The following is a 57,515-nucleotide window of genomic DNA, read 5'->3' as shown; positions in this document are numbered from 1 at the left end:
GGCGTGCTGCACGTGCTCCCCGGCGACGCGGAGGCGGGGCGTGCGGTCGCGGCCGATCCGCACGTCGCGATGGTCTCGTTCACCGGCTCCTCCGAGGCCGGGCGGGAAGTGGCCCGGGTGGCGGGGGAAGGACTCAAGCGCGTGTCGCTGGAGCTGGGCGGCAAGAACTCGATCGTCGTGCTGGAGGACGCGGACGTGGAGGCGGCCGCCGCGGCCGGGGCCATGAGCTCGTTCGGCTATCAGGGGCAGGCCTGTGTCGCCGCCGGGCGCCATCTGGTCCACGCGGACGTCGTCGAGGCGTACACCGAGGCACTGATCCGGCAGGCGAAGGGGTTGCCGATCGGTGATCCCCGCGACGACGGCGTGGTGATCGGCCCCGTCATCAGCGAGCGGCAGGCGGTACGGATCACGCGGATCGTGGACGAGAGCGTGGCCGCCGGGGCCCGCGTGCTGGCCGGAGGCACACGGGACGGGCTCTTCTTCCCGCCCACCGTGCTGGACCGCATCGAGCGGACCATGCCGGCCTTCACCGAGGAGATCTTCGGACCCGTCGCCCCCGTCGTCCCCTTCCACAGCGAGGACGAGGCCGTCGAGGTCGCCAACGACACCGCCTACGGTCTGACCGCCGCCGTCCACTCCCGGTCCGTGCCCCGGGCGACCGCCGTCGCGCGGCGGCTGCGCACGGGCATGGTCCACATCAACGACGTGTCCGCCAAGGACGCCGCCAACGCGCCGTTCGGTGGCATGGGAATCTCCGGCAACGCCTCCCGCGTCGGCGGCACCGCCAGCCTGGAGCAGTTCACGCAGTGGCGCTGGATGACGGCCCCAGGGGCGCTGTGACACCGCGGCCGTGCGGCACAGGCGGCCGTGTCACCTCGTGCGCCGGGCGAGGAGCAGCGCCACGTCGTCGTCCGGCTCCCGGTTCAGGGCGCCGAGCAGTATGTCGCACACTTCCTCCAGAGGAAGACGGTTGCCGTCCAGCAGCCGGAGCACGGTGCGCATCCCCGCGCCGACGGGCGTTTCGTGGCTCTCCACCAGACCGTCCGTGAACAACGCGAGCAGTGCCCCGTCCGCGAGTTCCCGCTCCTCGACGCTGAACGGGACGCCACCCACCCCGAGGGGCACTCCCCCGGCGATGTCGAGGAACGCCGCCTTCCCGTCCGGGGCCACCAGGACCGGCGGCAGGTGGCCCGCCCGGGACACCTCGCACCGGCCCCGCTGCGGGTCACAGACGACGTAGACGCAGGTGGCCAGCGTCTCGGAGTCGCCGAGCGAGGCCGCGAGATCGTCGAGGTGGCACAGCAGCTCGGCCGGGGGCAGGTCGAGCCGGGCGAGGGCGCGGGTGGCCGTGCGGAACTGGCCCATGATCGCCGCGGCGTGCACGCCCTTGCCCATCACGTCGCCGACCACGAGCCCCACCTTGCCGTCCTTGAGCGGAATCACGTCGAACCAGTCGCCGCCCACCTCACTGACCGCGGGCAGATACCGGGAGGCGACCTCGATGCCGCCGTAGCGCAGTGGTTCCTGGGGCAGCAGACTGCGCTGCAACGTGAGCGCGGTGTCGCGTTCACGCCCGTACATCCGCGCGTTGTCGATACAGATGGCGGCGCGCGCGGACAGCTCGGTGGCAAGGGTCAGGTCCTGGTCGTCGAACGGCCGCGAGTTCACCGTGCGGCACAGACTGAGCGTGCCCAGCACCTCGCCACGGGCGACCAGGGGGGCGGCCAGATAGGAATGAACCCCGGCGCGCCGCAGCGTCTCGGCGGCGGAGTCGTCCCTGGCGATGCGCCGCAGCGCCGTGTCGTCCACGTGTGCCAGCAGGATCGGCCGAGCCTCCCGTACGCACTGGGTGATCACCCGTGACGAGCTGTACAGCGTCGGCTCCCCGACCGGATCCACGGCCTTGATCGCATCGGTGGGACGGCCTGTCTTGAGGGCGAGCGCCCGGAAGCCGAGGGGACCGCCCGTCCGGACCGCGGCCGAGTGGACCACCGAGTCGAGTACGTCCACGGCGGCGAGGTCGGCGAGCTCCGGAACGGCCACGTCCGCGAGTTCACGTGCCGTCTGGCGCAGGTCCAGCGTGGTGCCGATGCGGACGCCGGCGTCGGCTATCACCGCCAGGCGCTCCCGCGCCTTCGCGACCTCGGCCGCCGCCCGCTGCCGCTCGGAGACATCGAGCACGGAGATCGCCAGCCCCAGCACACGCCCGTTCGCGTCCTCGATCCGGTGGTACGACTCCGAGTAGGCGTGATCTTCGTCGTCAGCGGCCGTCCGGCCGACCGTCTGCTGATCCAGCAGCGGCTCACCGCTGCGAAGGACCCGCCGCATCCGCGACTCGATGGCCTCGACGTCGAGGGCCGGCAGCACCTCGCCGACGCGGCGGCCCAGCACGGCCTCCTCCGGGACACCGTTGAGGCGTTCCAGGGACCGGTTGACGCGCACCCACCGCAGGTCGGTGTCGAACACCGCGATACCGACCGGCGACTGGCTGACCAGGATGTGGGACAGGGCGAGGTCCCGCTCCATGTTCCGTACGGTCTCGGCGTCGGCGCCCAGGCCGAGGGCATGGATGTCGCCGCGTGCGTCGCGCAGCTGCATCGTGCGGAACTCCACCCGGCGCATCGAGCCGTCCTTGTGCCGCACCGGGAAGACACCCGCCCAGCGCGCGCCGGTGCGGACCCGGTCGAACAGTTCGCGTGCCTTCGGCCGGTTCTCCGGGGCCACCAGCAGGGCGCCCGCGTCGCGGCCCAGTGCTTCCTCGGCGGAGAAGCCGAGCAGCGACTCCGCTTCGGGGCTCCACAGTGCGATCCGGCCGTCACTCCCCAGGACCAGGGCGGCGACCCGCAGCACATCGAGCAGCCCGCCGGGCGCGGCAGTGATGCCGTCCTGCCGACCGTTCCCGGTCCGGGTCTCTCGCTCGGGCATGCCGGACGCTCCCGCCTGGCCCGCTGTCGCCGGGCTCTCTGTCAGTCATACCTCCGCCCGGAGGACACCGCACGCCATCGCCTCCGCGCGGGCGGGCCGGTTCCCCGTGGGGCCGACGCCCTACTCGGCGTCGGCGACGATGGACCCGACCCGTTCGGCCAGGCCGGGGTCGCGGCGGACCAGGAGCGCGGCGTAGGCGATGGCGGCGAGCAGGGCGGCCAGGGCCGCGTAGGGGAACCAGCTGTACGGCGCGGGCTGTCCGGGCTTGGCGAGGTAGTAGAGCGGGACGAGGATGGCCAGGGCACCGAGTGCGGGGAGCACCAGGTGTCGCACGGTCCGGAACTCCTGCGGACGGTATCTGCGGTAGTACAGCGGCAGGGCGATGTTGGAGGCGAGGTAGACCAGCAGGATCAGGATGGCGCCCAGGCTGGAGGACTCGGTGAAGAAGACGACGGGGTCCATCGGGCCGCCGTCCGCTCCGAGCAGGTGCCCCAGGCCCCACCCGGCGATGATCAGCAGCGCGGTGGCGGTGAAGGTGACGATGGCGTTGTCGGGCGTACGGCGCGTGGGGTGGACGTAGCCGAAGAAGGAGGGCAGGAGTCCCTCGCGTCCGGCGTTGAAGATGAGCCGCGCCTGGGAGTTGATGCCCGCGATGAGCACACCGAGGGTGGAGGTCAGTCCACCGAGGTAGGCGAGGAACGCCAGTGCTCCGAGGGTGTCGTGGGCGATGTCGACGAAGGGGATGGGGGAAGCACCGAGCCGCCGCACGTCGTAGCCGAAACCGGTCACGGTGGCGTAGGCGAAGAGGATGTAACTCACCGTCATGATCGCGACGGAGGAGAACACCGCCCGGCCGACGTTGCGCCGTGGATTCTCGGTCTCCTCGGCGAGCGCCGCCGAGTTCTCCCAGCCCACGAACAGGTACACGGCCAGGGGGAAACCCGCGGCCAGTCCGCTGAGGCCGTGGGTGATGTGGCCGGGCAGGAACGGGGCGGCGGAGAGGCTGCCGCGGTGCTCGACGAGCGCGGCGACCGACACCACGACCAGGACCAGCATCTCGACACCGAAGAAGTAGCCGGCCCACTTGGTGGAGACCACGATCCCGCGCAGCATCAGCCCCACCGCCGCTCCGGTCAACAGCAGGGTCCAGACGATCCACGGGAAGTCGAGGCCGGTGTAGTGGTGCAGGGTGATCTGCACGAATCCGCCCGAGATGGCGATGACGGAGGCCATCGCGACGATGTAGCCGAGGCCGGCCAGCAACGCCGTGGTCACCGCGCTGACCGGTCCGAAGGTCCTGCCGACGAAGGTGATGAAGCTGCCCGCCGAGGGGTGCGCGCGGGAGAACTCGGCCAGCGTGTTGCCCAGCAGGGCGACGGCGACACCCGCCGCGGCGATGGTCAGCGGGGAGGCGACGCCGGCGGTGGTGGCCAGGAAGGCGAAGCCGAAGAAGAAACTCATGGCCGGGCCGACGTTGGCCATGGTGGCGGCGGCGATGTCCGCCATGCCGAGGACACCGCCGCGCAGACGCTGGGGCGCGCCGCCGGTGGCGCCCGGTGTCGGCAGCGGGCCGACGGCTCCGGGGTCGGGCATGGCGACAGCTCCTTGTGCGGTGCGGTGGTGCCAGAGGGTGGCGGTGGGTGAGAGGTCAGCTCGGAGCGGCGTACTGGTGTGCCTTCACCGCGTCCACGGCCGGGGCCATCGCCCCGCGGGCGAGTTCGTCCAGCAGGTCGGCGTGGCACCGGTTGCGTGCCCGTACGACGTCGGGCCCCGGGGCCGGAAGCAGCAGGCACTGGCGGCCGAGCAGGTCGGCGGCGAACTCGCGGATGCCGGGCCCGCCGAGTGCCTCGGCGAGGTCCAGGTGGAAGCGGGTCTCCAGTTCCAGCAGCCGTGACGGATCGTCGGACCGGTCCATGTCGTCGACCAGTGCCCGTACGCCGTCGAGCCTGCCGTCCGGGATCCCGCCCGCGGCGTGCGCCACGAGACCGCACTCCAGCAGCAGGTGGAAGGCGTCCAGCGAAGCCGCCTCGTCGGAGTCGTGCATCAGTGCCACGACCGTGTCCCAGTCGGACGCGACGAACGTCCCGCCGGCCCGGCCGCGCCGGCGGTCGAGCAGCCCGTCCTGACACATGCCCTCCAGGGCCCGGCGCACCGTGATCTCACTGATCCCCAGCTCCTCGGCGAGGACACCGACGTCCGGCAGCCGGTCCCCGGGGGCCATGGACTTCAGTCGCACCCGCAGGGCGATGCGGGAGCGGACGAGTTCGGATCCGGTGGGGCCCCGGCCGGGCAGGACGCGGGTGTCCAGGACCCCGGCACCCGGCGTGGGCCGCGCGGGACCCGGCTGGCTGTAGGGACCGAACTTGCCCGCTGCGTTCACCACGACGCCACCCTAACGGCGGCCGCGCTGCTGGCTGGTGCATGAGCTCCCCTGGGGGCCGGAACACGGGGGACGGCGCGGAGTCGGCGGCCGGAGACGCGTCTCAGCGCTGATCGGAAAATAGAGCAATGTGAACAGTTAAACAAGACTGTTTTTTTGGATCGTACTGAACTAATTTTCGTGCCGCCCTGGTCCGCCCTCCCTCCATGGATGTCGAGATGACCAATACCGTCACCCCCAGTCCGCCCACCGAGCCCGGTCTGAAGGCCGGCCTGAAGAACCGCCACCTGTCGATGATCGCGATCGGCGGCGTCATCGGCGCCGGGCTCTTCGTCGGCTCCGGTTCCGGCATCGCCGCCGCCGGCCCCGGCATCCTGATCTCCTATGCCCTCGTCGGCGCCCTCGTCGTCCTGGTGATGCGGATGCTGGGCGAGATGGCCGCGGCCAACCCCACCTCCGGCTCCTTCTCCGCCTACGCCGACCGCGCCCTGGGCCGCTGGGCGGGCTTCACGATCGGCTGGCTGTACTGGTTCTTCTGGGTCGTGGTGCTGGCGGTCGAGGCGACGGCCGGGGCGAAGATCCTGGCCGGCTGGGTCCCGGCCGTGCCGCAGTGGGGCTGGGCCCTGATCGTGATGGTCGTCCTGACCGCGACGAACCTGGCCTCGGTGGGCTCCTACGGCGAGTTCGAGTTCTGGTTCGCCGGTATCAAGGTCGTCGCCATCGCCGCGTTCATCGTGATCGGCGGCCTCGCGCTGTTCGGCCTGCTGCCCGGCTCCGACCACCCGGCGAGCGGCTTCTCCAACCTCACCGCGCACGGCGGATTCCTGCCCAACGGGCCCGGCGCGATCCTCACCGGCGTCCTGATGGTGGTCTTCTCCTTCATGGGCAGCGAGATCGTCACGCTGGCGGCGGGCGAGACCGCCGACCCGCGGGCCGCGGTCACCAAGGCGACCAACAGCGTGATCTGGCGGATCGCGGTCTTCTACCTGGGCTCGATCCTGATCGTCGTGTCGCTGCTGCGGTGGGACGACCCGGCGATCCTCAAGGACGGCTCGTACGTCGCCGCGCTCAGCTCCATCGGTATCCCGCACGCGGCGCAGATCATGAACGCGATCGTGCTCACCTCCGTGCTTTCCTGCCTCAACTCCGGCCTGTACACCGCCTCCCGCATGGCGTTCTCGCTGGGGGGCCGCAACGACGCGCCGGCCGCGTTCGCGAGGACGACCGGCCGTGGGGTACCCCAGGCGGCCATCCTGGCCTCGGTGGTGTTCGGCTTCGTCGCTGTCGCCTTCAACTACCTGTGGCCGGACACCGTCTTCCAGTTCCTCCTCAACTCCTCCGGTGCCATCGCCCTGTTCGTGTGGCTGGTGATCTGCTTCTCCCAGCTGCGCATGCGCAGGATCATCCAGCGGGAGGCGCCCGAGAAGCTGACCGTCAAGATGTGGCTCTACCCGTACCTCACATGGGCCACCATCGCCCTGATCACCTTCGTGCTGGGCTACATGCTCACCGACACCGCCGAGGGCGGTGGCCGCGACCAGGTGGTCCTGTCCACCCTGGTCGCCGGGGCCGTGGTGCTCTTCGCCCTGGTCCGTGAACGGCTGGCGCGAAAGCGCGACGCCGTCACCTCGCCGTAGGCCCGCCTGCCCCTCGCGGGGCGTCCTCGTCCGGCGGCGCAGGCCGGTTCCCCACCGGGGACCGGCCTACGCCCCATGGTGCGACGGCCCTGGGGTTCCTCAGGACCGGCGTACCGCCGTCGGCATGCCGAGCAGGGCACGCGTGGCGGCGTGTTCCGGTGCCGCGAACACCTCCGCCGTGGGCCCCGACTCCACCACACGGCCGGCGTCCAGCACCGTCACCGTGTCCGTGCGGTCCGCGACGAGCCGCAGATCGTGGCTGATGAGAACCACGGTCATGCCCCTGCGCTCCCGCAGCCCGGCCAGCAGGTCCATGATGGCCGCTCCGGTGTCCGGGTCCAGCGCGGAGGTGATCTCGTCGCAGATCAGCACCTCCGGATCGGCAGCCAGGGCCCGGGCGACGGCGGCGCGTTGGCGCTGTCCGCCGGACAGCTCGTGCGGATAGCGGTCGGCGAACGCGGGGGGCAGACCGACCTGTTCGAGAAGATCAGCGACCCGCTCGGACACGTGCCGCGCGGCGCACCGACGGTGCAGGCGCAGGGGCCGCCCGACGGCGGCGCCGATGGTGCGGCTGGGGTTGAGGGCGCCGAGCGGGTTCTGGGTCACCAGCTGTACCTGGCGCCGCTGCTCGCGCGTCCGGCCCCGCGGTCCGGTGCGCACCTGCGTCCCGGAGAGGTGGACGGCGCCGGACGCGGCACGCTGCAGGCCCACGACCGCACGGGCGAGGGTCGTCTTGCCGGAACCGGAGACACCGACGATTCCCTCGACGGAGCCGGGGGCCACACGGAGGCCGACACCGGTCAGCACGGGAGCGTCCCCGAACTCGACGTGCAGGTCACGCACTTCGAGGACGGGCGGGCCGTCGGCCTCGCCGCAGGGGGCGGGCACACCTCCCGTCACCCGTGTGCGGGGCCTCGGCACGGGAGCGTCCAGGACGACGACGTCGTCGGCGAACCGTTCCACGACCTCGGGGTCGTGGCAGGAGAAGGCGACGGCGAGTCGGTGCTCGCGGGCCAGATGCCCGAGCAGCTCGGCCACCTCGTCCCGGAGTCCGGGGTGCAGGCCGGCGGTCGGCTCGTCCAGGAGGAGGATCTTCGGGCGGCGGGCGAGGGCACGTGCGAGTGCGACGCGACGCTGCTGTCCGCCGGAGAGGGCGCCCGGCCGGCGGGCGGCGAGGCGTCCGTCGTCCGGGAGGCGCACCTCGGCGAGCAGGGCGCCCACGATGTCCGAGCTCTTGTCGACCGCGAGTTCCCGTACCAACGACCGGACCCGCATGCGGGGGTTCAGCCCGGATCCGGGGTCCTGGCCGACGTAGGCGAGGTGCCGGCCGCGCATGGTGCGCAGGTCCCGCTCGGGCAGGGCGAGGACGTCCTGGCCGAGGACGTCGATCTGACCGGCCGTGCGGTGCGTGCCGGGGGGCAGCAAGCCGGTGACGGCGCGCAGGAGGGTGGTCTTGCCCGCACCCGAGGGGCCGGTGAGTGCGGTGAGGCGGCCGGGGCGCAGCGTGAGGGCGGCGTCGCGCAGCAGGAGCCGGCCGTCCTGGGCGGTGACGGTGAGGCCCCTCACGATGACGACGGGGGTACCGTCCGGCGGGCCCTGCGGCTTCGCGTACCGGTCGTGGGAGTGGCTCACAGGACGGTCACCGCCTTCCGGCCGGTCTGCGGGGCGAGGGCGGAGGCGGCGAGGTTGACACTGAGGGCGAGCAGGCCGACGGCGGCGCTCGGGGCGACCACGGCCCAGGGGTTGAGGAGGATTCCGGCGGAGTTCTCCCGGATCATCAACGCCCAGTCGGCTGCGGGTGGTTGGGGGCCGACCTGGAGGAAACCGGCCGTGGCCACGAGGTAGACGGCGGCGACGAACCGCAGCCCGAACAGGGCGAGCAGGGTCGACCGCAAGTTGGGCAGGATCTCCCGGACCACCAGGTACCGGAGGCGTTCCCCGCCGGCCGCCGCGGCCTCGACGTAGCCGGTGGCGGCGATGGGGGCTGCCGCGCCGCCCGCGAGTCGCACGGCGTAGGGGACTCCCAGGACCACGGCGGCCGCGACGACGGCCAGTCGGCCGCCGCCGGGCCAGGACAGGGTGACCAGCAGAATGCCCAGGACGGCGGGGAGCAGCATCAGCACGTCCGCGGTCCGCTCCACCAGGCGCCCCACCCACGGCCGTACGGCGCCGACCGCACCCAGCACGGCGGCCGTGCCGGTGACGAGCACGGCGACGAGCAGCGAGGACAGCACCAGCTCGCGCCCGCCGGCCAGCAGTCGGCTGAGGACGTCCCGGCCGAGTTGGTCGCCGCCGAGTGGTGCGTCCCCGACGGGTGCGGCGTAAGGGGCGGTCACGGGCGTGTCGATGGCGTGCGGTGCGATCCAGGGGCCCACCAGAGCGAGGGTGACGAGCAGCAGGGCGGGCAGCACTTTGACGAGGGTGCCGAGCGGCGCCCGGAGCGCTGCGGACACCGCCCGCTCCGGCCCCTCGCCCCGCGCCGGCCTCATCGCTCTCCTCCCGTGACGAGGTCCCGCACCAGGTCCGCCAGCAGCAGTACGACCGTGATGACCGCGCCGGTCAGTGCGGTGACCCCGGCGATGACGGGGCTGTCCCGGTCGGTGACGGCGGAGGCCAGCACCGAGCCGACGCCGGGATAGTTGAAGATGGTCTCCACGACGACGGCGCCTCCCAGCAGCATGCCGGTGGAGGTGGCCAGACCCGCCGCGATGGTGGGCAGGGCGCCGGGCAGGACGTGGTGGGTGAGGACGCGGTGCGGCGGGAGTCCGTCGAGGACAGCGGTCTCCACGTGCGGTGCGCGGGCCTCATCGGCGAGTGCGGCACGGACGATGCGAGTGTTCCAGCCCACTTGAGGGACCGTCAGGGCGAGTGCGGGCAGGACGAGCATGTCCCAGGAGGCCGGGGAACCGTCGGCGCCGGTGAGCGTGACGGCGGGCAGCCAGCCGGTCCAGAGCGAGAGCACGAGGACCAGGGCGACGGCGACGACGAACTCGGGCAGGGCGAGGACCGCCGTGGCGGTGCCGGACACGGCACGGTCCAGGCGTCCGCCCGGCCGCAGCGCCGCCCAGCAGCCCAGGGTCAGGGAGAGTGCGGCGGTGAGCGCGAGCGCGATGCCGCCGAGCAGGAGCGTGTTGGGGAAGGCGCTGGAGAGCAGGTCGGTGACCTTCTCGCCGCGCGCCGAGGTGCCGAGGTCGCCGGTGGGCAAGCCGGTCATCCAGTCCCAGAAGCGTTCCGGCACCGGCCTGTCCAGGCCGAGCAGTGCTCGCCGCCGCGCCAGGTCGGCGGCGCTCTCGCCGCGTTCGGAGGTGACGTCGGCAGCGTCGCCCGGCAGGAGTTCGACCGTGACGAAGACCAGCGCGAGCAGGACCGCCAGGAGCGCCGTCCGCTTCAGCACCTGGGCGAGGACCAGTGCGGGCATACGCGTCGGCCGCCTGCCCGGGGTCACCGGGGAGGCGGTCGGCGTGGTGGTGTCGGTGGTCAACTCGTCAGCCACGCGCCTTCGAGCTGGACCCTGCCGTAGCCGGGCAGCGTGGGCAGACCGCGGACCTTGGGCCCGGCGAGGTCGATGCCGTCGGCCATGCCCCACAGCAGGTAGCCGGAGCCTTCGTACTCGATCTGCTGGAGTTTTTTGAGGAGTTGGGCCCGCCGCGCTTCGTCGGCGGTGCCGATCGCCTTCTGGTACGCCGTGTCGAACTCGGTGGACTTCCAGCCGGCCTCGTTCGTGGCGCTGGAGGAGACCATGGTCTTGCTGGCGAAGAAGACCACGGAGTCGTTGGTGCCCCAGTAGGTGGTGTAGAGGTCGCCCTTGAGCCAGGTCTTGTCCCAGAACGTCGCCGACTCCTGCTTGACCACCTTCACCTTCACGCCCGCCTCACGGACCTGAGTGGCGAACAGCGTGGCCGACTCGGCGAGGCCGGATATGTCTTCGGTGGTGCGCAGTTCGTAGGTCTTCGAGGTGTCGAAGCCGGCCTCGCTCAGGAGCTTCTTGGCCCTCGCGAGGTCGCGGGTGCGCTGCGGGACGCTCCTGTCGTAGGCGGGGTCGCCGGTACCGAGGATGTCGTTGGCGACCGTGCCGTAGCCGGAAAGGACCTGCTTGACCATGGCCTCGCGGTCGACGGCCAGCCGCAGCGCCTCGCGGACCCTGGGGTCGGCGAACGGGCCGCCGGCGGTGCGCATGACGATGGGCATCGCCATGTCGTTGGGGCGGCGGACCGTCTGGACGTCCTTGCGGGAAGCGGCCGTTCGGGCGGCGATCGCGCCGACGTTGGAGGCCAGGTCGATCTGACCGGCGAGCAGCGCGTTGGCCATGGCCTGTGGGTTCTCGAAGATCTTGACCTCGATGGCGTCGAGGTGCACGTCGCCGCCGTACCACTTCTCGTTGCGGACCAGGCGGGCGTTGCCGGAGCGGTACCAGTCGAGCTTGAAGGGGCCGGTTCCCGGCGCCTTCGCGATGTCCTTGTCGGTGGTGCCGTCGGGGATGACGAAGGTGGTCAGCCGGGTGAGCAGGGGCAGTTCGGCGTTGGCGTAGTCGGAGACCAGGACGACGGTCGCGTCGCCCTCGGCGGTGATGTTCTTCGCCTGGATACCGGGCAGCCGGGAGGCACCGGAGGGAGTGGCCCGCAGACGCTTGAGCGAGAAGACGACGTCCTTGGCGGTCACGGGGGAGCCGTCGTGGAACGTCGCCCCTTGTGCGATCTTGAACTTCCAGGTCCTGAGGTCCGCGGACGGCTGCCAACTCGCCGCCAGCCGGGGCTCGGTGTTCGGCTTCGCGCCGGGCACGGTGAGCGTGTCGTAGACGAGGCTGAGGACGAGGTAGTCGCTCTCGTTGGACTGGGTGCCGTGCGGGTCGCGCGTGACGGCACCGGCCCGGCCCAGGGCACCGACCCTCAACGTACCGCCCCTGCGGGGCTTTTCGGAGCCGCCGCCGGCGGACCCGGCCGGCTCGTCGTCACTGCCGCCACCACACGCGGCAAGCAGGGCGGTGGCACCCAAGGCGCCACCAGCCCACATCAGTTGACGTCTGGTCAGGTCCACTTGTTCCTCGATCTCACGGGGCGGGTCGATTGCTTAGGTTTGCCTACCCTGCCTTACAGCCCGAACACAAGACTGCCCACCGTGTGATTCTGATCAAACTTAGGTAAGCCTTGCCTGCTTTCTGTGTGCAGGCTATGTTTCCCGGCGGCTTCCCTGCTTCACGAACGCCCGCACGCCACGCGTCCCCCACCCGCACTCGAACGGACGGTTCACCATGCCCACGGGAGCCATCCCGGTACGCCCGCTTTCCTCCGTCGCCGTGGCGGAACTCATCACCGCGGCACAGACCCTTCTCAGCACCGTCGGCTCCTCCGCCGACCCCGCACTGCTCGCTCAAGTGCCGCACGTAGCCGCCTCGTTGAGTGGGGATATCCGGCACGCGTGCCGCCCCGTCGACACCGACGACGGTCTCTTCGTCCTACGCGGACTCCCCGTGGACGACGAGGAGCTCGGCCCGACCCCCCACCACTGGTCCGGCGCCGGGAACGCGGGCGCGCTGTACGACGTCGTCCTGCTGCTGGTCTCCGCGGTGATGGGCACCCCCCTCTCCTGGGAGGGTCAGCAGGACGGCCGGTTCGTGCACAACATCGTGCCGTCGGCCGGGCACGAGGAGGAGCAGACCGGCGCCAGCAGCAGTGTGCTGCTCAGCCCACACACCGAGGACGCCTTCCACCCGGGCCGCGCCCATCTGCTGGTCCTCGGCTGCCTGCGCAACCATGACTCCGTCGCGACCACGGCAGCCAGTATCCGCCGGGTCGAACTCAACGCGGGAGACGTGGAGTTGCTCAGCCTGCCGACCCTGCCGATCCTGCCCGACGACGCCTACGCCGAGGCGCGGTCCTACCAGGGAGAGCCGCCGTCGGTGCCGACCCTGTGGGCGTCGGAGGAGGGCCTGACGCTGCGGTTCGACCCCGCCTACACCCCCCTGGAGAAGGCGTCCGAGGAGCATCGGGAGGCATACGGCCGGCTGGAGGCCGAGCTGTCCCGGGTCTCCGTCGCGGTGGCCCTGACGCCAGGAGACGTCCTGGTCGTCGACAACGACCTCGTCGTGCACGGCCGCGTCCCCTTCCAGGCCCGCTATGACGGAACAGACCGCTGGCTGAAACGTTCGTCCGTGCGTGTTCCGGGCCGACGCACCCGCCCGCCCGCCGAACGTCTCGAACACGGCTACGGCCAGAGCGCCGTGGCGGCATACCGATGACCGACGGCACGCCCATCGACACCGACATCGACATCGACATCGACATCGAGGAGACATGGTGACGTCCGACGACAAGACGCTGCGCATCCTGAGCACCAGTGATGTGGCCGGCATCGACATCACCCTGCCGGACGTCGTCTCCGTGGTGGAACAGGCCTACCGGACCCTGGCCGACGGCCGTTCCGACAACCCGCGCAAGCTCACCGTCACACCTCAGGACGGTCACTCGGTCGCCTACGCCATGCTCGGGCGCGACGGAGTGCGCGGCGTGGTCGCGGTGAAGACGTCGTACAAGTACGGGCTGCACGAGGACCGCGACAAGCAGCACTACTACACGACCCTGACCCTCTACGACGACGAAACGGGCCTGCCCGTCGCGATGCTGGACTGCGGCCGGGTGGGCGCCCTGCGCACCCCCGCGGTCTCCGCGCTGCTGGCCCGCGAACTCGCCGCTCCCGGCAGCCGCAGCGCCCTCGTCATCGGCACCGGCACCCAGGGGCGGCTCGCCCTCCCCTTCCTGCTCACGACCATGCCGGAGCTCGAGCGGCTGACGCTGTTCGGCACGCACCCGGACGGGATCCGCGCCGTGCGCGAGCAACTGCACGTCCACTTCCCCGAACGCGAGTTGGAGGTCGTCACCGACCTGCGGGCGGCGGCCCAGGACGCGGACGTCGTCCTCGCCACGGCGGGCCCGAACACCCCGGCCTCAGTCGAGGCGGACTGGCTCAAGCCGGCCGCGCTGTCGGTCCTCGTCGGGTACGGCATCGCCCCGTCCACGCTGCACCGCGCCGACCGGGTCGTCGCCACCAGCGCCGCCCAGATGCGCGTGACCGGCACCGACATGGTCGACGCGAGCGGAGAACTGCGCGCCGTCGACGCCGAGTTCCCCGAGGTGCTGTCCGGACGTGCGGCCGGGCGCACCGACCCAGGTCAGCGGATCTTCGCGTACAACAGCGGGCTCGTCGTCACCGACATCGCGCTCGGCCACCGCTTCGCGCAACTCGCCCTCGCCCAGGGGCTGGGCACGGCGGTGCCGCTGTGGAGGTGACCGCCCCGCTTCCGGCCCACGCCGGCCCACAGCTGCGCTCACTCCTGGCCGATCCGCTCCTGCACGAGCTCGGCCATGGCCTCGGCGGCCCCTACCACGTGCTGCTTCCGGAACTCTTCGACTCCAACGCCGCGGCCTTTCGACGGGCGTTCACCGACGCGGGCGTCGACGGCCGGGTCTACTACGCCAAGAAGGCCAACAAGGCGGCCGTCTACGTCGAGCGGGCGGCCGTCGCGGGTCTGGGCGTGGACGTGGCGAGCCACGGCGAGCTGCGCGAGGCGCTCGCCTCCGGCGTACGGGGCGAGGACCTCGTGGTGACCGGCCCAGCCAAGGCGGACGAACTCCTGCGGGTGGCCGTGCTCCAGGGCGCGCTCGTCGCTGTCGACGCCCTCGACGAACTGGACCGGCTCCTCGCTCTCGCGACCGAAGTCGAACGAAGGGCACGGGTGCTGCTCCGTCGGCTCCCGCCCGAGCAGCCCGGCAGCCGCTTCGGGCTCGACGCCGACGAGATGGCCGCCGCTCTGCACCGTTGCGCGTCGGACGCATCGGTCGACGTGGAGGGGTTCAGCTTTCATCTGTCCGGCTACGACATCCGTCAACGGGCCGACCTCGCTGGCGAATTGGTACGACTGTGCCTGCGCGCCCGGGAGTCGGGACTCCGCGCGGACCGGATCAGTGTCGGCGGCGGCTTCGCCGTGGACTACGTGGGTGAGGACGACTGGCGGCAGTTCAACAAGAGCCTTCGGCCCGAGCACTTCCACGCCGACAAGACCTTCTCCGGCTTCTACCCCTATCACTCCCCCGTCGCAGGAGCCGACGGGCTGCGCGCGCTGCTGGCCTCGACGCCCGTGGGCGAGGACACCACGTTGGCCGGCCTGGTGCGGGCCGCCGGGATCACGCTCCTCGTCGAACCCGGACGCGCCCTGCTGGACCGGGCCGGGTTCACCGTCTTCCGGGTGCGGGGCGTCAAGGAGCGCGACGGCTACGCGATCCTCACCGTGGACGGCAGCAGCCTGAGCCTGTCAGAGCAGTGGTTCGAGAGCGAGTTCCTGCCCGACCCGGTGCTCGTGCCGGCCGAACGACAGGACATCGCCGACGCGGGCCCCTACCCGGCGAGCGTGGGCGCCGCCACCTGCCTCGAGTCGGACATGCTGACCTGGCGCAAGATCCCCTTCCCGGTCCGGCCGGCCGTCGGTGACCTGCTGGTCTATGCCAACACGGCCGGCTACCAGATGGACTCCAACGAGTCGCCGTTCCACGATCTTCCACTGCCACCGAAGGTCGTCGTCGACCGCCCCGCCGACCGATTCCGCTGGCGGCTGGACCGCCGCCACTTCTAGGAGCCTTCATGGACGACCCCCTCCACCGGCCGCCCATCGTGCGCCGGGTCTCCGAACTCGTGGGCGCGACCCCGCTGTTCGAGTTGTGCCGCAGGGAGAACGGCAGCCGGCTGCTGCTGAAGCTGGAGCAGTACAACCCGACCGGGACCGCCAAGATCCGCATGGCCCGGCAGATGGTCGTCGACGCCGAGGACCGCGGGCTGCTGCGCCCCGGCGGCCGGATCATCGAGTCGACCTCCGGCAACACCGGCCTGGGCCTCGCCGTCGTCGCCGCGGAGCGCGGCTACACCTTCACCGCGGTCGTCGACCATCACGCCGCCGTGGACAAGCTGCGCGCCATGAAGGCGCTCGGCGCGGAACTGGTCTACGTCGCGGACGACGGCGACGAGGAGCTGGCCACCGCCGCCCGCGAGGAGTTCGCGGAGAAGCTGGCCGCGGAGTCCGACAACGCGTACTTCACCGAGCAGCACAACAACCCGGCCAACGGGGCCGGTTACCACCCGGTGGCCCGCGAACTCGACGCCGCCCTGGGCGGTCGTATCGACGTCCTCATCGGCGCGGTCGGCACGGGCGGCGGGCTGTTCGGGACCGGAAAGGTCCTGCGCGAGACCGTACCCGGCGTGCGGATCGTCGGGGTGGAACCCAAGGGCTCCATCGCCTTCGGGCCGCCCGCCCACGACTACTACCAATCGGGCACCGGCACCCCCGAGGGCGCCACGATCGGGGCGATGGTCGACTACGACCTGCTCGACGAGGGCGCGAAGGTGGGCGACGTCGAGGCGTTCGCCACCGCCCGCGTCGTCGCCCGGCACACGGGCCTGCTGATCGGCGGCTCGGCGGGCGGGGTGGTGTACGAGGCCTTGACCCGGATGTCCGCGCCGGCTCCCGGAGCCGTTATGGTCGCGCTGGTCAACGACGGCGGGGAGAAGTACATGGACACCGTCTTCGACGACGACTGGATGGCTGCCCGCGACCTGCTCTCCCCTCAAGTGGAGTGTGAAGTGGCGGAGTTGCTGGCCAAGCTGCGCCGCCCCACGCCGGACACCCCCCAGGAATGGACCTGATGCCGCCCGCCCTCGCCCGCCTGCTCACCGACGGCCGTGCCCTCGCCACGCTCGCCGTCCCGCTCGCGCTCACCCAGCTGGCGCAGGTCGCGCTCACCACCACCGACACCATCATGATGGGCCTCATCGGCACCGAGGCCCTGGCGGCCGGTGGCCTCGCGATGGTGATCTTCAACCAGTTGCGCACCATGGGCGTAGGACTGGTCACCGCGGTCGGGAACCAGGTCGCGGCAGCCGACGCCCGCGCGGAGAACGGGGAGGACACGGAAGCGGCGCACGACGACATCCGCGACCTGGTCCGGGCGAGCCTGCTGCTGTCCACGCTGGCGGGTGTCGCGGGCGCTGTGCTGATGGTGCTCATCGGGTACGCCGTCGTATGGCTCGGCCAGGACCCGGACGTGGTCGACGCGGCCAAACCGGTGCTGTACGCGATGGCACCCGGCCTGGTGCCCTGTCTCTGGTTCCAGGCGATCCGCCAGTTCACCGTCGGCATGCGCCGCCCCCAGGCCCTGCTGCGCATCACCATCGCCTCGATCGCCGTCAACGCGGGCCTCAACTGGGTTTTCATCCATGGCACCTGGGGCCTGCCGAAGCTGGGGCTCCCGGGTATCGGCCTCGCCACGACCTCGGTGTACGCGCTGTCGTTCCTGGCCCTGTACGTCTCCGCCCGCCGCGACCCCCGCCTCGGTCCGCTTCTCTCCTTGCGGATCTGGCAGACCCGTCTCGCGACCTTGCGCCGCCTGTTCGGGCTCGGCGCACCGATCGCCGCGACCTACGGCTCCGAGGCGGGCTTCTTCTCCGTCGTCGCCCTGCTCGTCGGCAGCTTCGGCACGGCCGCACTGGCCGCGCACACGGCCGTCAACCAACTCGTCTACATCGTCTTCCAGATCGCCGTCGGCCTCTCCCACGCCGCGTCCCTGGGGGTCAGCCGCGAACTCGCCCTCGGCAACACGGCGGCCGCCCAGCGGCTGAAGACGACGGCGCTGGCCTTCGCCGCGGCGGTGATGGCGGTCGTCGCTCTGGCGTATGTGAGCGTGCCCCGTCTCGTGCTCGCCCCGTTCTTCGACAGTGACGACCGGTCCGCGGCCGACACCGCCTCCAAGCTCCTGATCGTCGCCGCCGTGCTCCAGTTCTTCGACTGTGCCCAGAACATCGGCGTCGGCCTGCTGCGCGGACTCGACGACACCAAGGGCGGCTTCCGCGTCACCCTCGTCGGCTACTGGCTCGTCGGCCTCCCCGCCGCCGCACTCCTGGGGTTCGCCGCCGGCTGGGACACCGTCGGCATCTGGCTGGGCCTTGTCACCGGGCTCGCCACCACCGCCGTACTCCTGCTCCGCCGCTTCAACCGCGGCGTCGGCCGCCTGCCCGCCGTGTCACGGGTGTCACCCGTTTCCCCATGAGGCCCCGGCACACCGGACGAGCTGCTGACCGGTGGCGTGCAGGCGCGGCCTGGGTTCGAACTGCTGACGCGCGTGACAGCGTGTGAGTGCGGCCGCCTCGGCGAGTGTGTCGACGAGGGCCGTGGTGGCCCGGACGCGCACCCGCGACATCAGTTCACCGTCGTCGACGGACAACTCGCCGAGTGGCGCTGCGCGTTGGCCTCCGTCGGCGTGCACGACCGCGTCCGGGGCGGTGACGTCGTCGAGGATCCGGTGCGGCGTGGCGGGCTCGGCCGGGTCAGCCTGGAGCCAGGTCAGGCCGGGCGCCGGCTCCGGTCCGCGGCGGCTGACCCACCACCGCACGGTCATCCGCCCCGTCCGGCTCGGCCTGCGGGGCCGGTGACGAGAAGGGGCGGGGCGATCCCGCCTCCGCCCCGGGGGCGTTCTGTGATCGACCCCAGGGGGTCACCCCGTGACCGGGGACTCCGCCGTGCAGCCGCCGGCGGCCACCAGGCCCTTTGCGGTCTGTTCGTCGATCACCTTGCCCTTGTGGGTGATCTTGCAGGTGATGTGGGCGCCTTCGGGGTCCGCGGCGACCGGCATGACCGCCGCGGGCATGATGCCGCGCAGCGTGACCGTCTTCGTCCAGGGCAGCTTGGGCTTCGACACCGACTCGATCTTCGGCTTCATCGCCGTGCCCCCGCCGCCGTGGAACTCGATCGAGTCGACGCTCGTCCCCGTGACCTCGTAAGTGACCTCATACGTCTCGTCCACCGCCTTGTCGACCTGGTCGACCGCTTCGGAACAGGCACTGACGCCGAACGCGAGACCGACGACGACGACGGAACAGACAGCGGCGCGGATGGTGCGCTTCATGGGATCCCCCCGGATCGTGCAGGTCGGATCCGCAGCAAATCGCAAAGGTAAGGTAAAGTCAAGCTGTTATGGGACCTGACAATCAGCAGGTCAGACGGGTCACCAGAGGCGCCCCGAAGCGTCGGCCACTCGCTGGGTTCCGTCGCGCAGCTTGAGAATGTACGTCGCCGTGAGCGCAACGGCACGGTCTTCGTCATGTGACAGCTGCGCGAGGGCGCGGGACGTCGTGACACCCGGGACGTCCGCGAGCGCCTGAGTCAGCCGTCGACGTGCGGGCGGTCCGACGGTGCCGCGGTCGAGGCAGTCGACGAGCCCGGTGGCGATGCGCTCCCCCAACGCGGGATCTCCCGCCAGCGTGCTCAGCGCGTCGGCCGCGTCGGTGTCGTTCCTCCCTTCGACGATCATGTCGATGAGCGTCGGGACCGCGTCGGCGACTCCACGTGTCCCGAGCGCCAGAGCCGCGTACCCGCGCACCACGGTGTCGGGGTTCGTGAGGGCGTCCCGCAGCAGTGCGGTCGCCGCATCGTGCGGAATCTCGGCGATGGACTGGACGGCACGTTTGCGCACCTCGGCCACGGATGAGCCGAGTCCCTTCGCCAACAGCGCCGAAACGTCCTCGCCCGATTGCGCGAGGGCCCAGCGAAGGGCTCCGGCGACGTTCGGATCCGACTCGTTCAGCACGGCCTCGACCAGTGCTTCCACCGGCACGGGAACCTCCTCCGCCGCGGACAGCGCCGCGCGCTGCCGTGCCCCCGCGCTCTTCGACCCCAACGCCTGCAGGAGCGCGACGATCTGGAGGACGTCCTCCCAGCCGGCGGGTTCCGCGACACCGATCCGGCGCAGTCGCGTGAGCAGCTCCGTCTCAGCCGCGATCCGCTCTCGCGTCTGGCGGATGAGGTCGTCGACGAGCTCCGCGGGCGCGAAGCCCGGGTCGTCGAGCGCGCGCCCGACGTCACGCAGCGACAGCCCCAGTGACCGCAGGCTCTCGACGTGGAAGATCCGCCGGATGTTCTCGCTGGAGTACTCCCGATAGCCGGAGTCGCTACGACCCGTCGGCCGCACCAGACCGAGCGATTCGTAGTGCCTGAGCATGCGGGCGCTGACCCCGGACCGTCGCGCGACATCACCGATCAACACTGCCTACCGCCCCTCCTGGCCGGCCCCGCCGAGGGCTACGGTGCGCTTCGCCTCCTCGATCGCGAACTCGAATCCGGCGTCCGGGTCGCGCCACAGCCGTTCCGTGGCGATCGCGTGCGTGCGCACGCGAGGGTCGGGATCCGCCCTGGCTGCGCCCACGGGCGGCAACATCGCCTCCCCGAGCTCGATCAGCGCCCGGCTGAGGCTCAGTTGCGTCTCGCGTTGGCCGCGCCCGAGCTGTGTCGCCAACACTACGGCCAACTCGCGCTTCTCGTTTTCGGGTACGAGCACGACCGCTGCCCGCCAGGCACTCCGGGCCACCTCGTCGTCGGCGTCGGACAGCAGCGCCGGCGTGATGGCCGGCCACGCCTGCCGATCCCCGATCTTGGACAGCGTGTGCAACGCCTGGCTCCGTGCCTGCGCACCCTCCGAGCGGACTTCGTCGAGCAGCACCGGGACCGTCATCGATGCCGAGTGACGGGTGAGCGCCCAGGTCAGCATCTCACGCACATAGAACTCGGGTTCGATCGCACACCGCTCGACGAGCTTGCCGATGAACCCCGGGTCAGGGGTCGTGCCGACCGCCAACGCCGCCTGCAGCCGTACCGAAGAGCTGTTGTTCTCCAGCTCCTGAAGGGCTCGCAGCGTGTTCTTGTCCTTTTCCGGCATGATCATGAGGACCACCTCCTCGGCACAGCGAAGACCCTGTCACCGTGTCAAGGTCAAGCGGAGCCGGGCCGAGAGGTGCGCAGGGTCACCCGGCGGCCCGCCGCCAGGCGGTCTCACGCAGCAGCCGCAGACCGTTGAGGCCGACGACGACGGTGGAGCCTTCGTGGCCCGCGACACCGAGAGGCAGCGGCAGGTCACCGGCCAGGTCCCAGACCACCAACCCCACGATGAAGACCCCGGCGATCACCACGTTCTGCACGACCAGTTCGCCGGCGCGCCGGGACAGGGAGATCACGGCGGGGACAGTGGTCAGGTCGTCGTGAACCACGACCGCGTCCGCGGTCTCCAGAGCCAGGTCGGATCCCGCTCGGCCCATGGCGACGCCGGTGTGGGCGGCGGCGAGGGCCGGGGCGTCGTTGACTCCGTCGCCGACGACCATCACCTTGCGGCCCGCCGCCTCCAACTCCCTTACCGCCCCGACCTTGTGCTGCGGCAGCAGCCCGGCACGCACGTCGTCGATGCCGACCTGGGCGCCGATACGAGCAGCCGCGCGCGGGTTGTCCCCGGTCAGCAGCAAGGGAGCGGTTCCGGTGAGGGACTTCAGCGCGGCGACCGTGGCCCCGGTCCCCGGACGCAGCTGGTCAGCGATGCCGAGCACTCCCACCGGCGTGCCGTCCACGGTGACCAGTACGGCGGTCCGTCCGCCGTCCTCCAGATCGGCGGCCGCCCTCGACACATTCGCGCGGTCGGTGTCGGTCATGCCGTTCAGCAGCCGGGCCGGGGCACCGACGGCGACCACGCACCCCCCGACGGTTGCGGTCACGCCCACGCCGGGGGTGGAGTCGAAGTCCTCCGCCGCCTGAAGTGCGATCGCCCGCTCACGGGCGGCGTCCACGACGGCCCGGGCCAGCGGATGCTCGCTCGGATGTTCCGCGGCCGCGGCGAGGGCCAGCAACTCGCCCTCGTCCAGGCCGGATCCGCTCAGCGGCCGGACGTCGGTGAGCCGCGGGGTGCCCTCGGTCAGCGTGCCGGTCTTGTCGAACGCCACCATGTCGACCTGCCCGAGCCGCTCCATCACCACGGCCGACTTGACCAGTACCCCGTGCCGTCCGGCGTTGGCGACGGCCGACAACAGGGGCGGCATGGTCGCCAGAACCACGGCGCACGGCGAGGCCACGATCATGAAGGTCATGGCCCGCAGCAGCGAGTCGGTGAGCTGGGCGCCGAAGCCCAGCGGCACGAGGAACAGCGCGAGGGTGGCGGCCACCATGCCCAGCGAGTAGCGCTGTTCGACCTTCTCGATGAACAGCTGGGTCGGCGCCTTGGTCTCGGACGCCTCCTCCACCATGCGCACGATCCGGGCGATCACCGTGTCCGAGGCGTCACGCCCGACGCGGACGCGCAGCGCGCCGGTGCCGTTGAGGGTGCCCGCGAAGACCTCGTCGCCCCGCTCCTTCGCCACGGGCAGCGGCTCGCCGGTGATGGTCGCCTGATCGACGTCGCTCGCCCCGTCCAGCACTCGTCCGTCGGCGCCGACGCGCTCGCCGGGCCGTACGAGGATGACGTCCCCCACCGTCAACTCCTCGACGGCGACCGTCTCCTCGCCGCCGCGGCCGTCGACGCGGGTGGCCGTGGCCGGCGCCAGGTCCAGCAGCCCACGCACGGAGTCGGCGGTGCGGGCCGTGGCCAGCGCCTCCAGCGCGCCCGAGGTGGCGAAGATGACGATCAGCAGCGCGCCGTCCATCACCTGCCCGATCGCCGCGGCCCCGAGCGCGGCGACGACCATCAGCAGATCCACGTCGAGGCTTTTCTCCCGCAGCGCCTGAAGCCCCGCCCAGCCCGGCTCCCAGCCGCCGGCCGCGTAGGTCAGCGCGTACAGCGGGCCCCATGTCCAGGCCGGGGCGCCGGCCAGCTGAAGCGGCAGCGCGAGCAGGAAGAGGACGGTGGCCGCGGCCGCCCACCGCGCCTCGGGCAGCGCGAGGACGCTCGTACGGCGCCGGGGAACGCCACCGCGCGGGGCCGTGAGCCGGTCAGGAGCCGGGACGAGGGTGGAAGTCATCGAAGCGGAAGTCCTTCACGACGGCACGACGAAACAGCGGCAAGCCGGAGTGGCGGCACCGCTTCCCTCCACCGTACAGGACCACATGAAGACTCATTCATGTGTTCATGGGTTCGGAATCCGGCGGCCGCCGCCTGCCGCGCGCCGCCTCCGTAGGATGAGTGCCATGGGCCACGGAGCTGACGCCAAGACCACCGACACCGCACGCGAGCGCCTGGAAGCCGTCGGCGCCGCGGACGTCGCCGCCACCCTCCAGGCCCTCGCCACCCCCTCCCGGCTGCGGATCCTGACCCACCTCCAGGAGGGCCCCTGCGCGGCGACCGAACTCGCCGAGGCCGTGGGCATGGAGCAGTCCGCGTGCTCCCACCAGCTGCGCCTGCTGCGCAATCTCGGCCTGGTCACCGGCGAACGCCGCGGACGCTCGGTCATCTACGCCCTCTACGACAACCACGTCGCCGAACTCCTGGAGCAGGCCCTCGACCACGTGGAGCACCTCCGGCTCGGCCTGCGGGACAGCCCCCGGGTCAGGTGATCAGACGACCATCCACTGCTGGTTCGCACCGGCGGTGCACGTCGACTGGTCCAGGGCCGCTCCATTGGCGGTCGACGCCCCGGCGACTTCCAGGCACTTGCCACTGTTGACGTTGGTGAAGGTGACGTAGCCGCCGATCACCGCCGTCCTCGTCCACAGCTGGTGCGCGGCCCCGGTGCACGTCGACTGGACGGCCACAGCGCCGTCGGCGGTCGAGGCCCCGGAGATCTGCAGGCATTTGCCGCTGTTGACGTCGACCAACTCGTAGCTCGAGCCGGCCGCGGTGGGCACCCACTGCTGGTTGGCCCCGGAGTTGCAGTTGCCGGAGTTCACCGCCGCCCCGTCCGCCGTGCTCAGGGACCAGACGTCCGCGCACTTGGCGCTGTTGCGGTTCAGCAGGTGGTTGTTCGGGGCGCCGAGCGGACCGGCGATGACCGGCCAGCCGTTCGCGAAGGTCACCTGGCGGATGTCGAGGGTCTCCTGTCCGGAGTTGTCGCCGTCGTAGTAGTGGTAGGCGAGGAACTTGGAGGTGCCGTCGTCGTAGGCGTCGGCGCCGCCCGCGGCGACCTTGGGGTAGGCGCCGGTGAGGACGGTGGTCCCGCCGCCGGAGGCCAGGTCCGTGCCGTTCTGGTCGCGGTACGGTCCCGTGATGCTGGTGGACCGGCCGACCACGGTGTAGTAGGTGCTGTTGACTCCGCTGCAGCAGGTGCCCCTGGAGCCGAAGAGGTAGTAGTAGCCGCCGTCGAGGATGATCGTCGGGTTCTCGATGCCTACGGCGATGTGCCAGAGGTTGTTGTCGGTCGTGGACAGCTTGCCCGTGGCGGTGTCCAGGACGTGCATGTAGGTGCCGCTGCCGGTCCAGGAGCCCCAGGAGATGTACAGCCGGCCGTCGGGTCCCCAGTCGACGTTGGGGTCGATCGGGTAGTTGACGTCCGTGACCATGCCCTGGTCGGTCCAGGGGCCCTCGATGTTCGTGGCGGTGGCGAGGCCCATCACCGCGTAGGTGGAGCCCCAGATCGAACCGGCGTAGTACAGGTGGTAGGTGCCGTTGAAGTACTTGATGTCCGGGGCCCAGATGTTCGGCGGGGTCGAGCCGAGCTTGGCGGTGATCCAGGACGGGGTCGACTCCCAGATGTTCCCCACCTTCGTCCATCCGGACGCCGCGGTGCCGGCGCAGGTCTTGCGGAGGGTGATGGACCCGCTGGGGTTGAGCGGGTCGTGCTCGAAGCCGGTGGAGAAGCCGTAGTAGCAGCTGCCCACCTTGATGACGCTCGGGTCGTGCATGCGGAGGTCACCGCTGAGAGCCCGTGCCGGGGAGGCGGCGGCCAGGCCGACGAGGATCAGGAAGGCGGCCAGGAACGCGGCGAGTGCGGGACGGACGTGTCGTCCGCGTATCCCCCGGCGCGGGCCGGGGTGGGTGAGAGCGGCCATGCGAAACTCCTTCGTATCGCTGTGGATGAGGTGGGGTACGAGCTGTCCCCGACGACGCCTTCGGCCCCGTCAGCCCTTGACCGCTCCGGCCGTCATGCCCGCCACGATCTGCCGGTTGAAGAACAGGAACATGATCAGCGGCGGGACCGTGATGAGCAGGATGTCCATGAAGAGCAGGTTGTAGCTGGTGTTGTACTGGCTCTGGAAGTTGAACAGGGTCAGCTGGACGGTGGCGTTCTGTTCGCCGGGCAGGAAGTACAGCGGGTTGGTGAAGTCGTTGAAGACGGCCACCGACTGGACGACGATCACGGTCACGATCACCGAGCGCAGCATCGGGAAGATGACCCGGAAGAACAGCCGCAGCGGGGACGCGCCGTCGATGACGGCGGCTTCGTCGAGTTCGCGCGGGATGGTGGCGATGAAGGCGCGGAACAGCAGGATGGAGAAGGACAGGCCGAACGCGATCTCCACCAGGATCAGCCCGGGGAGGCCGCCGAACAGGCCGGCCTTCTGCAGGACCCAGATCGTGGGTACGACCGCCGGTGGGATGATCAGGCCGGACAGGACCAGAAAGTTGATGAGTCCCGTCCACCGGGTGACCCGCCGCTGCAGCACGAAGGCCACCATCGCGCCGAGTACGACCATCGCCGCCACGCTGACCACGGTCAGAATCACGCTGTTGATGAACGCGATGACGAGGATGTAGTCCCGCGCCTCCACCACCTGCACGAGGTTGTCCACCGGTTGGAACCGGCGTGGCCAGGAGAAGTCGAGCTGCGCGGCCTGCTGCGGGTCCTTCACGGCCGTGAGGACTATGAACGCGAACGGGACCACGAAGACGACGACGCTGACGACGACCGACAGTGCGCCGAGCCACGTACGGGCCGGGTTCTTCATCGCTGGACCTCCTTGCGGGCGAGGAAACGGGCCAGCGGGACGACGATCGCCGTCACGACCAGGAACAGGACGACGTTTCCGGCGGTGGACAGGCCGTAGAAGCCGGCCTGGTACTGCTTGTAGATGACGGAGGCGACCACGTCGGAACTGAAGCCCGGTCCGCCGCGGGTCATCGCCCAGATGAGGTCGAAGGACCGCAGGCCGCCGATGAGGGAGAGGATGATGACGGTCGACGTGGCAGGCCAGCTCAGCGGGAGGACGACGTTGCGGAACAGCTGCCACGGTCCCGCGCCGTCGATCTTCGCCGCCTCGTAGTAGTCCTGCGGGATGGACACGATGCCCGCGATGTAGATGACGGTCGCCAGGCCGACGCCCTTCCACACATCGACCAGGGCCACCGAGAACAGGGCGAGCGAGGGGTCCGTCAGCCATCCCGGACCGTCGATGCCCACGGCCGCGAGGGCCTTGTTGATCACACCGTACGAGGGGTCCATGAACGCGGTGAAGGTGATGCCGACGCCCACCGTGCTGACCAGCACCGGGAAGAAAACCACCGAGCGCAGATAACCGCGGGCCCGGATCTGGCTGGTCAGCAGGATGCCCAGGAGGAGACCGAGGACCACCTTGAGGCCCGAGGTGACGACGGCGTAGAGGAAGGTGTTGACGAAGCCCTTGACGAGGGCGGGTTCCTGGAAGAACTCGGTGAAGTTGTCCAGCCCGATGAAGGTCGACTTGAAAATGGTCCACCGGGTCAGGCTGAAGTAGAACGACGCGAAGGTCGGGACGAGGAACAGCGTCCCGTAGATCACCGCGGCGGGCAGGTAGAACCAGTTGGGATAGGTGCCGCGCGTCCTGCCGGACCGGCGCTGCCGGGCTGCCGCCTCATGTGACGTGGCCTTCGGTGGCGTGGTCGGTGCGAGTGTGGTCATCCGTCGACCTCTTTCAGTGCCTCCCCGCGCCCCTGCCGGGGCCGGGGAGGCACGGTTGCGTGTCCTACCAGCCCGACAGCCCGAGCTGCTGGGCCTGCTTCTTGACGTCCTTGTCGTACTGGGCCGCGCCGGACCTGGCGCCGGTGATGCCGGAGCCGACCTGGACGCAGATCTGCTCGAGACTGGGGCCCTTGACAGGCGAGAGGAACTCCAGGGCCGGGCTCTGCGCGTCGTTGGTGAAGTACGACGCGACGTCCTTGGTGATCGTGGGGACGTCCGGCGGCAGGGCGCAGCCCTTGACCAGATACGGTCCGGTCGGCGTCGACGCCTTGGCCTGGGACGTGCAGCCGGCCGGGCTCGCCGCGAACGAGAGGAATTTCTTGACCGCGGTCAGCTTGTCCCCGGCGGTCGACTTCGGGACGTAGAAGGCGTTCGGGAACCACGCGGTCAGGCCGTTGGCCGAGGCGTCGTCACCGGGGAGGGCGAAGAAGCCGATGTCGTTGAGCTGGTCCGGGTTGCTCGTCTTGATCGCGCCGATGACGGTGGACAGCATCGGGTACTGCGCGCCCTTGCCGGTGGCCAGCATCTGCAGGCCCTTGGCGAGGGTGGCCGAGGCGTAGTCCGCGTTCTGGAGCTTCAGGTCGTGGATCTGCTCCAGGTGTTCGAAGCCCTTGACCGCGTTCGTGTCGGTGGCGAACTTCGCCTGGTTGGCGGTGTACTTCTTGGCGAAGTCCGGTTCCGCGGCGGACACGTTGTGGAAGTCGCCCAGCACGAGGAGCTGGGAGGTCCAGGTGTCCTGGTAGGTCTGGATGACCGGGGCGACGCCGGCGGCCTTGATCTTCTTGCTGTTGTCGATGAACTGCGCCCAGGTCGTCGGCACCGTCAGGCCGAGCCGGGCGTAGACCTTCTTGTTGTAGAGGACACCGCCGCCGAGAGCCGGGCCGAAGGGCACGCCGTAGGTCTGGCCGCCGACCGTGACCTGCGGAAGGAAGGACTTGTCGAGCTTGTTGACGTACGGGTCCTTGGTGATCGGCGCGAGGTTTTTCGTTGGGTCGATCTGCTGGAACAGCGAACCGGTGTTGTACGAGAAGACGTCGGCCATGCTGCCGGTCTGCAGCCGGGTCTTGATGAGGTTGTCGCCGTCGGCACCGCCGGGGCGGGTCTCCACGCTGACCCTGATCTTGGGATTCTGGGCCTGGAAGTCCTTCGCCAGCTGCTTGGCGGCCTGGAGGTTGTCGGGCGCGTTGTCGACCATCAGCTTGATCGTCGTCGCGCTGCCGTCCCCGCTGGATGAGCCGAGAGAGCCGGCGCTGCACGCGCTGAGCAGAAGCGGCAGAGCAGCGGCCGCGGCGACCGCCGCCCTTCTCTTGGCGAGAGTCCTTGACCTCATGAGTGTTCCTTCGATCGAGCGGCATTAAATCGTTTCAATCGCTGCCACCGGGTGGGCCGATAACAATTCACTCGGGGGTGGCGGGATCCCCTGGTCACAGTCGGCTGCCTCTGAGACTCTGGGCGGCCCGACTGCGGCGCGGCCGCCCGGAGAGCCCCTGTCTCGGCTTTCAGCTTCGTGTAACGTGCCACACAGGGACGTCCCAAAGGTTGAAGCGAAGAGACCGCAGCCGTCAAGCATCTGCGAGTAACTTTCCGAAACGCCAAATGGGGCAGAGCGGCACATGACAACGGAGGTGGGCGCCCGTATGCGACCGGCAGGCGGCTCGAAGAGGGTCACCATCGCGGATGTGGCGCGCAGCGCCGGCGTCTCCACCTCGGCGGTGTCGAAGGTGCTGACCAATGCCTACGGGGTCAGTCCGGCGATGCGCGAACGGGTGCGGAAGGCCATGGACGAGCTGGGCTACCGCCCGCACGCCGCGGCACGGGGCATGCGGGGGCGCACCTACACGATCGGCATCCTGCTCGCGAGCATCCGCAACGCCTTCTACGCCGACCTGCTGGACGGGGTGAACGGGCGGCTGCGGGACACCGAGTACGCGCTGTTCATCGGCTCCGCCGGCTCCTCCGAAATGGCGGACCAGACACGGCTCATCCACGCCATGGTGGACCGGCAGATGGACGGCCTGATCCTGATCGCGCCCGCCGTACCCCGCACCGAGGTGGTGCGCATCGCGGCCGACGTGCCGACGGTGGTGATCGGCCACCACGACCCCTCGCCGGCGTACGACTGCGTGGTCAACCAGGACGGGCTCGGCGTCGACCTGGTCGTGGACCACCTCGTCGCCCTCGGGCACCGCGACATCGCCCACATATCGCATCCGACGGTGCGGGGCAGCCAATGGGAGCAGCGGCCCGAGCACCATGTCCGGGCCGCCTACGGCGACGCCATGGCACGGCACGGCCTGGCCGACCTGGCCCGGGTGGTGAACTCCGGCTACTCCGACGAGGGCGGCTACCGCGGCGCCATGGAACTGCTCACCTCGCGGCGCCCGCCCACCGCGATCTTCGCCGGCGCCGACGTCGCCGCGACCGGTGTCTTCCGGGCCGCCGCCGAGCTCGGCCTGCGCATCCCCGAGGACCTCTCGCTCGCCGGGTACAACAACACCTCCGTCGCCGCCCTCGCGCCGGTGAGCCTGACCAGCGTCGATCAGGCGGGCGCCATGATGGGCGAGACCGCGGCCCGGCTGCTGCTGGAACGGATCCAGGACCGGCGCGACCGCGCGGTCGTCACGGCTTCGACACCGCACCTGGTGGCCCGCCGCAGCACCGCACCGCCACCCGCCTGAGCCGTCCGCCCCTGGCGAGAGGGCCGCCGCGCGCAGGGGCGGCCGAGCGATCACCGCATCCGCCGATTTTCCGTTCTCCTCTTGACGTTCCGGGGATCGCAAGTCCAGGGTTGAGTCGTTTCAAACGTGGAACGTTCCACACCCTGGAAGGCGAGGAGGCCGCATGAGCCTGGAGCGTCCGGAACCCGACACCGCGGTGGTGTCGATCCGCTTCGAGCACCGGCAGGACGCGCTCGGCATCGGCACGCCCGAGCCCCGCCTGTCGTGGCAGGTCCGCACCGACGACCCCGCCTGGCGGCAGACGGCGTACGAAGTGGAACTGGACGGTGCCACCCGCGTCCGGGTCGACTCGTCCGACCAGGTGCTGGTCCCCTGGCCGTTCGAACCCCTGCCGTCCCGTCGGCGGGCGAGCGTCCGGATCCGGGTGGCCTGCGCGGAGCGGTGGAGCGGCTGGAGCGCGCCCGCCGCCGTGGAGACCGGGCTGCTGCGGTCGCGGGACTGGACCGCCCGCTTCATCAGCCCCCGGGACCACGGCGCCCCGGACGCGCCCGCCCCGGAACTCGTGCGGACGTTCGCGCTGGGTGCGGATGCGGTCTCGGCCCGTCTGTACGCCACCGCTCACGGTGTCTACACCGCGTCCCTGAACGGCGCGCGGGTCGGCGACGAGGTCCTCGCCCCCGGCTGGACCAGCTACCGCCACCGGCTGCGGTACCGGACCCACGATGTGACGGCCCTGCTGAGAAAGGGCGAGAACACCCTTTCGGTCGTGCTCGGCAACGGCTGGTACCGCGGCCACCTCGGCTGGTGGGGGGCCCGCGCGCTGTACGGCGACCGGCTCGCCCTCCTCGCGCAGCTCGAAGTCCGCTACGCCGACGGCTCGGTGGAGGTCTACGGCACCGACGAGGAGTGGCGGGCCCGGGACACCCGGGTCCTCGCCGACGACCTCTACGAAGGTCAGCGCACCGATCTGCGCTTCACGGGGGGTACGGCCGACGGCCCGGTGGACGTGCTTCCCGACGAGGAAGCGGACATGACCCGGCTCGTCGCCCCGGAGGGCCCGCCCGTCCGCGTCACCGAGGTGCTGCCCGCCGCCAAGGTCTGGCAGTCACCATCGGGACGTACCCTCGTCGACTTCGGACAGAACGTCGTCGGCTGGGTACGCCTGCGCCTCCGCGGAACCGAGGCCGGCGGGGAGGTCACCGTCCGGCACGCCGAGGTCCTCGAGGACGGGGAACTGTGCACCAGGCCGCTGCGTACGGCCGGCGCGACCGACACCTACGTCCTGGCCGACGCGGACGAGGCCGTTCTCGAACCGTCGCTCACCTTCCACGGGTTCCGCTACGCCGAGGTCACCGGCGTGCCCGACCTGGCGGCCGACGACGTGCATGCCGTGGTGGTGGGCAGCGACCTGCGCCGCACCGGCTGGTTCTCCTGCTCCGACCCCGATCTGGAGCAGTTCCACGAGAACGTCGTCCGCAGCACGCGGGGCAACTTCCTCGACGTACCCACGGACTGCCCGCAGCGCGACGAGCGGCTCGGCTGGACCGGCGACATCCAGGTCTTCTCCCCCACCGCCGCCTTCCTCTTCGACACGGCGGGCTTTCTGTCCTCCTGGCTCGCCGACCTCGCCGCCGACCAGCACGCCGACGGCGCGGTGCCCTGGGTGGTCCCCGACGTTCTGGACACCGAGACCCCGACCGCGGCGGCCTGGGGTGACGCGGCTCCGGTGGTGCCCTGGGTGCTGCACGAACGCTACGCCGACCTCGGCATCCTCGAACGGCAGTTCACCAGCGCCCGCTCCTGGGTCGACAAGATCGCCTCGCTCACCACCGACGGCGTGTGGTCGGGGGGTTTCCAGTTCGGCGACTGGCTAGACCCCGCCGCGCCACCGGACGACCCGTTCGCCGCCCGTACGCCCCCGGACGTCGTCGCCACCGCGTGTCTGGCCCGGTGCGCCGATGTCGTCGCCCGCACCGCGGAGATACTGGGCCGCGCCGCGGAGGCCGCACGGTACTCCGCGCTCGCCGATCGCACCCGGGAGGCGTTCGCCCACGCCTTCGTCACCCCGGCGGGCCGGATGCTGGGCGACTCGCCGACCGCTTACGCCATGGCCCTGCAATGGAACCTGCTGCCCGCCCCGCGGCAACGCGAGACCGCCGGACGCAGACTCGCCGACCTCGTGCGCACGAGCGGCTTCAGGATCGCCACCGGGTTCGTCGGCACACCCCTGATGACAGACGCGCTCACCACCGCCGGCCGCCCGGACCTGGCCCACCGCCTGCTGCTGGAGAAGGGCTGCCCCTCCTGGCTCTACCCCGTGACGATGGGCGCCACCACCGTCTGGGAACGCTGGGACAGCATGCTGCCCGACGGCACGGTCAACCCCGGGCAGATGACCTCCTTCAACCACTACGCGCTCGGAGCGGTCGCCGACTGGATGCACCGCACGGTGGCGGGACTGGCCCCGGCCGCACCCGGCTACCGCGAGATCCGCGTACGCCCGCTGCCGGACCGCTCGCTCACCCACGCCGGGGCCGTGCATCTGACTCCGTACGGCGAGGCGTCGGTGAGCTGGCGACGTGACGACGGGCTCTTCCACCTGGAGGTGGTCGTGCCCGCGGGAGCGCGCGCGTCCGTCCACCTTCCCGGTTCCGGGCAGCCTCCGGTGACCGTGGCCCACGGCACGCACACGTGGACCAGCGAGGATCCCTGCCTCACCCCGGCGCCGCCGTCCGGACCGGCCACCGTCCGGGACCTGATGGACGACCCCGCCCTCTGGGCACGTACGGTCGGCGTTCTGAGCGGGCACGGCCTGGGCGGAGACTCCCCCCAACTGGCCAGGCGGCTGGGACCGTTCCTGGACCTGCCGGCCCAGAGACTGCCCGCGCTGCTGAACAAGGTCCTCTTCGAAGACGGCGGTGCCGGGGCCGCCGCCGATCTCGAGGCGCTGCTGAGCGGCACGGCGAGCTGACCTCGGCTTGCTCGCGCCCGGCGGTTGCACGGGGCGACGCGGCTCACCGTGTACCGATGTCGTGAGCGGTGCCGTCGGCGACGGCCTGGAGCTTGTCCGGGTTGGCCACGTTGTGGATGGCGACGATGCGGCCGTCGGCTTCGAAGTCGAGGGTGACGGTGGCGATCACGCGTCCCGGCCCGCTGAACACGATGCCCGGCCCACCGTTGATCTCGACGAGTTCGGCTTTCATGTCGGCGGGCTCGATGCCCTGGTAAGTAGTGGTGCCGATGGCCGCGAACCAGGCAGCCACGGTGGTCGCGCCCACGACCGGGCGCAGGGCCTGGCGGACCTTGCCGCCGCCGTCGGTCCACAGCGTGACGTCCGGTGACAGCAGTTCCATCAGGGCGTTGACATCACCGCCGGTCGCGGCGGCGAAGAAGCGCTCGGTGACCTCGCGCTGCCGTGAGCGGTCGGCGGCGAAGCGCGGCCGCCGGGCCCGCACATGCGCGCGGGCCCGGTGCGCGGCCTGCCGCACCGCAGCCTCCGAACGTTCCACGGCCTCGGCGATCTCGGCGTGGCTGAAGTCGAAGACCTCCCTCAGCACGAACACGGCGCGCTCCAGTGGGCTGAGTGTCTCCAGCACCACCAGCACGGCCATCGACACCGACTCCGCGTCCGTGACGGCTTCGGAGGCATCACCGCCGGTGAGGATGGGCTCCGGAAGCCATGGCCCCACGTAGGTCTCCCGCTTGTGCCGGGCCGAGCGCAGCCGTTCCAGCGCCACGTTCGACACGATCCGTGTCAGGTACGCCTTGGGGTCGGCCACCTGCGAGCGGTCCGCGGCGGACCACTTGATCCAGGCGTCCTGGACCGCGTCCTCGGCATCGGCGGCGCTGCCGAGGAGGCGGTAGGCCACCGAGAACAGCAACCGCCGGTGCTCGTGGAAGACCTGTTGGCCAAGGTCGGCGGGGTCGTTGGTCACCGGCCCTCCCGGACACGGGTGAATCTGCCCCCGCGAGGCCAGAACGCGCCCGAGGCGGGCATCTTCTTCATACGGCCGTAGGTCGGCCAGGGGGAGGCGGTCACCGTCTCCTTGTACCGGACGGCCGTACGGCCGGTCAGGCAGATCCGGCGCGGGCTGTCGTCGGGGCGGGTGAACTGCACCACGGCGTCACCGCGTCCCAGGCTCACCGGCGTGTGGTAGTAACCGAAGCGGAACGGCTTGGGCTGCTTGCCCCTGAGCACCCGGTCGATCGACAGCGCGGCGTGCACCCCGGTCGGCATTCCTCCCTGGCAGGTGCCGTGCATGACGCCGTACTCCTGACGGATCGCGGCCGCGTCGCCGATCGCGTACACCTCGGGGTGGGACACCGACCGCAACGCGGTGTCTGTGAGGATGCGTCCGCGTTCGTCGACGGTCAGCCCGGCGGCGGCCGCCAGAGGGGACACCCGCGTACCGCTCGTCCACAGGACCGCGTCGGCGACGATGCTCTCCCCGCCCGCCAGTTCGACCGATTCGGGCAGCACCTTCGCCACCTCGACGCCGGCGCGCACCTCGACGCCCAGCCGGTGGAGCGCGGCGTGCACGTACGCCTTGGCCGTCGGATTCATGGCCGCGCCGGGCTCGGTCCGGCCCAACAGGACGACGTGCAGCTCCGGGTGCCGCTCAGCGATCTCCGCGGCCGATTCGATGCCGGTCAGCCCGCTGCCGCCGACCACCACCGTGCCGCTGCCGAGCCGACCCAGCCGATCGGCCAGCAACTCGGCGTCCTGGGCGCTGTTCAGGGTGTAGGTGTGCTCCTCCGCCCCCGGCACCGCCGATGTGTCGGCCACACCGCCCAACGCGTACACCAAGGTGTCGTAGTGCAGGACCCGGTCGTCGTCGATCCGCACGGTCCTCGCGTTCGCGTCCACCGCCGACACCCAGCCCCGCACGAACCGTGCGCCCGTGCCCTCCAACAGCTCCGGGACACTCAGCTCGACGAGCCGCTGCCCGGTCGCCGTCATGTGCAGCCGCATGCGCTCGGTGAACCGCTCCCGCGCGTTCACCACGGTCACCTGCACGCCCTCGCGCCGCTTCGTCCGGGCCGCGAGCTGGATGGCCGCGGCCATGCCGGCGTACCCCGCTCCCAGGATCACCACGCGGTGCGCGGTCGTCGTGCCGGTCTCCTGCTGTGCGCTCATCGTTCCGTCCTCCTCGGCTCGTGTGCTGACGACCAGCAGATGGGAGCGGGCAGCCGGGGCGTGACATGGACTGGATGTGACGCGCAACACAGAAAAGTTCGGGACGTCGTAGATCGCTGCACGGGTCGGTCAGGACCGCGCCGCTGACCGCCCTGACCTGCCGAGCGGCTTACGGTAACGGACGTACTCGTTCTGCCGCTGAAACCCCACACTCTCGTAAAGATCGTAGGACCGGTTCGGGTTTGCCGTGCCCGTGAACAGCCGGGCGGTCGTGGCACCACGCTCGCGAAGGCTTCGCAGCCCCTCGAGCAGCAGGGCCCGGCCGACTCCGAGGCGTCGGTGGTCCGTCCGGACACTCAGCTCTTCGACCTCGCCGACCGTCCGGTCGTGACGGCGGATGGAGCAGAGGGCGACGCCGACCATGTCCTGCCCGTTCCATGCGGCCCTCCAGCAGGTCGGGTCGGCGGTGTCGACGAAGTCCTGGAAGGACCATTCCTGAGTGAACCGAGTGCCCGCATACGAATCGACGACCGTCCTCCAGGCCGCACGGTAGTGGCCGGTCCCGATCGGCCCGATCCGTATCCCGGCCGGCAGTTCACCGCCCCGCTCGGGCAACTGCTCGAGGTCGCCCAGCTCCAGCTCGACCAGGCTGAAGACTCGTCGATAGCCGGCTTCGAGCAGCAGCGCCGTGGCGTCCTGCTCGGAGACGGCGGCGTTCGCGCCGATCACCGCCGTCCGTGCCGTCCCGTGCCGGTCGACGAGCTGGTGGATCCGCTGTTCGGCCCAGCGGAGCATGGCTGAGCCGACGCCCTGGTGACGGTGCTCGGGCAGGAGGTGGCCGCGGTGCAGATAGAGCCACGTGTCGTCCCGCTCTCGCCACCACCGGATCGTGGAGTAGCCGACGACGCTCGCGTCGTGCACCACCAGGATCTGGTTCTTGGACGGTTCCTCCAGCTTGGCTGAGGCTTCGGCGATCTCGGCCGGTGTCGGGAACCCTTCCACTACGGAATGGGCATCGACGCGGTCGCGTGCAGCACACCCGAGCCGCACCGCTGCCATGGCGTCGTTGTCGTCGCCGCCACGATACGGCCGGAACGCGAAGCCGACCGGTGGGTTCTGTTCTGGCACACCATCCGTCATGACGGCATGATCTCGAACTTCGAGGCAGGACCGCCGCCCAGCGTTGCACAGTCCGCGCTGGTGACCCTGCTGTCAGGTGTGTCGGCCTCACAGGTCGGACATCGTTCACGGAGTGGCTGCCGCCGAGGGGTGCACGGAGGGCCGAGTGAGGCTCTCGGGCCGCAGCAGTGTGTCCAGTTGGGCCGTGGTGAGCAGGCCGGCCTCGGCGGCGAGGTCCTTGATGGTGCGGCCGGTGGCCAGGGCTTGGCGGGCGAGGGTGGTGCTGGCGGCGTAGCCGATGTGCGGGGCGAGCGCGGTCACCAGGCCGACAGAGCGGTGGACCGTGTCACGGAGGTGTTCGCGGTTGGCGGTGATGCCGGCGACGCAGCGGGTGGCCAGGGTGTCGCAGGCCGCACGCAGATGAGCCAGGGAGCGCAACAGGCTGTAGGCGATGACGGGTTCGAAGGCGTTGAGCTGGAGCTGTCCGGCTTCGGCGGCCATGGTGACGGTGAGGTCGTTGCCGATGACCTCGAAGGCGACCTGGTTGACGACTTCGGGAATCACCGGGTTGACCTTGCCGGGCATGATCGACGAACCCGCCTGGACCGGCGGCAGGTTGATCTCGCGGAGTCCGGCGGTGGGACCGGACGAGGTCAGGCGCAGGTCGTTGCAGGTCTTGGAGAGTTTGACGGCGACGCGCTTGAGGACACCGGAGAGCTGCACGAAAGCACCGCAGTCCTGGGTGGCCTCGATGAAGTTCCCGGCGGGCCGGACCGGTTCGGCGCTGATCCGCGCCAGGTGTGCGCAGGCGAGTTCGGCATAGCGGGGGTGACCGTTGATGCCGGTGCCGATGGCGGTGCCGCCGAGGTTGGACTCCAGCAGCAGCGCCGCGGCCTCGGCGAGGCGCTGGCGGTCTTCCTCGATCATGACGGCATAGGTGGTGAACTCCTGGCCCAGCGTCATGGGCACGGCGTCCTGGAGCTGGGTGCGGCCCATCTTGAGGACGTCGGTGAATTCCTCCGCCTTCGCGCTGAAGGTGTCGGCCAGCGCCTTCATGGCGTCGCAGAGCCGGCGCAGTGAGGTGACCAGGGCCAGTCGGACGGCGGTGGGGTAGACGTCGTTGGTGCTCTGGCCGAGGTTGACGTGGTCGAGCGGGTGGATCACGTCGTAGGAGCCGCGCGGGTGACCGAGGCGCTCCAGGGCGCGGTTGGCGATGACCTCGTTCGCGTTCATGTTCGTGGAGGTGCCGGCCCCGCCCTGGACGGGGTCGACGACGAACTGGCCGGTCAGCCGTCCGGCGCGGATGTCCTCGCACGCCTCGATGATCGCTTCGGCGATGTCCGGCGCCAGCAGGCCCAGTTCGCGGTTCGTCTGTGCGGCCGCCTGCTTGACCGCGGCGAGGGACGTGATCAGGTCGGGGAATTGGGCGATGGTCGAGCCGGTGATCGCGAAATTCTCCACGGCGCGCACCGTGTGCACGCCGTAGTAGGCGTCGGCGGGCACCTCCTTGTCTCCCACCAGGTCGTGCTCCATGCGTGTGGCTCGCGCCATCCGATGCTCCTCGTGATCGCGGGCGGACGTCAGCCGGGCTGACGCTGCGGGACTCCTTGACAGGCGGCCGTCCCAGGGCTCAGTGTTACCGCCCAACATGCAGAACGCAATATATTGCATATGGCAGGAGCTTGATGGACACGCCAAACACCCCTCCCACCAGCACGGACGCCTCCGCGGCCCGGCATTCAGGATTTCTGCGGCGCTGTCTGAGGATGCCGATCGGTATCCAGTCGATCATCGCCGTCGGTCTCGGCGCCCTCATCGGATCCTTTGCGCCGCCCGCGGGCGAGCAGATGAAGATCCTCGGGGACGTGTTCCTGAACCTGGTGCAGGTCGTCGTACTTCCGCTGGTCTTCCCGCTCATCGTGCTGGGCATCGCCCGCATGGAGTCGGTCAAGAAGGTCGGCCGGATCGCCGGCAAGGCGATCCTCTACTTCGAGCTCGTCACCACCGTGATCCTGCTCATCGCGGTCGGCCTGGCCAAGTTCACGGGCATCGGCAAGGGCGCGCCCGTCCACGGCGCCGACGCCGACGCCGACGCCGACGACCTGGACGGCCTGAGCCGAGGCATCGACTTCCACGAGCTGGTCCTGCACGCCGTACCGAAGAACATCTTCGCCGCGTTCGGCGAGGGCAACCTGCTCGGCGCGATCGTCTTCGCCCTCCTCGTGGGCGTCGCCATGGCCGCGATCGGAGAGAAGTCCGAGCCCTTCGCCACCGTGCTGGAGTCCGTCGCCGCGGTGATGTTCAAGGTCGTCGGCTACGTCATCCGCGTCGCGCCGCTGGGCGTCCTCGGCTTCATCTCCTACGACGTCGCCCACTACGGCTTCGGCAACCTGCGCAGCCTGCTGGGCTTCATCGCCGTCGTCTACGCGGGCCTGGCGATCGTCGTCGGCGTGCTCTTCCCGCTCATCGCCACGCTGTACCGCATCCACTACGTCGACCTGCTGAAGTCGATCGCCGGGCTGGCCGGGATCGCCTTCGTCACCCGCAGCTCCGAGTCGGTACTGGCCCCGTTGATGGGCAAGCTCGAAGCCTTCGGCGTCAGCCGGTCGACGACCTCCTTCGTCGTCCCCCTCGGCTACTCCTTCAACACCGACGGCTCCGTCCTCTACCAGGCCGCCGCCCTGGTCTTCCTCGCCAACGCCTACGGCGCCGACACGTCCCTGCCCGCGCTGCTGCTCATGGTCGGTGTGCTGGTGATCCTTTCCAAGGGCATGGCCGGGGTCGCCTCCGCGTCCATCGTCGTCCTCATAACCGCCGGAAACTCCATCGGCCTGCCCGCCGAAGGCATCGCGCTGCTCCTCGGCGTGGACTTCATCGTCGACATGGCCCGCACCGGCGTGAACGTCATCGGCAACTCGCTCGCGGCCGCGGTCGTGGACAGCTCCGAGAACCGGCGCGAAGCCAAGCGCGGCGCCCGCGACACCGCTCCCAACCCTGCCGAGCCCGAGGCGACGGCCCTCCAGAAGGAACCCGCACAGTGACCACCCCCACCACCGAGATCATCGGCATCCTCGGCGGCATGGGCCCCGCAGCCACCGCCGACTTCTACGCCAAGCTCGTGGCAACCACTCCCGGCTCCAGCGACCAGGACCACCTCCGCACGGTCATCTGGTCCGATCCCACCATCCCCGACCGCACCGAGGCCCTGCTGGGCGACGGGCCCGACCCCACCCCCTGGCTCCTGGACGGCAGCCGCGTCCTGCGCGAGGCCGGCGCCACCGTCATCGCCATTCCCTGCAACACCGCGCACGCCTTCGTCCCCCGCATAGCCGACCATGTCGGTCTGCCCATCGTCCACATGATCGGCGAGGTCGCCCGACACCTCAGCACCATGAGCCCGCGCATCCACACCGCCGGACTGCTCGCCACCACCGGCACCGTCCGCGCAGGGCTGTACCAGGAGTGGCTGGACCGCTTCGGGATCAGCCTGGTCCTGCCCGAGCACGCCAGCCAGGACGGAGAGGTCATGACGGCCGTCCGAGCGGTGAAAGCCGGTGTCCGCGACGATACGACGAGCGCACTGCTGGCCCGCGCCGTGCAGGGCCTGACCGAGCGGGGTGCGCAGGCGGTGATAGCCGGCTGTACCGAGATCCCGCTCGGGCTTCCCGTGGAGGCGGTGGACGTCCCTCTCATCGACCCGGCGCACGGGACGTGACCGCACGGGACGTGACCGCACGGGACGTGACCGCACGGGACGTGACCGCACGGGACGTGACCGCACGGGACGTGACCGCACGGGACGCATGACTGCACGGGACGCATGACTGCACGGGACGCATGACCGGGCAATGTACTGTACGCAATATGTCACTTGACCGCCCTGTCTCCCGCCGCCTCCTCAGTGACGAGGTGTTCCATCGCCTGCGCGACTCCATCGTGCGTGGCGAACTCGTTCCCGGCGAGAAGGTCAGGGACGGGGAGCTCGCCGAGCGCCTCGGGCTCAGCCGCACTCCGGTGCGCGAGGCGCTCGCCCGGCTCGCCGACATCGGCCTGGTCGAGGCCAAGCCCGGTGTCTACACCCGCATCACCACGCTCAACCGGCGTGACGTGGAGAAGACGCTCGCCGTCCTGCGTTCCCTCGACCAGCTCGCCGTCGAGACCGCCGTGCCGGTCATGACCGAGCAGGACCTGCAGCACATGCGCGAGGCCAACCGCGATTTCGAACGGGCCGTCGCCGCCAACGACACCGACGCCGCCCTGGCCGCGGACGACCGTTTCCACGCCGTTCCCATCACGGCCGCGGACAACCCCGTCCTCAGCCGGATCGTCGAGCAGCTCCACCCGCAGATCCACCGCATCCTCTACCGCAAGTTCTCCACCCTGCTCGGCGGCCGCAACACGATCGAGCACCACGACCAGCTTGTCGAGGTCTGCGCCACCCGCAACGCGCGGACCGCCGCTGAACTGTCCGGACAGCACTGGTCCGAGCTGGGCGGACACATCAACGAGCTGTTCGACACCAACCAGTTCGCCGAGACGGCCATCGGCTAGGACCGGTCCGTCACCTTCGTGTGCGGAGTGTTCCGCGCAGCGGACGGGGAGAGAGAAGTCTCCCCGTCACGGAGGTGAAGGTGGTGGCAGGCTCTCGCGTGACCGGAGAGGGCCGTCAGGACGCGCGGCTGTCGAACCCTTGTCGCGACGCCATGCGCAGTCGTACGTCACCCGAGATGAGTGTGCCCCCGAATGTCATCCTCGGTGGACAGCCGGTCTCGCCAACTGCCCTTTGTCGTGTGGGTCTGGCTGTCGGCACGTTCCTCATGGGCAGCACCGAATTCGTCGTGGCCGGTCTGCTGCCCGAGGTCGCGGACGATCTGGACGTCAGCGTGTCCCGAGCCGGCCTGCTGATCACAGCGTTCGCCGCAGGCATGATCATCGGCCCTCCGGTGATGGCGATCGCGACGCTGCGCCTGCCGCGGCGCTCCACGCTCGTTCTCGCACTCGTCGTGTTCGCCCTCGGCCATGTGGTCGCCGCGCTGAGCTCCGACTTCACCGTCCTGCTCGCATCCCGCGTGATCACCACTCTGGCCACGGGCGCCTTCTGGTGCGTGGCCACGGTCGTGGCGGCGAGCGCGGCAGGGCCGACGGCGACGTCCCGCGCGCTGGGCCTGCTGATGGGGGGCCTGACGGTGGCCAACGTCTTCGGCGTCCCCCTGGGCTCGTGGCTGGGACAGGTGTCCGACTGGCGCGGGCCCATCTGGGTGCTGGCCGCGCTGTCGGCCTGCGCCGCATCGGTCGTCGCCCGTTTCGTCCCCGACGAGCCACGACAGCAACCACCCTCCGTGCGGGCCGAGTTCGCCGCGCTGCGGCAGCGGCGGGTCTGGCTCGTGCTCGGCTTCATCGCCCTGCTCATGGGTGGCGTCCTGGCGACCTACAGCTACATCTCGCCTCTGCTCACCGAGCGTGCGGGCGTGCCTGCCGGGTCCGTGCCCTTGGTTCTGGCCGCCTACGGGGTGGGCGCTGTGCTGGGTACCGCGGCCGGCGGGCGCGTGGGCGACGACCGGCCCCTGGCCACGATGATCGCGTCGGCCGGCCTTGATCCTTGCCGCCGCTGGAGTCCTCCGTGGCCGTCGGGCAACCCTGGGGTGCGCTCGAGCACCTCGCCGCGTTCGGTGTGACGCCGACGAACGAGCGGGTCGTCATCGACGGTCACTACGCGACCGCGGCAGGCGTCTCGGCGGGCATCGAGTTGGCTTTGACCCTCGCTGGTCTCATTGCGGGCGACGACGTGGCGCAGGCCCTTCAACTCCTCATCGAGTACGCGCCGGAGCCGCCATACAACGCAGGATTCCCGGACTCTGCCCCAGCGGAGGCCGTAGAGAAACTGTTCACGCTGTTCCCGCCCAGCTGACGCATGGGGGCTCCAGTCAGATGACAACGGTGCGGCGAACGGGTCCCCCGAGCCCACCTCCCGCACCCATTTGATCGAAGCATGTGGCACCGAACCATGGCGTCCATGCCCTCGCGGCCGCACCGACCGGCCGGAGGACCTCAAAACGAGGGTGCGCGGGCGGCGTTGCGGGGGAGAATGACCGCCATGACGTACGAAGGCTCCTCCATCGACTCGGCCAAGCCCAGCATCGCCCGCGTCTACGACTACCTGCTCGGCGGCAAGGACAACTACGCCGTGGACCGTGAGATAGGCGATGTGTTCAAGCGCGACCTTCCCGGTTCGGTGGCAATCGCCTTCGCCAACCGCGCGGCCCTGACCCGGGCGGTCGGGGAGATCATGAAGACCACCGGTATTCGGCAGTTCATCGACCTGGGCAGTGGCCTGCCGACCGCGGACAACGTCCACCAGGTCGCGCAACGGCACTTTCCCGATTCCCGGGTCGTCTACGTCGACATCGACCCTCAAGTGCTGGTCCACGGCCGCGCACTGCTGGAGAACAACGACCGGACCCGCGTCGTCGCGGTCGATGTGCGCAACCCCGAAGGCATCCACACTCACCCCGACACCCTCGAACTCATCGACTTCGCTCGCCCCGTCGCCGTCATCCTCAGCGCCATCCTCCACCACGTCAACGATGACGAGGACCCGGCCGGCATCGTCCGCTACTGGCGCGACCATGTCCCCTCCGGAAGCCACTTCTTCATCAGTCACTTCCGCTCCGGCAACAACCCGGAGACCGCGGAGGCCGAGAAGGTCCTCCAGCAGACGTTCGGCCGCGGCCGGTGGCGCACGGACGCGGAAATCGCCTCCCTGCTCGACGGCCTGGAGATCCTCGACCCCGGGATCGTCCCCGCGTCCCTGTGGCGTCCCGACGAGACCGACAACCCGTGGAACAACGGCGAAAGACGAGAACTCACGGTCTGGGAACACCTCATCGCCGCCGGACTGGCTCGGAAAGCCTAGATTGTCGCCGCCCAAGTGGTCCGGCCGGGTGCGGGGGTGACCGCCTGGCGGGCAGGGAACGCGATGTGTTCGAGGACCTCCATCATCTGCGGTGCGTCACCCCATGGGCCGGGCGTGCGCAGAAAGGCCATCGGTCGGCATCCGCCTTCACCAGCGAGGTGCAGCCTTCCCTGTGCCACAGGGGCCCACAGGGGCCCACAGGGGCATGGGCCCGTCGTCTCCATCCCGCTCCGGCTACGACTACGGCTGCGGCTAGGTCGGCGTGGCCGACAGCGATGCGGGCCTGAGCGCGGCCGAACTGTCTGCGCTGCGGGAGAACCTCAACGAGCAGCGTGCCTTTCGTCTGGACCAGCTCGCCCAGCTCTGGCAAGGCGCTCCTGGCCGGGCTCAGCGCGCCCGCGAACGGGCTGTGGTCGCCCAGTTGGAGGTCCACATCAAGCTGTGTGCCTCGGCCCGCATGGTCCTCGCTGATGTGGAAGCCGCCCTGGAGCGCATGGATCAGGGTATGTACGGCGTCTGCCGGCAGTGCCGGCGCCCCATCGAGTTGGCGCGGCGAGTCCCTCATGTGTAGCCGCCCGCCTCGTGTCCGGCATCCGGGTGACCATGGCGTCCCTCCGCGCACAGCTTCTCGGGCCCGGGAAAGGGATACATCTGCACCCTTCGGGCGTCCCGGACTCTGACGCGGGCCCAAAAGCTAGGCCCTCCAGCCAGCTGTCAGGTGGACGGACCCGAGCGCGTCGCACTCTCCGTCAGACCGGAAGGCAGCAGCTGTGAAGATCAACATTGTGGGCCCCGGCAACATGGGCCGCGCCATCGCCACCCGTGCCCTTGCCGGCGGCCATGGAGTGCGCGTCGTCCACCCCGACGCCGACCCTGCTCGGGCACTGGCCGAGGAGCTCAGGCAGCGGTTCCCGGACGGCGAGAGCGACTGGGCCGCTTCGGCCGACGCGGCCGATGTCACCGTGCTCGCGCTGTGGTACGACGCGGCATTGCAGTTCGCGAGATCCGCCGGGGCTGCACTGGCCGGGCAGGTCCTGGTGGACATCTGCAACCCCATCGACGTCTCGACCATGGACGGGCGGGTGACACCCCCGGACAGCTCGGCTGCCGAGGAGATCCAGCAGATCGTCGGCACGGACGTGAAGGTCGTCAAGGCGTTCAACACCACCTTCGCCGGCCCGCTGACGACAGGCGAGGGACATGACTTCCCGCTCGACGTCCTGATCGCCGGTGACGACTCCACCGCCAAGGGCAGGATCGCGGAGCTTGTTCGCTCCGGCGCGATGCGTCCGTTCGACGTAGGCCCCCTGCGCAGAGCTCGGGAGCTGGAGGCGATGGGATTTCTGCACATCGCCATCCAGCAGCCTCTCAAGCTGAACTGGCAAAGTTCGATCAAGATCCTGCCCTGACCGTTCCCAGATGCCTGGGCCGTTCCCCTGGCCTGCCACGTGCCGACCCGCGCGCGCTGCCCGCACCGCCGGAGGCATGGCGTGTGGCGGGGCTGATCGAATGTCTCCGTCCGCGAAGAGCCCGTAACGGCACGACGCTCAGGCGGAACGCAGGAGCGGCTGTGTGGGGTCACGCCGGGGCCTGATCACACTGGCCACGGTGGTGACCGTGGGCACCGCGCCGATCACGGCCAATGACACGGCGGCGGTGATCTGCGGAATGCGGGATTCGATGCCGTGGCCCCAGTGCAGGATGGGCTTCACGCCGATGAACGCCAGGATGAAGACGAAGAGGTTGTCGGCGGACAGGCTCTTCTCCACGACGTAGCCGGCGAAGTACCGCGCAGAGTACTCCCACGGACATCGCTTCCCATCCGGCCACGCCAGTCACCGTTCTGTGGAGGCGGAACGCTCGCTCCTGCGGCGGCGGAGGATAACCACCAGGTCCACCGCCGAGATCAGAGCGAGTGCCCCGCACACTCCCGACAACGCCGCGAGTTGTGAGGAGGTTGGGCTGCTGCCCGGCGTGGACTGCGATGACCAGACGGCGAACAGTGCTGATGCGGCGATGAAGAGCGGCGTGTAGCAGATGGCCAATAGCAGCCGCAGGCCCAGCGAACTTCGGGCTGTGACAGGTTCGGTACCCGTCCGTTCAAAGCGGCGGCCGATGAAACCCGAGCGTGATCGGGGCAGAGGCATGGCGGTCCCCATGGGGTGCTGAGATTGCCGACGATGAGGCCGCAGCCGATGGCATTGCCCACACGGCTGGGCCGCTTTGGCATCCGACGCATGCTTACGGGTTCCACAGCTACCCTTCGCTATGCGCATGCCGCGGTCGGTTCTGCCCTCGGATGTCAGGGCGGCACGGCAGCCGGCTTTCGGCTGGTCGTGGCTGGTCCGGCCGACGCCGTCCGATCAGTGGCTCTTGCTTGGGGAGCTCGCGGTTTATCCGGGCCTGGTTGGTTCCGCGTGGCGCTGGGCGATGTCAGCGACGATTTCGCGGAACTTCTTCTCGGTCAGGGGGTAGGTCACCATGATGGCGATCGCGAGAATGATGACCAGGGCTGGGACAGCCCCGGCCGCGATTCTGATCGCGGTGACAGCGCTGTCGCTCTGGGTGGCGGCGCCGGATTCGTAGCCTCCGATACCAATGATGTAGGCCGCGGCGGCAGCCCCGATGGCCTGGCCGAATTTGCGGCTGAGGGAAAGCACCGAATAGGTCGCGCCTTCGGCGCGCACGCCGGTCTTCCATTCCCCGTACTCGACGGTGTCGGCCACGAGCGCCCACATCAGGGTGTTGATGGCACCGATCCCGATGCCGAGGACGCCGAAACCGACGAAGGCGATCGCGGGAATGGATCCAGGCGCGACGGCGGTGACGATGCCGCCCAGGACGGCGATGATTCCGCCCGCGACGTAGGAGGTCCGCTTGCCGACCTTGCTCACGGTGGCGGGGATGGTCAGGGTGGCCAGGAGCATGCCGCCGACCTGTACGGCGACGAGGACGACGTAGAGGTCGGCGTCGTCGAGAACGTACCGGGCGTAGTAGATGGCGGTGGTCTCCAGGGCGAACATGCCGCACAGGAACAGCACGCTGGACAGGCCGAGCCGGAGCAGCGGCTTGTTCTGCTTCACGGTGTCCCAAGCCTGGCGCAGGCTGACCTTCTCGACATCGCGCTGCACCCGCTCCTTGGCGGTGGCAAAGGTGAACACGTACAGCGCCATCCCGATCACCACGAGGCCGACGGTGATGATCGTCAGGGATCGCTGGAGGTCGTCGGAGCTCGCGATCTGTTGTGAGACGACCACTGCCAGCAGCAGGATGACCAGGTTCGTGGCGAGCACTCGGGCGCTGGAGAGTCTGGAGCGTTCGTCGGGATCTTGCGTCATGGCGGTGGACAGGGAGCCATAGGGGATGTTGACCAGGCCGTAGGCGAAGGAGAACAGCGCGTAGGAGATGTAGGCGTACACGAGTGCGCCGCCTTCGCTCAGTCCGCCGGGCACGGAGAAGAGAGCGACGAGCAGTAGCAGCAGCGGCAGTGAGGCGAACAGCAGGTAGGGGCGGTATTTGCCCCATCGGGTGGAGGTGCGGTCGACGATGCGGCCGGCGATCACGTCGCCGATCCCGTCCCAGGCCCGCACGATCAGAAAGAGTGTTCCCGCCGTGGTGGCGGCGATCCCGACGACGTCGGTGTAATACAGGAGCAGGAACATCGACGCCATGGAGAAGGCCAGGTTGTTGGCGAAGTCTCCGGCGCCGTAGCCGATGTACTGAAGGGTGCGCAGCTTGGGGGCCTGCTCGCCCAGCCGGGTAGTCATCGGCGTGCTCGCCAGCGTTCACGTAGCTGCCAGGCGCTGGTCTTGGGTGTGCGGTCGCGGGTGAACACACCCTTCTTGTTGCCGTCGACACGCAGCAGACCCGGGGCGGTGGCGAAGTCGGCAAAGTTCCAGATTTGCTCGCCGACGACGGCCTCGACGCGGTCGAAGACTCGGTGATACATCGCGAGCACGTCGGCCTGGTAGTCCTCGGTCCACGGGGTGGCCATGAGGGTGCGCAGGCCCATGAGCGCGTCGGCGCCGTATTCGGTCATGATGATCGGCTTGTCGTGCTTGCGGGTCCAGGCCCGGAGCTCGTCCTCCAGGTTCCGCTCGGCCGCCGCGAGGTTCCCGAGGTCCTTGTACCAGCCGTAGTAGCGGTTGAGCATGAGGACGTCGAACAGACCGGAGATGACGTCGTTGTCCGGGGTCGCGCTCATGAAGTTGACGAAGGCCACCGGGCGGGACGGGTCCAGTCGCCGGGCCTCGTCGACCAGGGGCTCGAAGTAGGAGCGGGAGGCGGTGGTGGTGGACTCCGGCTCGTTGGCGATGCTCCAGATCACCACGCTGGGGTGGTTCTTGTCCCGGGCGATCATCTCGGCGAGCGCCTGGCGGTGGACCTCCTGCGTGGCCGTGTTGATGGTGAACTCGGAGAACGTGGTGAACACCGCCTCGGCGAGGGTGGCGCCGAGTTCGGCGTTGAGTCCCACGGCGGGAGTTTCGCCGATGACCACGATGCCGTGCCGGTCCGCGTACTCGAGCACCTCCTCCGCATAGGGGTAGTGCGAGGTGCGGAACGAATTCGCGCCGAGCCACTCCATCAGCGCGAAGTCATGGACCATGAACGCGTCGTCATGCCCCTTGCCGTGTACGGGGCTGTCCTCGTGCTTGCCGAATCCGGTGAAGTAGAACGGCTCTCCGTTGATGAGGAACCGGCTCCCTTCGACGGCCACGGTCCGTACCCCCACCGGCAGTGCGTAAGCATCGACGGGTTCCTCGCCGGCTCCACGAAGCTCGGCGTGCAGGTGGTAGAGGTAACCCTCGCCCGGCCGCCACGGGTGCACGTCCTCGACGGTGAGCTCCCCGGTGCTGCCGGCGGCTGACGCGACCTCGGCGCCGTCTGCGTCCCGCAGGACGACGCGGACGTCATGCTTCTCATCGGCGACCGCTTGGACCTGGTAGTCGATGATCCCGGTCGCCCCGTCGAGCCGTGTGAAGACAGTGATGTCGTCGATATACGTGCGGGGCGTGGTGTAGAGCCAGACGCTGCGGTGCAGGCCGGCGTAGTTGAAGAAGTCATGGAAGTAGCGTTGCCGTGGGCCGTCGGGAGTCTGTTCGACGTATCCCGGCGGGATCGACTGCCACGACAGGGTGTTGTCCACCACGACCGTGATCCGGTGTTCGCCGCCCGGCGTCACCAGGTCGGTGAGGTCGGCCTCGAACGGCGTGTACCCACCCTCGTGTGCTGTGACCTCGGTGTCGTCGACCCAGACCACGGCCCGGTGGGTCGCGGAGTCGAAACGCAGGACGATCCGCTGCCCCTCCCATCGCCTTGGCACTCGTATCATCCTCTGGTACCAGACGTCGCCCACATGGTCGTGGATGGCAGGGTCCGGAAACAGGTCGTTGTAGCTGGCCGGTACGGGCACCTCCCGTCTGCCAGGCAAAGTGCCGTTCCACCACCCACCAGTCCGGCCGTCACCATCGGTGTCGACGGCGAACCGCCACAGGCCGTTGAGCAAGGTGCGCTCGCGGGTGGGCGTATCGCGGGGCCTGAGCATAGGCACTCCTCGTGTCGTTGAGTCAGTTGCTGCGCGACATGCGCAAGTCGGCGGCAGCGACGATCAGCTCCACGCACGCGTCCACGCTGAAGGCGGTGGCGTCGATCATGAGGTGATACAGGGCCGGGTCGTCACCATCAGCGCCGTACGCCCTGTGGACGTACTCCCTTCGCGCCCAGTCGTTGGCCTTTACCCGCCGCTCAGCAGTGGCGCGATCGACGCCTTCGGCTTCCATCGTCTGTGCGATACGGGTCTGCAGGGGTCCGCCCAGGTACACGTGCAGTGCTTGCGGCAACGCGCGCAGCACGATCGCGCCGCCACGCCCCAGCACCACGCCTCCGGAGGAGGCGGCCTCGGCCATGAAGCGGCGGATCTGCGCCCGCATCTCGCTCTCTTCCAGAGGCCAGCGGTCCTGGGTGGGGCCGGCTGTCAGGCTGGGCGCTCTGGCCAGCCGTGCCAGCAGCCGCTGCCCGCGCCCGACCGGGCGTTCCTCGGCGGCGGCGACCACCTCCTCGGGAACGCCGGCCTGCGCGGCGACCGACGCCGGAATGGCGCGGTCGAGGAAGGTCACGCCGAGCCGCTGCGCCACCTCGGGCCCGATGACGACGCCTCCCGTGCCGTACAGCGCGGCAACCGTCACCACTGGAGGAGGCCGCTTCGGTTCCGGACCTGCGGTGTCAAGATCGGGCATACTTGGAATTCTTCACAAACCACACCAACCCGCTACTCAGCCCGACGTCTGGGTCACCCGCGTCGGTGGGATGTGCGGTGTTGCCGATGTCGTCGTACGGGGGTCAGCAGTTGATCAACACGCTGGTGCTGCTCGGTGCCACAGGCGACCTGTCCGGCCGGTACCTGCTGCCGGCCCTTGCCGCGCTCCGCGCCGCGGACCGGCTGCCGGACGACTTCCAGGTCATCGCGGCCGCGCGGCAGGACTTGGACGAGGCCGCCTTCCGGCGCACGGCCGCCGAGAGCCTCGAGCGTCACGCCCCGCTCGTACCGGCAGGGACGCGCGAGGACCTCATCCGCTCGGTGCGCTACCGCCGAACCGAGATGACCGACCCAGCGAGCCTCAGTGGCCTGCTGTCCGGTATCCGGCAGCCGGTAGCGGTCTACCTCGCCCTGCCCCCCGGTCTGTACCCAGCGGTGGTGTCCACGCTCGGGACCGCGGGGCTGCCTGCGGGGAGCCGGATCGCGCTGGAGAAGCCCTTCGGCGAGGATCTGGACAGCGCCGTGGCGCTCAACCGGCTCCTCGCCCAGGTGGCCGACACCGCCGGGGAGCAGGCGGTGTTCCGGGTCGACCACGCCCTCGGGCTACCGACGGTGCAGAACCTGTTCGCGCTGCGCCTGGCCAACCGCGTCCTGGAAGCCGTATGGAACAGTCGGCACATCGAGCAGATCGACATCCTGTGGGAGGAAGACCTGGGCCTGGAGGGGCGGGCGGGGTATTTCGACCGCTCCGGGACACTGCGGGACGTGATGCAGAATCACATGCTCCAGATCCTGTCCCTGGTCGCGATGGACCTGCCTGCTTCCCTCGATGAGCACGCTGTGCGGGATCGCAAGGTCGATGTCCTGCACTCGGTCCGCCCCCTGAGCCGCGAGGAGGTGGCGGCCCGGACCCGTCGCGCCCGTTACGCCTCTGGCTGGCTCCCCGATCCGGCGGGCGGGGCCGGGCGCGCCGTTCCGGCATACCGGGAGGAGGACGGCGTCGATGCGGCCCATGGCACCGAGACCTTCGCCGAGGTCGTGCTTGAACTCGACAGCGAGCGGTGGGGAGGCACCCGTTTCCTGCTCCGGGCCGGCAAGGCGCTGCATCGCCGGCGCAAGCAGGTCACGGTCCGCTTTCGGCCGGCCGAGCACCCGGTGCCCCATGACGTGCCGGCCAACGAGCTGCGGATCGGCCTCGACGGCCCTGAGGACATCGCCTTGCACCTGACCGGCGGCGTTTCGCTGAATCCGCCGAGCCCGGTGCCGGTGACGATGGCCGCGCCGCCTCCCGCCGCCGACCTGCCGGCCTATGGTGGCGTCTTGCTGGAGCTGCTGTTGGGCGGCAGCACGTTGTCCGTCCGCGGTGACGAGGCCGAAGCGGCCTGGCGCGTGATGACGCCCGTCTTGGCGGCTTGGAAGGCAGGGCTGGTCCCACTCGAGGAATACGCGGCAGGAAGCGCAGGCCCGCCCTGACGCACGGCCGGCGCCACCCGTCGTGGTCAACGTCGCCGTCGTCGTCGCCGGCCCGACAGCCTGCGTCCGAGACGACGGAACACCGTGGAGCGAGGCGGGCCGGGGACGCGGGAGTCCTTTGGCGGCGTGTCCGCCCGCAGCCCGCCTTCGCCGTGCTGCGGCACGGCGGAGGCTTCCCCGGGTGCGGCGCCGGCGAGGGCCATGATGTCGAGGCAGAGATACCGCACGCCGGCTGCCGTTGCTTCTCGAGCCACATGCGCCGCTGGGGCCTCGCCCGCCCGGCGGGCGACGGCCCGGGCCCGATCCACCGCGCGCCGGCGGATCGGGCGACTGCGCAGGTCGGTCGCGAGGTCGCTGATCGCTGTGGCCAGCTCCCGTACGGCCTGGGCGAGCCACCCCTGCTTGTCCTCGCTCATAGCAGTGCGCATGAGCATCAGGCAGCTGGCTCCGAGCAACTGCACCTGCTCCGTCTCCTCGTTCGTCCGCTTGGCGGCGGGGCGCTCGTAACGCCAGATCAGCGAGTGACCGGCGACCCGGACGCCTGCCGGTCCGGCCTTCCCCACCTCCGCGAGGTGCTCCCGTACGTTCGACATGCACCTGATCAGCTCCGTATGCAGGTTCTCGTCGCGCGCGTCCCGTTCCATCGCCTCAGCCGCCAGTCGAAGGCCCTCGGCCATGGTCGTCAGCGCCGCCTTCTCCGCCCGGCGCACCAAGGCCAGCGGCTCGGGGGGAAACAGCACCTGCGTGAACACCAGCGCCACCCCCGCACCGATCAGCGCATCGATCAGCCGGTTCCAGCCGGCCCCTCCGTCGGCCGCGGCGATCGTCAGGACCGCCCCGGAGGCGGCCTGGACGCGCACCAGCCGATCGGCCCCCAGCGCCTGCGCGATGACCAGCGCGACGAGCGTGGCCACCGCCAGCCTGTCCCAGCCACCTCCGAGGACCGCGACCGTCAATTCACCGACCACGATGCCGATGCACACCCCGAAAACCAGCCGCAGGGCGTTCCGGCCCCGCTCGCCGCGCCCGAAGTTGAGAGCGACCACGGCCGCGATCGGGGCGAAGAACGGGGCATCGTGAGCGGCGATCCGGCGGGAGATGACCCAGGCCACCGTGGCCGCCGCCGTCACCTGCACCAGCGGCCAGATCTCGGTGAACCACGACCGCAACGCTGCGGCTGTGCGCGAACGGGCCATACCGCGATCTCCTGGTTCGGTGAGGCACCATGACACGTAAGGGAGGAAGAGGGCATTATCCGCCCAAACTATCCGCTTCGCCGGGAGGTGCCGGTGCGTCCGGAACAGGTGACCGGCCCGGTCGCCTACCACGCCGAGGGGCCCGTATGGTCGCCACGCCGGGGCGGCCTGCGCTGGGTCGACATGCTGGCCGGGGACGTGCTGTCCCTGGCGGACGACGGCACGGTCATCCGCCACCACGTGGGCGACGTCGCCTCAGCAGTACGGCCCCGTCGCCTGGGAGGCGCGGTCATCGGAGTCGAGCGGGGCTTCGCCCTGGAAGACGCCGACGGCACACTGACGCACCTGGCCGAGCTGTGGGACGACGACCTGTTGGGGACCCACAGGTCCCCGATCCCGCGAGCCGGAACGGGTCGCGTCGATCCAGCGGCCCGCGTCGGGATGGCTGTCGGCCAAGCGGCCGGTCGGCACCGGTGCGATGGAGGCGTGGGCCTGAGTGGTGGCGCAAGTGGTGGGGTGGTGTCACGATTCGTGGATCGTCCAAGTGCGCTTTGTGTCGGGGGTGTTGAGAGTGCAGGCGTTGACCGACGACGATCCGCGGCAGGTGGGCGAGTACCGGCTGTTGCTCCGCCTGGGCGAGGGCGGCATGGGCCGCGTGTATCTCGGGAGGTCACCGACCGGTCGCATGATCGCGGTCAAGCTGGTGCAGGCGGAGAGAGTCAACGCGCCGGGCTTCCGAGAACGGTTCGCGCGCGAGGTCCGTGCGTCGCGGGCGGTCTCCGGTCCGGGCACGGTGCCTGTGGTGGACAGTGACCCGGGCGCGCCCGTGCCCTGGCTAGCCTCCGCCTACGTCCCGGGCCCCTCCCTCCACGAGGCTGTGCACGGGCACGGTCCGCTGCCCGTACCCGCGTTGCGGCGGCTGCTGTCGGGGCTTGCCGAGGCACTGGACACGGTGCACGCGTGCGGGCTGGTCCACCGCGATGTCAAGCCGTTGAACGTGCTGCTGTCCCCCGAGGGACCACTGCTGATCGACTTCGGGATCGCCCGTGCCGACGACGACACCGCCCTCACAAGAACGGGTCCTCCCCCCGGTACGTTCAGTTACATGTCACCGGAGCAGTTGCGGGGATCGGAGGTACGCGGTGCCAGCGACGTCTTCTCGCTCGGCGTGGTCCTGGCATTCGCAGCCACCGGGCGCAATCCGTTCGGGTCGGGATTGGCAGTGATGCACCGGATCCAGGAAGAGGATCCGGATCTGAGCGGTGTGCCGGACGACCTGATGACGGTGGTGCGCCGGTGCCTGGCCAAAGAGCCCGGGCACCGCCCCTCCCCCGAGGAACTGTGTGCCTGGGCGGAGGAGCACGGCACCGACGCCGCAGACTGGCTGCCCGCCTCCATCATGTCGGACATAGCCTGGAGGAAGGAGCGGCTCCGCGCTCTGGGGGCCACCGATCGGGACATCTGGCCGGGGCACAGCCGAGGCCGGGTACCGCCGCGTGCCGCCGCTGCTCTCCCTGCGGAGGTAGTCCCTCCGGTCACCGTCGTCTCCCCGGTCGCCGACCTGCCAACGGCCACGGCGGTCCCGCCGTCACCCCTCGCCCGACCGGCCACGGTCGCCCCACCGACCGCCCTCGCCCCACCAGTCGGCTTCGGCGGTCGGCCAGGCTTCGCCGCCCCGGCGCGCCCGATCCCGCCGCCGCGCCCGATCCCGCCGCCGCGCCCGAGCCCACCGCTGCGCCCGAGCCCGCAGCCGCCCTCGCGACCGCCGTCCTCCATGCCTCCGCCTCCCCCCATGCCTCCCCCTGATCAGGTCCAGGTGGCGCCCTGGGTGCGGAGGTCGGTGCTGGGCCACCCACTGCTGAGCCTGCTCGGTTTGCTGCCGATGTTCGTGCTGTTGGTCATGGGACCCGACCTCAAGGCCTATGCCCGGCAGCACCCGGACGGAGTGGAGGACAGTTGGCAGAGGCTGACCGACTGGGCGATGGGCGGGGACGGGTGGCGGCTGCCGTTGACGGTCCTCCTCATCGTCGTCCTGGTGGGACTGCAGTACTTCCGCGCCCGGCTCGAGCGCTATCCCGTGGCAGGCACCCGGACCTGGACCGCGGCCGTCGGGGGCTTCTGGCTCTTGTGGTCGGCCATGGTGACGCTCACCCTGTTGTGGGTCGTGGGGGTGGCCGAGAATACGGACGGGGACCTGGTGAGTGACTGGTTCCGTAACACCGTGCTGGGCACCTCGCTGGCTCTGTTGGTCAACCTGCTGGCGGCGCCGTTCATGGCGGTGGCGGCTGTGATTCGCCTGCTGCGCGGAGTCTTCGGCGAGGTGGGCGTGCTCGTACACCCGAGGGGCCGGAGCGGCGACAGCGGAGCCGGTAGCCGTACCTGATGGGAAGCCGGTGATCCCGCCCCACGTTCGGAGCCGACGACGCGACGCCCCCACCCGGGTCGGGGGACCCAGGTGGGGGCGTCGCGGACGGATGCGCGTGGTGAGGCGCTACCTGGCTGATGGGCTATTCGGTCTGCGCACCGTTGTCACCCGTCACCTCGGACACCTTCCACCGCTGGTTGGAGCCGGAGTTCGGCGTCCACACGCCGACGGGGGCTCCGTCGGCGGTGGACTGGCCGGAGACGTCCGGGAGGCGGCCGGTGGCGGCGTTGACGAGGGTCCAGGAGCCGTCGCCGGTCGTCGACAGGATCCACTGCGTGGCGCTGTCACGGTCGCCCTCGTCGGGCTCGGCCACGAGGGACCCGTCACGGACGGCCAGGCGCTTTCCTTCGGTGGCCTCGGTGAAGACGTACCGCTTCCGGTTGTCGTTGCCCCGGGTGGTCTGCTCCACCCGCCACTGCTGACCACTGGGGTCGGCCGCGTCGGCGCTCTTGATGACGAGGCCGGTGCCGTTGTCGGCGATGGTGAGGTCCTTGCCGCTCTGGACGCCGGTCAGCCGGTAGGTGTGGCCCTTGCGCAGCTCGGCCGCGTCCTTGGCGACGCCGGAGACGCCCTTGATGACGAAGGAGGTCACGGACTGGGCGGGCACGGTGACAGTGGCCTGCTCGCCGGTGACCCGGACGGCCTTCTGACGGGCGAGCTTGCCGTCGGCGCTGGTCACCACCGGGGTGACGGTGGCACGGGAGGAGACGTGGCCGAACTTCGACAGGTCGAGCGTGACGTCGCGGGCCTCGGTGGTGCTGTTGACGTGGACGACGGTCGCCTGGTCGCCCTTGCGGGAGAGCGCGGCGGTGCTGGAGGTGTCGTTCGTCTTGATCAGCCGGTCGCCGGGCTTGATGTAGTGAGTGAAGTTGCGGGCGGTGTCGAACTTGGTGTTGGTGTAGATCGGGCAGGTCTTGAGCGTGTCCTTGGAGGTGCAGCTGAACGGGAGCTGGATCTCGCCCCAGTTGCCGCCCTTCGCGGACTCGCCGCCCGGCTTCATGTTGTCGTAGTCCTCGACGGGCTGCCAGAAGACCCAGGCACGGGGCTCCAGTTCGCGCAGGTCGTTGACCATCTGCTGGGCCAGCCCGAGGCCGGGCCGCATGTCCGTGAAGCTCTGGCCGTCGCCCCAGTCGCCCTCGACCTCGCTCATCCACAGCGGCTTGTCCGCGGCCTTGGCCAGGTCGCGCACACTGGTGCGCTGGCTGGTGCCGTAGGTGTGGACGTTCATCTGGCCGACGAGGTCGCGCACGTCCTGGGGGTAGGAGTTCCAGTTGGTGGCGAAGGTGCCCGGGTTGGTCTCGTCCATCGCGGAGATCTCCGCGTTCGACTTTGACTTCTCCAGGGTCGGGCCCAGCGCGCGGATCACCTTCTGCTGGAGTTCGGGGCCGATGTGGGCCCCCTCCTGCCGACCGCCCACGGGCTGGCCGTCCGCGCCGAGCTTGGTACCCCAGTAGTTGGTGTTCGGCTCGTTGAACGGGTCCAGCGTGTCGACCTTGATGTGGTGCGCCTTCTCGAGGCGTTCGGTGGCACCCACCAGGTACTTGGCGAAGTCGTCGACGGAGTCGGGCTTCAGCTGGTCCTTGCCGGCGTCGAAGTTGCCGGAGACGTAACCGCTCTCGGTCATGAACCAGGGCGGGGAGTTGCTGAAGGTCTCCCAGTGGGTGATGTCCTTCTTGATGCGGTCGACCCACCAGCGCTGCGTTTTGTCGGCGTTCTTGTTCCAGTCGGCCGGGTCGTCCGCGTCCCACCAGTCGACGTCCTCGCGGGTGGTGCCCGCCGGGGCCTTCCACCAGCCCTCGACCGCTCCTCCGGCGCGGAGGTAGTCCTTGACGTCCGGGGCGTTGCCGCCGCCGATGTTGTAGCGGGCGATGTTCAGGTTGAGGCCGTCGTCGCCGAAGAGGAGCTTGGCCAGCTTCTCCCGTATCTCGGGCGGGTAGTCGCCGGTGGCGTTGGCGAACCAGACCAGGCTGGTGCCCCAGCCCTCGAACTTCTCCTGCTGGTAGGAGGGGTCGGGGCGGACGGTGACCCCGGCTGCGGCGGCGGCCTGGGTGGGCTCGGCGTGCGCGGCGGGCAGGGTGGTCGTGGCCAGGACGGTTCCGGTCGCCAGGGTGACGCCGATGGCCCCGAGGAGCCTTCTCTTGCGGGTGCGTTGTGCCATCTCGAGTACTCCACCTCTTCTGCGTGCCGTGTGTCCCGGCGCCGCGGAGATCGGGGCCTACGTGGTGCGACTAGTGCGGGTCTAGAGCCTTTTCGTACGGTTTGGACTGGGCAATGTTTACGTAAACATCCACTGGCGGGATGTCTACACTGTGCGAATCGCAGGGGTCAAGGAGTCGATCGGGACCGAAATCGCGCGGGCCGCGCGGCCAGGGGGCGAGGGGCAGGTGGGCGCAGTGGACGGGGAGCGGGAACCCGTGGGCACGAGCCGTACGAGAAAACGTGCCGCCCGGCCCCGGCAGGGCGCCTCCATGGCCGACGTCGCCCGCGTCGCCGGTGTCTCCTCCCAGACGGTCTCCCGGGTCTCCAACGGCTTCCCGGGCGTGACCGAGGAGACCCGCCGGCAGGTCCTGGCCGCGATGCGGGAGCTGGGCTACCGGCCCAACAGCGCCGCACGGGCCCTCAAGCGCGGCGAGTTCCGCACCCTCGGCGTGATCACCTTCTCCCTCTCCAGCATGGGCAACATCCGCACCCTGGAGGCGATCGCCACCTCCGCCGCCCGAGAGGGCTACGCCGTCACGCTCCTGCCGGTCGCCGTCCCCACCCAGGACGAGGTGCACGGTGCCTTCTCCCGTCTGGGCGAACTGGCCGTGGACGCCGTCATCGTCATCATGGAGATCCACCTGCTGGACGCGGTGACCGTCTCGCTGCCGCCCGGCGTCCAGGTCGTGGTGGCCGACTCGGACGCCGGCGACCGTTACACCGTGGTCGACACCGACCAGGTGGGCGGAGCCCGGGACGCCGTACGGCATCTGCTGGACCTCGGCCACGACACGGTGTGGCACCTGGCCGGCCCGGAGGGCTCCTTCGCCGCCCAGCGCCGCGCCAACGCGTGGCGCGACACCCTCACCGAGGCGGGTCGTGTCCCGCCGCCCCTGGTGCGCGGCGACTGGTCGGCCGAGTCCGGTTACCGGGCCGGTCTCCGACTCGCCGGGGAACAGCACTGCACGGCGGTGTTCGCCGCCAACGACCAGATGGCCCTGGGCCTGCTGCGCGCCCTGCACGAACGGGGCCGGAGGATCCCTGACGACGTCAGCGTCGTCGGCTTCGACGACATCCCCGAGGCCGCGTCCTTCCTGCCTCCCCTCACCACCGTCCACCAGGACTTCGCCGAAGTGGGCCGGCTCTGCGTCGCGGGCGTCCTCAGCAAGATGCGGAACGCCGGAACGGAACACGGCACCACGCTCGTCCCGCCCCGGCTCGTGGTGCGCCACAGCACGGCACCGCCGCCTCCTCGCGAGGACGCCCGGGCCGGCCAGGTGCAAGGCCCCTGAAGGCCCGGCTGAGCAGGGCCTGTCCGGCGGATCAGGTCGGAGGAAAGCCGCGGCGCCTCATCGGCGCAGGTGAGCGGGGCCCGGCGCCCCCAGCTGCAAGGCGGAGGAGGGCGGCGCCGAGCGCCTTCTGCAGGGCGGGCAGGCCCTCGTGGCGCAGCCGGGACCGGGTGTAGGCCGGGTCGGCGTTGTGGGGGTCGTCCCAGACGGGCAGGGACTGGACCAGGCAGGC

General features: G+C 70.2%; 46 protein-coding genes and 5 pseudogenes (1 of these 51 running past the window's edge). 22 read left to right on the top strand and 29 right to left on the bottom strand.

Annotation, left to right across the window (positions count from 1 at the left end; translation table 11 throughout):
• On the top strand, positions 1-840 hold the 3' portion of the coding sequence (locus tag IG99_RS07490) for an aldehyde dehydrogenase family protein (RefSeq protein ID WP_037671131.1). 624 nt of this gene lie to the left of the window's left edge; 840 of the gene's 1,464 nt are visible here — the last part of the coding sequence; its start codon lies off the left edge, out of view; its stop codon occupies positions 838-840.
• Positions 841-870: 30 nt separating this feature from the next.
• Here the strand turns inward: IG99_RS07490 and IG99_RS07485 are convergent, their stop codons facing one another.
• From IG99_RS07485 to IG99_RS07475, 3 genes are all read right to left on the bottom strand, one after another.
• On the bottom strand, positions 871-2,925 hold the full coding sequence (locus tag IG99_RS07485) for a SpoIIE family protein phosphatase (RefSeq protein ID WP_037671129.1): 2,055 nt from the start codon (positions 2,923-2,925) through the stop codon (positions 871-873).
• 120 nt (positions 2,926-3,045) lie between these two features.
• Complete coding sequence (locus IG99_RS07480) at positions 3,046-4,518, bottom strand: APC family permease (protein ID WP_037671127.1); 1,473 nt, start codon at positions 4,516-4,518, stop codon at positions 3,046-3,048.
• A 55-nt stretch (positions 4,519-4,573) separates the two neighbouring features.
• Positions 4,574-5,308: a FadR/GntR family transcriptional regulator gene (locus tag IG99_RS07475; protein ID WP_037671124.1), complete on the bottom strand. Its 735-nt coding sequence runs from the start codon at positions 5,306-5,308 to the stop codon at positions 4,574-4,576.
• 215 nt (positions 5,309-5,523) lie between these two features.
• On the opposite strand from IG99_RS07475, the gene IG99_RS07470 reads away from it, so the two are divergent.
• Entirely contained in the window at positions 5,524-6,942 is a 1,419-nt protein-coding gene (locus tag IG99_RS07470) for an amino acid permease (protein WP_078947572.1), read from the top strand.
• Positions 6,943-7,041: 99 nt separating this feature from the next.
• Here IG99_RS07470 and IG99_RS07465 read toward each other — a convergent pair whose 3' ends face one another.
• From IG99_RS07465 to IG99_RS07450, 4 genes are read right to left on the bottom strand one after another with little or no spacing between them, the layout of a single operon-like run.
• The gene (locus IG99_RS07465; RefSeq protein ID WP_037671119.1) at positions 7,042-8,574 is read right to left on the bottom strand and encodes an ABC transporter ATP-binding protein; all 1,533 of its coding nucleotides are present in this window, start codon (positions 8,572-8,574) and stop codon (positions 7,042-7,044) included.
• Positions 8,571-9,395: an ABC transporter permease gene (locus IG99_RS07460; RefSeq protein ID WP_037671436.1), complete on the bottom strand. Its 825-nt coding sequence runs from the start codon at positions 9,393-9,395 to the stop codon at positions 8,571-8,573. The genes IG99_RS07465 and IG99_RS07460 overlap by 4 nt, the downstream gene beginning before the upstream one ends.
• Positions 9,396-9,427: 32 nt before the next feature.
• A complete protein-coding gene (locus tag IG99_RS07455) occupies positions 9,428-10,360 on the bottom strand; it encodes an ABC transporter permease (protein WP_037671435.1) in 933 nt (310 codons plus the stop codon).
• A 59-nt stretch (positions 10,361-10,419) separates the two neighbouring features.
• Positions 10,420-11,952, bottom strand: a complete 1,533-nt coding sequence (locus IG99_RS07450) for an ABC transporter substrate-binding protein (RefSeq protein ID WP_234311773.1) — start codon at positions 11,950-11,952, stop codon at positions 10,420-10,422.
• Positions 11,953-12,190: 238 nt separating this feature from the next.
• On the opposite strand from IG99_RS07450, the gene IG99_RS07445 reads away from it, so the two are divergent.
• Genes IG99_RS07445 through IG99_RS07425 form a run of 5 tightly spaced genes read left to right on the top strand, consistent with a single transcriptional unit; the run spans position 12,191 to position 18,029 of the window.
• Positions 12,191-13,177: a TauD/TfdA family dioxygenase gene (locus IG99_RS07445; RefSeq protein ID WP_037671115.1), complete on the top strand. Its 987-nt coding sequence runs from the start codon at positions 12,191-12,193 to the stop codon at positions 13,175-13,177.
• 55 nt (positions 13,178-13,232) lie between these two features.
• Positions 13,233-14,225 (top strand): ornithine cyclodeaminase family protein, encoded by a 993-nt coding sequence (locus IG99_RS07440; RefSeq protein WP_199815464.1) that lies wholly within the window; start codon positions 13,233-13,235, stop codon positions 14,223-14,225.
• Complete coding sequence (locus tag IG99_RS07435; RefSeq protein ID WP_051865032.1) at positions 14,222-15,565, top strand: alanine racemase; 1,344 nt, start codon at positions 14,222-14,224, stop codon at positions 15,563-15,565. Before IG99_RS07440 ends, IG99_RS07435 begins: the two co-directional genes overlap by 4 nt.
• Positions 15,566-15,573: 8 nt before the next feature.
• Entirely contained in the window at positions 15,574-16,629 is a 1,056-nt protein-coding gene (locus IG99_RS07430) for a cysteine synthase family protein (protein WP_037671107.1), read from the top strand.
• A complete protein-coding gene (locus IG99_RS07425) occupies positions 16,629-18,029 on the top strand; it encodes an MATE family efflux transporter (RefSeq protein WP_037671104.1) in 1,401 nt (466 codons plus the stop codon). Before IG99_RS07430 ends, IG99_RS07425 begins: the two co-directional genes overlap by 1 nt.
• Here IG99_RS07425 and IG99_RS07420 read toward each other — a convergent pair.
• From IG99_RS07420 to IG99_RS07400, 5 genes are all read right to left on the bottom strand, one after another.
• Positions 18,012-18,377 (bottom strand): hypothetical protein, encoded by a 366-nt coding sequence (locus IG99_RS07420; protein ID WP_037671101.1) that lies wholly within the window; start codon positions 18,375-18,377, stop codon positions 18,012-18,014. The two genes, IG99_RS07425 and IG99_RS07420, sit on opposite strands and share 18 nt — an antisense overlap.
• Before the next feature lie 96 nt (positions 18,378-18,473).
• Positions 18,474-18,884: an MmpS family transport accessory protein gene (locus IG99_RS07415; protein ID WP_037671098.1), complete on the bottom strand. Its 411-nt coding sequence runs from the start codon at positions 18,882-18,884 to the stop codon at positions 18,474-18,476.
• 99 nt (positions 18,885-18,983) lie between these two features.
• Positions 18,984-20,021, bottom strand: a complete 1,038-nt coding sequence (locus tag IG99_RS07410; protein ID WP_037671095.1) for a HEAT repeat domain-containing protein — start codon at positions 20,019-20,021, stop codon at positions 18,984-18,986.
• A 3-nt stretch (positions 20,022-20,024) separates the two neighbouring features.
• Complete coding sequence (locus IG99_RS07405) at positions 20,025-20,696, bottom strand: HEAT repeat domain-containing protein (protein WP_037671092.1); 672 nt, start codon at positions 20,694-20,696, stop codon at positions 20,025-20,027.
• Between the two features lie 79 nt (positions 20,697-20,775).
• Positions 20,776-22,749, bottom strand: coding sequence for a heavy metal translocating P-type ATPase (locus IG99_RS07400; RefSeq protein WP_037671090.1), 1,974 nt, complete (start codon positions 22,747-22,749; stop codon positions 20,776-20,778).
• A 166-nt stretch (positions 22,750-22,915) separates the two neighbouring features.
• Between IG99_RS07400 and IG99_RS07395 the strand changes: the two genes are divergently transcribed.
• Positions 22,916-23,281, top strand: coding sequence for an ArsR/SmtB family transcription factor (locus IG99_RS07395; protein WP_037671087.1), 366 nt, complete (start codon positions 22,916-22,918; stop codon positions 23,279-23,281).
• Here the strand turns inward: IG99_RS07395 and IG99_RS07390 are convergent, their stop codons facing one another.
• From IG99_RS07390 to IG99_RS07375, 4 genes are all read right to left on the bottom strand, one after another.
• Positions 23,282-24,712 carry a family 43 glycosylhydrolase gene (locus IG99_RS07390; RefSeq protein WP_051865004.1) on the bottom strand — a complete coding sequence of 477 codons (1,431 nt, stop codon included), beginning with the start codon at positions 24,710-24,712 and terminating at the stop codon, positions 23,282-23,284. It lies immediately after the preceding gene.
• 69 nt (positions 24,713-24,781) lie between these two features.
• A complete protein-coding gene (locus IG99_RS07385) occupies positions 24,782-25,609 on the bottom strand; it encodes a carbohydrate ABC transporter permease (RefSeq protein ID WP_037671085.1) in 828 nt (275 codons plus the stop codon).
• Positions 25,606-26,538 (bottom strand): carbohydrate ABC transporter permease, encoded by a 933-nt coding sequence (locus IG99_RS07380; RefSeq protein ID WP_037671083.1) that lies wholly within the window; start codon positions 26,536-26,538, stop codon positions 25,606-25,608. Before IG99_RS07380 ends, IG99_RS07385 begins: the two co-directional genes overlap by 4 nt.
• A 64-nt stretch (positions 26,539-26,602) precedes the next feature.
• Positions 26,603-27,928, bottom strand: a complete 1,326-nt coding sequence (locus tag IG99_RS07375; protein WP_037671081.1) for an ABC transporter substrate-binding protein — start codon at positions 27,926-27,928, stop codon at positions 26,603-26,605.
• A 349-nt stretch (positions 27,929-28,277) separates the two neighbouring features.
• On the opposite strand from IG99_RS07375, the gene IG99_RS07370 reads away from it, so the two are divergent.
• Positions 28,278-29,276 (top strand): LacI family DNA-binding transcriptional regulator, encoded by a 999-nt coding sequence (locus IG99_RS07370; protein ID WP_324606126.1) that lies wholly within the window; start codon positions 28,278-28,280, stop codon positions 29,274-29,276.
• A gap of 163 nt (positions 29,277-29,439) precedes the next feature.
• On the top strand, positions 29,440-32,247 hold the full coding sequence (locus IG99_RS07365; RefSeq protein WP_037671077.1) for a family 78 glycoside hydrolase catalytic domain: 2,808 nt from the start codon (positions 29,440-29,442) through the stop codon (positions 32,245-32,247).
• 43 nt (positions 32,248-32,290) lie between these two features.
• Here the strand turns inward: IG99_RS07365 and IG99_RS07360 are convergent, their stop codons facing one another.
• The 4 genes from IG99_RS07360 to IG99_RS07345 form a co-directional block, all read right to left on the bottom strand.
• Positions 32,291-33,211: an RNA polymerase sigma-70 factor gene (locus IG99_RS07360; RefSeq protein ID WP_037671076.1), complete on the bottom strand. Its 921-nt coding sequence runs from the start codon at positions 33,209-33,211 to the stop codon at positions 32,291-32,293.
• Positions 33,208-34,413 (bottom strand): NAD(P)/FAD-dependent oxidoreductase, encoded by a 1,206-nt coding sequence (locus IG99_RS07355; protein ID WP_037671072.1) that lies wholly within the window; start codon positions 34,411-34,413, stop codon positions 33,208-33,210. The genes IG99_RS07360 and IG99_RS07355 overlap by 4 nt, the downstream gene beginning before the upstream one ends.
• Before the next feature lie 129 nt (positions 34,414-34,542).
• Entirely contained in the window at positions 34,543-35,553 is a 1,011-nt protein-coding gene (locus IG99_RS07350) for a GNAT family N-acetyltransferase (protein ID WP_051865002.1), read from the bottom strand.
• A 105-nt stretch (positions 35,554-35,658) separates the two neighbouring features.
• Positions 35,659-37,083: an aspartate ammonia-lyase gene (locus tag IG99_RS07345; RefSeq protein ID WP_037671066.1), complete on the bottom strand. Its 1,425-nt coding sequence runs from the start codon at positions 37,081-37,083 to the stop codon at positions 35,659-35,661.
• A gap of 134 nt (positions 37,084-37,217) precedes the next feature.
• On the opposite strand from IG99_RS07345, the gene IG99_RS07340 reads away from it, so the two are divergent.
• The 6 genes and pseudogenes from IG99_RS07340 (at position 37,218) to IG99_RS07315 (ending at position 42,445) form a co-directional block, all read left to right on the top strand.
• The gene (locus IG99_RS07340; RefSeq protein ID WP_234311765.1) at positions 37,218-38,573 is read left to right on the top strand and encodes a dicarboxylate/amino acid:cation symporter; all 1,356 of its coding nucleotides are present in this window, start codon (positions 37,218-37,220) and stop codon (positions 38,571-38,573) included.
• Complete coding sequence (cuyB, locus tag IG99_RS07335) at positions 38,570-39,247, top strand: cysteate racemase (protein WP_051864998.1); 678 nt, start codon at positions 38,570-38,572, stop codon at positions 39,245-39,247. The genes IG99_RS07340 and cuyB overlap by 4 nt, the downstream gene beginning before the upstream one ends.
• Positions 39,248-39,396: 149 nt before the next feature.
• Positions 39,397-40,083, top strand: coding sequence for a GntR family transcriptional regulator (locus IG99_RS07330; RefSeq protein WP_037671063.1), 687 nt, complete (start codon positions 39,397-39,399; stop codon positions 40,081-40,083).
• 152 nt (positions 40,084-40,235) lie between these two features.
• Positions 40,236-41,042, top strand: a pseudogene (locus IG99_RS07325) (MFS transporter); the annotation flags it as partial.
• 79 nt (positions 41,043-41,121) lie between these two features.
• Positions 41,122-41,440, top strand: a pseudogene (locus IG99_RS07320) (DJ-1/PfpI family protein); the annotation flags it as partial.
• A gap of 186 nt (positions 41,441-41,626) precedes the next feature.
• Complete coding sequence (locus IG99_RS07315; protein ID WP_037671424.1) at positions 41,627-42,445, top strand: SAM-dependent methyltransferase; 819 nt, start codon at positions 41,627-41,629, stop codon at positions 42,443-42,445.
• Positions 42,446-42,448: 3 nt separating this feature from the next.
• Here the strand turns inward: IG99_RS07315 and IG99_RS51925 are convergent.
• A pseudogene (locus IG99_RS51925) lies at positions 42,449-42,753 on the bottom strand (hypothetical protein); the annotation flags it as partial.
• On the opposite strand from IG99_RS51925, the gene IG99_RS07310 reads away from it, so the two are divergent.
• Positions 42,708-43,016: a TraR/DksA family transcriptional regulator gene (locus IG99_RS07310; RefSeq protein WP_051864992.1), complete on the top strand. Its 309-nt coding sequence runs from the start codon at positions 42,708-42,710 to the stop codon at positions 43,014-43,016. The pseudogene IG99_RS51925 and the gene IG99_RS07310 overlap by 46 nt on opposite strands.
• A 199-nt stretch (positions 43,017-43,215) precedes the next feature.
• Positions 43,216-43,854, top strand: coding sequence for an NADPH-dependent F420 reductase (locus IG99_RS07305; RefSeq protein WP_051864991.1), 639 nt, complete (start codon positions 43,216-43,218; stop codon positions 43,852-43,854).
• A gap of 138 nt (positions 43,855-43,992) precedes the next feature.
• Here IG99_RS07305 and IG99_RS07300 read toward each other — a convergent pair whose 3' ends face one another.
• From IG99_RS07300 to IG99_RS07285, 5 genes are all read right to left on the bottom strand, one after another.
• Complete coding sequence (locus IG99_RS07300) at positions 43,993-44,214, bottom strand: TerC family protein (RefSeq protein WP_037671060.1); 222 nt, start codon at positions 44,212-44,214, stop codon at positions 43,993-43,995.
• 66 nt (positions 44,215-44,280) lie between these two features.
• Positions 44,281-44,592 (bottom strand): DUF6343 family protein, encoded by a 312-nt coding sequence (locus IG99_RS50120; protein ID WP_078947570.1) that lies wholly within the window; start codon positions 44,590-44,592, stop codon positions 44,281-44,283.
• Positions 44,593-44,838: 246 nt separating this feature from the next.
• On the bottom strand, positions 44,839-46,212 hold the full coding sequence (locus IG99_RS07295; protein ID WP_051864989.1) for a glycoside-pentoside-hexuronide (GPH):cation symporter: 1,374 nt from the start codon (positions 46,210-46,212) through the stop codon (positions 44,839-44,841).
• Positions 46,209-47,990, bottom strand: coding sequence for a beta-glucuronidase (gene uidA / locus IG99_RS07290; protein WP_037671058.1), 1,782 nt, complete (start codon positions 47,988-47,990; stop codon positions 46,209-46,211). The genes IG99_RS07295 and uidA overlap by 4 nt, the downstream gene beginning before the upstream one ends.
• A 22-nt stretch (positions 47,991-48,012) precedes the next feature.
• Positions 48,013-48,681, bottom strand: coding sequence for a cytidylate kinase-like family protein (locus IG99_RS07285; protein ID WP_063768293.1), 669 nt, complete (start codon positions 48,679-48,681; stop codon positions 48,013-48,015).
• An 86-nt stretch (positions 48,682-48,767) separates the two neighbouring features.
• Between IG99_RS07285 and IG99_RS07280 the strand changes: the two genes are divergently transcribed.
• Positions 48,768-50,174 carry a glucose-6-phosphate dehydrogenase gene (locus IG99_RS07280; RefSeq protein ID WP_051864988.1) on the top strand — a complete coding sequence of 469 codons (1,407 nt, stop codon included), beginning with the start codon at positions 48,768-48,770 and terminating at the stop codon, positions 50,172-50,174.
• Positions 50,175-50,200: 26 nt separating this feature from the next.
• Here IG99_RS07280 and IG99_RS07275 read toward each other — a convergent pair whose 3' ends face one another.
• Positions 50,201-51,370: an FUSC family protein gene (locus IG99_RS07275; protein ID WP_037671051.1), complete on the bottom strand. Its 1,170-nt coding sequence runs from the start codon at positions 51,368-51,370 to the stop codon at positions 50,201-50,203.
• 87 nt (positions 51,371-51,457) lie between these two features.
• Between IG99_RS07275 and IG99_RS51375 the strand changes: the two are divergent.
• Together IG99_RS51375 and IG99_RS07270 are read left to right on the top strand one after the other, a co-directional pair.
• Positions 51,458-51,793: pseudogene (locus IG99_RS51375) on the top strand (SMP-30/gluconolactonase/LRE family protein); the annotation flags it as partial.
• A gap of 157 nt (positions 51,794-51,950) precedes the next feature.
• Positions 51,951-53,753 (top strand): serine/threonine-protein kinase, encoded by a 1,803-nt coding sequence (locus tag IG99_RS07270; RefSeq protein ID WP_234311764.1) that lies wholly within the window; start codon positions 51,951-51,953, stop codon positions 53,751-53,753.
• 124 nt (positions 53,754-53,877) lie between these two features.
• Here IG99_RS07270 and IG99_RS07265 read toward each other — a convergent pair whose 3' ends face one another.
• Positions 53,878-55,953 (bottom strand): glycoside hydrolase, encoded by a 2,076-nt coding sequence (locus IG99_RS07265; protein WP_037671048.1) that lies wholly within the window; start codon positions 55,951-55,953, stop codon positions 53,878-53,880.
• 310 nt (positions 55,954-56,263) lie between these two features.
• Between IG99_RS07265 and IG99_RS07260 the strand changes: the two genes are divergently transcribed.
• A complete protein-coding gene (locus IG99_RS07260; RefSeq protein ID WP_051864985.1) occupies positions 56,264-57,286 on the top strand; it encodes a LacI family DNA-binding transcriptional regulator in 1,023 nt (340 codons plus the stop codon).
• Positions 57,287-57,377: 91 nt separating this feature from the next.
• On the opposite strand, the pseudogene IG99_RS47440 reads toward IG99_RS07260, so the two are convergent.
• Positions 57,378-57,515, bottom strand: a pseudogene (locus IG99_RS47440) (tRNA lysidine(34) synthetase TilS); the annotation flags it as partial.

The organism is Streptomyces griseus subsp. griseus (genome assembly GCF_000720255.1).
In the GTDB taxonomy this organism is placed as follows: Bacteria; Actinomycetota; Actinomycetes; order Streptomycetales; family Streptomycetaceae; genus Streptomyces; species Streptomyces griseus_I.
Note: the sequence above shows the minus strand (reverse complement) of the source record. Positions and strands in the feature narration are given on the sequence as shown.

Excerpts from the sequence above, each read along its gene's own strand:
- IG99_RS07340 (WP_234311765.1), top strand. The coding sequence starts at position 37,218 with ATGGACACGCCAAACACCCCTCCCACCAGCACGGACGCCTCCGCGGCC.
- IG99_RS07425 (WP_037671104.1), top strand. The coding sequence starts at position 16,629 with ATGCCGCCCGCCCTCGCCCGCCTGCTCACCGACGGCCGTGCCCTCGCC.
- IG99_RS07405 (WP_037671092.1), bottom strand. The coding sequence starts at position 20,696 with ATGATCATGCCGGAAAAGGACAAGAACACGCTGCGAGCCCTTCAGGAG.
- IG99_RS07390 (WP_051865004.1), bottom strand. The coding sequence starts at position 24,712 with ATGGCCGCTCTCACCCACCCCGGCCCGCGCCGGGGGATACGCGGACGA.
- IG99_RS07350 (WP_051865002.1), bottom strand. The coding sequence starts at position 35,553 with ATGACGGATGGTGTGCCAGAACAGAACCCACCGGTCGGCTTCGCGTTC.
- IG99_RS07280 (WP_051864988.1), top strand. The coding sequence starts at position 48,768 with ATGTCGTCGTACGGGGGTCAGCAGTTGATCAACACGCTGGTGCTGCTC.
- IG99_RS07440 (WP_199815464.1), top strand. The coding sequence starts at position 13,233 with ATGGTGACGTCCGACGACAAGACGCTGCGCATCCTGAGCACCAGTGAT.
- IG99_RS07315 (WP_037671424.1), top strand. The coding sequence starts at position 41,627 with ATGACGTACGAAGGCTCCTCCATCGACTCGGCCAAGCCCAGCATCGCC.
- IG99_RS07275 (WP_037671051.1), bottom strand. The coding sequence starts at position 51,370 with ATGGCCCGTTCGCGCACAGCCGCAGCGTTGCGGTCGTGGTTCACCGAG.
- IG99_RS07380 (WP_037671083.1), bottom strand. The coding sequence starts at position 26,538 with ATGACCACACTCGCACCGACCACGCCACCGAAGGCCACGTCACATGAG.
- IG99_RS07365 (WP_037671077.1), top strand. The coding sequence starts at position 29,440 with ATGAGCCTGGAGCGTCCGGAACCCGACACCGCGGTGGTGTCGATCCGC.
- IG99_RS07285 (WP_063768293.1), bottom strand. The coding sequence starts at position 48,681 with ATGCCCGATCTTGACACCGCAGGTCCGGAACCGAAGCGGCCTCCTCCA.
- IG99_RS07415 (WP_037671098.1), bottom strand. The coding sequence starts at position 18,884 with ATGAAGCGCACCATCCGCGCCGCTGTCTGTTCCGTCGTCGTCGTCGGT.
- IG99_RS07345 (WP_037671066.1), bottom strand. The coding sequence starts at position 37,083 with ATGGCGCGAGCCACACGCATGGAGCACGACCTGGTGGGAGACAAGGAG.
- IG99_RS07450 (WP_234311773.1), bottom strand. The coding sequence starts at position 11,952 with ATGTGGGCTGGTGGCGCCTTGGGTGCCACCGCCCTGCTTGCCGCGTGT.
- IG99_RS07470 (WP_078947572.1), top strand. The coding sequence starts at position 5,524 with ATGACCAATACCGTCACCCCCAGTCCGCCCACCGAGCCCGGTCTGAAG.
- IG99_RS07330 (WP_037671063.1), top strand. The coding sequence starts at position 39,397 with ATGTCACTTGACCGCCCTGTCTCCCGCCGCCTCCTCAGTGACGAGGTG.
- IG99_RS07265 (WP_037671048.1), bottom strand. The coding sequence starts at position 55,953 with ATGGCACAACGCACCCGCAAGAGAAGGCTCCTCGGGGCCATCGGCGTC.
- IG99_RS07430 (WP_037671107.1), top strand. The coding sequence starts at position 15,574 with ATGGACGACCCCCTCCACCGGCCGCCCATCGTGCGCCGGGTCTCCGAA.
- IG99_RS07260 (WP_051864985.1), top strand. The coding sequence starts at position 56,264 with ATGGCCGACGTCGCCCGCGTCGCCGGTGTCTCCTCCCAGACGGTCTCC.
- IG99_RS07455 (WP_037671435.1), bottom strand. The coding sequence starts at position 10,360 with ATGCCCGCACTGGTCCTCGCCCAGGTGCTGAAGCGGACGGCGCTCCTG.
- IG99_RS07355 (WP_037671072.1), bottom strand. The coding sequence starts at position 34,413 with ATGAGCGCACAGCAGGAGACCGGCACGACGACCGCGCACCGCGTGGTG.
- IG99_RS07445 (WP_037671115.1), top strand. The coding sequence starts at position 12,191 with ATGCCCACGGGAGCCATCCCGGTACGCCCGCTTTCCTCCGTCGCCGTG.
- uidA (WP_037671058.1), bottom strand. The coding sequence starts at position 47,990 with ATGCTCAGGCCCCGCGATACGCCCACCCGCGAGCGCACCTTGCTCAAC.
- IG99_RS07375 (WP_037671081.1), bottom strand. The coding sequence starts at position 27,928 with ATGAGGTCAAGGACTCTCGCCAAGAGAAGGGCGGCGGTCGCCGCGGCC.
- IG99_RS50120 (WP_078947570.1), bottom strand. The coding sequence starts at position 44,592 with ATGCCTCTGCCCCGATCACGCTCGGGTTTCATCGGCCGCCGCTTTGAA.
- IG99_RS07420 (WP_037671101.1), bottom strand. The coding sequence starts at position 18,377 with ATGACCGTGCGGTGGTGGGTCAGCCGCCGCGGACCGGAGCCGGCGCCC.
- IG99_RS07485 (WP_037671129.1), bottom strand. The coding sequence starts at position 2,925 with ATGCCCGAGCGAGAGACCCGGACCGGGAACGGTCGGCAGGACGGCATC.
- IG99_RS07480 (WP_037671127.1), bottom strand. The coding sequence starts at position 4,518 with ATGCCCGACCCCGGAGCCGTCGGCCCGCTGCCGACACCGGGCGCCACC.
- IG99_RS07400 (WP_037671090.1), bottom strand. The coding sequence starts at position 22,749 with ATGACTTCCACCCTCGTCCCGGCTCCTGACCGGCTCACGGCCCCGCGC.
- IG99_RS07385 (WP_037671085.1), bottom strand. The coding sequence starts at position 25,609 with ATGAAGAACCCGGCCCGTACGTGGCTCGGCGCACTGTCGGTCGTCGTC.
- IG99_RS07395 (WP_037671087.1), top strand. The coding sequence starts at position 22,916 with ATGGGCCACGGAGCTGACGCCAAGACCACCGACACCGCACGCGAGCGC.
- IG99_RS07295 (WP_051864989.1), bottom strand. The coding sequence starts at position 46,212 with ATGACTACCCGGCTGGGCGAGCAGGCCCCCAAGCTGCGCACCCTTCAG.